This is a genomic window from Bacteroides sp. DH3716P (assembly GCF_025914115.1).
GTDB lineage: Bacteria > Bacteroidota > Bacteroidia > Bacteroidales > Bacteroidaceae > Bacteroides > Bacteroides ovatus.
The window spans coordinates 3,670,109-3,727,779 of sequence record NZ_CP083673.1; the positions used below are offsets into that span (position 1 = coordinate 3,670,109).

The window sequence follows — 57,671 nt, forward strand, 5'->3', positions numbered from 1 at the left end:
CATCAAAAGCAAAAGCGTAACGACCACTCTTTCAGTTGAATCGCTACGCTTTTCTCAAATTTACTTTTTAGCTATCTGTTTATTTTAAAATCTCAAGGATTAACGCAGATTAGCATATTATTGTCTGATTTGCGTTTTCTTTTTTATAATTTTGAGGCCAAACCAAATTAAATCTATCAAACTTTTAAAAGACCAAACAAATGAATTTAAAAAAAATGATGATGGCTTCTGCCCTTCTAATGGTTGCTTGCTGTATGCAGGCACAGACAAAAGTGATAGCCCACCGTGGATTCTGGAAAACTCCGGGATCATCACAAAACAGTATTTCATCACTTCTAAAAGCAGATTCCATCGGTTGTTACGGTTCAGAATTTGACGTATGGATCGCTAAGGATAACAAGTTGGTGGTCAACCATGATCCTGTATACAAGATGAGACCGATGGAGTATTCCAAAGGTGACGCACTGACCGGACTTAAATTATCCAACGGAGAAAACTTACCCAGCCTGGAACAATATCTGGAAGCCGGGAAAAACTGTAATACCCGACTGATTCTCGAACTGAAAGCACATAGTAACAAGAAACGTGAAACCAAAGCCGTACAGGGAATCCTTGCCATGGTGAAGAAAATGGGACTGGAAAACCGCATGGAATATATCACGTTCTCCCTGCATGCCATGAAAGAGTTTATCCGCCTGGCTCCTGCCGGTACTCCGGTATTTTACCTTAACGGGGAACTGTCTCCCAAAGAATTAAAGGAACTCGGTGCTGCCGGTCTTGATTATCACATGGGAGTGATTAAGAAACACCCCGAATGGATCAAAGAAGCTCATGAACTCGGCTTGAAAGTAAATGTGTGGACTGTGGACGAAGTGGAAGATATGAAATCGCTGATCGAACAGAAAGTAGATTTCATTACCACCAACGAACCAGTCATCTTACAAGAAGAACTGAAAAAACATCAATAAGATAAAATCATTACAAAGTAAACTATTTAATATCCGTCTTTAAAGAAACAGCTCGTTCCTTTAAAAGAAACAGGATGTTTCTCGGTGTCGAACGGGTGGTCCCTTTTAAAGGAACCACCCGTTTCTTTTAAAGGAAAAATGAGCTTTTATAACAAACTAAATACCAGCATATTAAGAACACTCATTTTTTTCATCTGAAAAAGAAAAGGTCATTTTCATATATGCCAATAAAAGATTACAAACGATTTACTGGAAATCATCTAATACCTCTTTCAGCTCTCCTACCGTAAGCTCTCCTACCTGTCTCCATAATTCATGTCCCTTATGCAATAAAAGAAAGGCGGGCACTGTTTCTACATTATGCGCATCGGCTATTGTTCTATTTTCTTCAGCATTCACTCTAATCAATTCTACAGTTCTCTTTTCGTAAGTCCGAAGCACAGGACCTATCCACTCATAATGAGGTGACCAGTCGGCATAAAATACTACCAACACCAAATGGTTGGTCTTAACTGCTGTTTCTAATTGTTTCTCTATATTCATATCTCTACGTTTTTATATTAATGATAGTGCTAAAACAATGAATACAGAAAAAGGTTCTTCAGCATATCCGGTGAGCAATATGATAGATAAATAGGGGTTTTCACTTTCATATCGTCAAAAGGAAAAGGATATATTTCTTGTTTTTATAGCTGATTTCACCGATTATCAAGGCTAAATATTCTTCATATATTATGGAAGAATATGCAAAACAATTCATCCAAATAACAGTTTATTAATATATAAATAGGTATAATTTCAAATTATAACTAAATGTGGCCGTATATAAAGCGATTATAAGTTTGAAGAAAATAAATAGATATTAGATATACTTTTTAGTAAAATATAAAGCAAAAAGTCATATCTTTGCATCATAATAAAACAAAAGGTTACAACAATCAACAAATATAAATCAAAATGACAACAAAGATTAAGTTCACAAAAATGCATGGAGCGGGAAATGACTACATATATGTAGACACAAGCCAATATCCGATAGCCGACCCTGCAAAGAAGGCAATCGAATGGAGCAAGTTTCATACAGGAATCGGAAGTGATGGACTTATATTGATTGGTGTCTCTGATAAAGCGGATTTCAGCATGCGCATTTTCAATGCGGACGGTTCGGAAGCTATGATGTGTGGTAACGGAAGCCGTTGTGTAGGCAAATATGTATATGAATACGGCTTGACTGACAAAACAGAAATTACGCTGGATACACGATCAGGAATAAAAATCCTGAAACTGCATGTAGAGGGAAAAACAGTTAGTGCAGTCACCGTAGACATGGGTAGCCCGTTGGAAACAGAAGAGATTCAGTGGGGAGGAAAGTATCCTTTCCGGTCAACCAAAGTATCAATGGGTAATCCGCATCTCGTCACATTTGTTGAGGACATCACCCGGATTAATTTACCGGAAATCGGTCCTGAACTGGAGAATCATCCTCTTTTTCCCGACAGAACCAATGTGGAGTTTGCACAGATTGTCAGCAAAGACACCATACGGATGAGGGTGTGGGAAAGAGGATCGGGAATCACTCAAGCTTGCGGGACAGGTGCTTGCGCCACAGCAGTAGCCGCCTTCATCAACGGACTTACAGGAAGAAAAAGCGATGTAATCATGGATGGAGGGACAGTCACCATTGAATGGGATGAAATCTCCGGGCATATATTAATGACCGGACCGGCAACCAAAGTTTTCGATGGGGAGATTGAGGATAAGTATTAAAAAAGTATTAAGTATCAGGTATTGAGTATTAGATTTTGCAGAACTTAAAACAATAACAAGATGGCATTAGTAAACGAACATTTTTTGAAGTTACCGGGAAGCTATTTATTCTCGGACATAGCGAAAAAGGTAAATACCTTCAAGATAACACATCCTAAACAGGATATTATCCGGTTGGGTATCGGTGATGTCACCCAACCGCTTCCGAAAGCGTGTATCGAAGCCATGCACAAAGCGGTAGAAGAGCTGGCCAGCAAGGATACATTCCGCGGATATGGTCCTGAACAGGGATATGATTTTCTGATTGAAGCAATTATAAAAAATGACTTTATTCCACGTGGGATTCACTTCTCGGCGTCCGAGATATTTGTCAGTGACGGTGCCAAAAGCGATACCGGAAATATAGGCGATATTCTTCGCCATGACAATAGCGTAGGTGTTACAGATCCCATCTATCCGGTTTATATAGACAGCAATGTCATGTGCGGACGCGCCGGAGTGTTGGAAGAAGAGACGGGCAAATGGAGTAATGTTACTTATATGCCTTGCACAAGTGAGAACAACTTTATTCCGGAAATTCCAGACAAACGGATAGACATTGTTTATCTCTGCTATCCGAACAACCCGACAGGAACAACCTTAACCAAACCGGAACTGAAGAAATGGGTGGACTATGCCTTGGCAAACGATACATTGATTCTGTTCGATGCCGCTTATGAAGCATATATCCAAGACGAGAATGTCCCCCACTCTATCTATGAGATTAAGGGAGCTAAAAAGTGTGCGATCGAATTCCGTAGTTTTTCAAAAACGGCAGGATTTACCGGAGTACGCTGCGGATATACCGTGGTTCCGAAAGAACTCACCGCCGCCACTCTGGAAGGCGACCGCATACCGCTCAACAGATTGTGGAACCGCCGCCAGTGCACCAAGTTCAACGGTACTTCTTACATTACCCAACGGGCTGCAGAAGCCGTTTACAGTGCAGAAGGCAAAATACAGATTAAAGAAACAATCGACTATTATATGACCAACGCCCAAATTATGAAAGAGGGATTGGAAGCCGCAGGACTGAAAGTGTATGGAGGAGTCAACGCTCCCTACTTATGGGTGAAAACTCCGAACGGGCTTTCGTCATGGCGATTCTTCGAACAGATGTTGTATGAAGCCAATGTGGTCGGTACCCCCGGTGTAGGCTTCGGACCAAGCGGTGAAGGATATATCCGGCTAACTGCATTTGGTGAACGCAACGACTGTATCGAAGCGATGAGAAGAATAAAAAACTGGCTATAAGAATTTTGAATAACTTCTCCTAGTCTATTCATAACCAGTGGTTTTTCAATTTACTTGATAGTATTTCGCGCGCTACTATATATACATGGACCGTACATCCACATTTTTCTAACTATTAAAGGTAAAAAGACGATGAAAACGACGATTAACAAAAAAATGAGGGTAATAACAGTAGCATTATTACTGTCAGGGCTTGTCCCGTCTACAATGATGGCACAAGATAAGGTAGAAGCTTCCGTTGGAGCAGATCTGGTAAGTGGTTACATCTGGCGCGGCCAGGATTTAGGCGGAGTGAGCGTTCAACCCTCACTGGAAATCTCTTACAAAGGTTTCTCACTCGGAGCATGGGGATCGGTAGGATTCGAATCGACGGACACAAAAGAGTTCGATTTAACTCTTGGTTATTCGATAGGCGGTTTTAGCGTTTCAGTGACGGATTATTGGTTTAATACCCAAGTAGAAACTGGCATAGACGATGATGGAGAAACGATCTTTGCAACTAACAAGTATTTTAAATACGGAGCTCATTCAACGGCTCATGTATTTGAAGCACAAGTCGGATATGACTTCGGACCACTGGCAGTCAACTGGTATACAAATTTTGCAGGTGCCGACGGCGTGAAAGAAAATGGCAAAAGGGCTTATTCTTCTTACCTCGCACTTAGCGCACCATTCAAATTGGGAGGTCTCGACTGGACAGTAGATTTAGGTATGGTTCCTTGGGAGACAACTTTCTACAATGGCTATACAAGTGGGTTCTGCGTATCAGACGTAAGTCTCGGAGCTTCCAAGGATATCAAAATCACAGATTCCTTCTCCGTTCCGGCATTTGCCAAGGTATCTGTCAATCCACGGACAGAAGGAGCCTACTTCGCATTCGGATTAAGTTTTTAAGAGAGAGAATATAGAATATCAAAGAGCGTATAGGGATCAGGTAGTTAGAGTTTAGATTTTATCGGTTTGTTGTATGGTAACCTACTATGGCTGCCACACCCTATACCTCTTTCTTTTACAGGTCAACACTAATATTTAAGGTATATGAAAAAGATTGAAGCTATTATCCGTAAAACCAAATTCGAGGACGTAAAAGACGCCCTACTCGAAGCGGACATCGAATGGTTCTCTTATTACGATGTAAGAGGTATTGGAAAAGCACGGCAAGGACGTATCTACCGTGGCGTAGTATATGACACCAGCACCATTGAACGAATTTTGATCTCTATTGTCGTACGCGACAAAAATACCGAGAAAACAGTGCAGGCTATCATCAAAGCTGCACAGACCGGAGAAATCGGTGACGGACGTATTTTCGTCATTCCTATCGAAGACGCTATCCGGATACGCACTGCCGAACGTGGTGACATAGCCCTCTACAATGCAGAACAAGAACGTTAATCGGCAGCGGCAAGGTGCCGCTCCCAGGTTTCCTTGCGGATTATAACGTTTATAAAGAGGTTTACAACATCACTAATAAATAATAGGTATAAAATAAGATAATTATTATGGATACAAAATATAAAAGCCATAGCTTCGTAAAGTTGTGGATAGCCACTACTATATTCATTTTGTGCTGTTTTACTACTGATATGTCGGCACAAAACGCAGCCGCTGCCGATACAGTTGCAGCAGTTACAGAAACAATTACCGAAGTCGTTGCAGCTCCTGCCGAAGAAGCATCAGCAGCTCCCGATACGGTTGGTGAATTAGCTCTTGGATTAAATACTGTATGGATGTTGCTTGCAGCAATGCTCGTATTCTTCATGCAGCCGGGATTTGCATTAGTAGAAGCAGGTTTTACCAGAGTGAAAAATACTGCCAACATTCTGATGAAGAACTTTGTAGACTTCATGTTCGGCTCTTTACTATACTGGTTTATCGGTTTCGGATTGATGTTCGGCGCAGGCGGATTCATCGGAATGCCTCACTTCTGCGACCTTTCTTTCATTAATAATGGTTTGCCAACCGAAGGATTCCTCATATTCCAAACCGTATTCTGTGCGACAGCAGCTACAATTGTATCAGGAGCCATGGCAGAACGAACAAAATTCTCCATGTATATAGTCTACACCATCTTTATCAGTGTACTGATTTATCCGATATCCGGTCACTGGACATGGGGCGGAGGCTGGCTGATGAACGGTGAAGAAGGTTCTTTCATGATGAGTCACTTCGGCACTACATTCCATGACTTTGCCGGTTCTACAGTCGTTCACTCTGTAGGTGGATGGATTGCTTTGGTAGGTGCTGCCATTCTTGGTCCCCGTATCGGTAAATATGGTAAAGACGGCAAATCAAAAGCTATCCCAGGCCATAGCCTGACTATTGCTGCACTGGGGGTATTCATTCTTTGGTTCGGATGGTTCGGATTCAACCCCGGTTCTCAATTGGCAGCAGCAACCGAAGCCGACGCAATCGCTATTTCCCACGTATTCCTGACAACGAACCTGGCTGCTTGTGCCGGTGGTTTCTTTGCTCTGTTGGTGAGCTGGATGAAATATGGAAAACCATCCCTGTCATTGACACTGAATGGTATCTTGGCAGGTCTGGTAGGTATCACAGCAGGATGTGACGCAGTATCTCCCGCAGGAGCAGCCTTGATAGGTGCGATATGTGGTGTCGTAATGATATTCTCCGTTGACTTCATTGACAAGGTTTTAAAGATAGACGATCCGGTAGGTGCATCTTCCGTACATGGTGTGTGTGGTTTTTTAGGAACGATTCTCACAGGTTTGTTCTCTACCAGTGAAGGTTTATTCTATGGATACGGTTTCGGATTCCTCGGTGCACAACTATTCGGAGCATTGGTAGTAAGTGCATGGGCAGCAGGCATGGGATTCATCATTTTCAAAACGCTTGATAAGATTCACGGACTTCGCGTTCCGGCACGTGTCGAAGAAGAAGGTCTTGACATTTACGAACACGGTGAATCTGCTTACAACTAAGTTACTTATAATTAAAAGTAAGTCTACTCATCAGTAAGTGAATTAGGCTATATAGATTAAAAAGATTTATCCCGGGCGGGCCTGACCGCCTTCCCGGGAACCACACAGAGAAAATTATTTGCTCTAACATATTTAACAACAAATCAAATTAGGTATTATGTCAAAACTTAGATTCAGAGTAGTAGAGACAGCTTTCAAGAAAAAGGCTGTTGAGGTAGCAACACCTGCCGAACGTCCTTCGGAATACTTCGGCAAGTATGTATTCAACAAGGAAAAGATGTTCAAATACCTTCCCAGTAAGGTATACAATGCACTGATTGATGCAATTGACAACGGTGCTCCGCTAGATCGCAGCATTGCCGACGAGGTAGCTGCCGGCATGAAAAAATGGGCTATCGAAATGGGTGTCACTCATTACACGCACTGGTTTGCACCGCTGACCGAGGGTACGGCAGAAAAGCACGATGCCTTCGTTGAACATGACGGCAAAGGTGGTATGATGGAAGAATTTACAGGTAAACTGCTCGTACAGCAGGAGCCGGATGCTTCTTCTTTCCCGAATGGCGGTATCCGTAATACATTCGAAGCTCGCGGATACAGCGCATGGGACCCCTCGTCACCTGCTTTCATCGTGGATGATACACTTTGCATCCCGACTGTATTTATCGCATATACCGGTGAAGCTCTTGACTATAAAGCTCCCTTACTGAAGGCATTGCGTGCTGTAGATAAAGCAGCCGTAGCCGTATGTCAGTATTTTAATCCGGAAGTGAAAAAAGTAGTTGCTTACTTAGGATGGGAACAGGAATACTTCCTGGTAGACGAAGGATTGTATGCCGCACGTCCGGACTTACTAATGACCGGTCGTACTTTGATGGGACATGACAGTGCCAAAAACCAACAGTTGGAGGATCACTACTTCGGTGCTATCCCCACCCGCGTAGCCGCTTTCATGAAGGACCTTGAAATTGAAGCGTTAAAATTAGGTATTCCTGTTAAGACTCGTCACAACGAGGTTGCCCCGAACCAGTTCGAGTTGGCTCCTATCTTTGAAGAGTGTAACCTTGCTAATGACCATAACTTACTGATTATGTCATTAATGCGTAAGGTAAGCCGCCGTCATGGTTTCCGTGTACTGCTTCATGAAAAGCCGTTCAAAGGTGTCAATGGTTCGGGTAAACACAACAACTGGTCTTTGGGCACTGATACAGGTATCTTATTGATGGGACCGGGCAAGACTCCGGAAGACAATCTGCGTTTTGTTACATTCGTTGTCAATACATTGATGGCAGTTTATCATCATAACGGACTACTGAAAGCTTCTATCTCCAGTGCTACCAATGCCCACCGTCTGGGAGCGAATGAGGCACCTCCTGCAATTATCTCCTCTTTCCTTGGAAAACAGTTGTCGCAGGTATTGGATCATATCGAAAACAGTACGAAAGATGATTTAATCAGCCTTAGCGGTAAACAGGGAATGAAGTTGGATATTCCGCAGATTCCTGAATTACTGATCGATAATACAGACCGTAACCGTACTTCTCCATTTGCTTTCACAGGCAACCGCTTTGAGTTCCGTGCCGTAGGTTCCGAAGCAAACTGTGCTTCTGCCATGATTGCATTGAACTCGGCCGTAGCAAATCAATTGGTGAAGTTTAAAAAGGACGTGGATGCGTTGATTGAAAAGGGAGAACCCAAAGTTTCCGCCATTCTTGAAATCATCCGCGGATATATCAAAGAATGTAAAGCCATTCATTTCGACGGTAACGGTTACAGTGACGAATGGAAGAAAGAAGCTGCCCGTCGTGGACTGGATTGCGAAACCAGTGTTCCTGTTATCTTCGACAATTACCTGAAACCGGAAACAATTGCCATGTTCGAAGCTACCGGTGTAATGACCAAGAAAGAACTGGAAGCCCGTAACGAGGTGAAATGGGAAACTTATACGAAGAAGATTCAGATTGAGGCACGTGTATTGGGTGACTTGGCAATGAATCATATCATTCCGGTTGCCACTCAATACCAGACGGACTTAATTAATAATGTCTATAAGATGCAATCTCTTTTCCCAGCAGAAAAGGCAGCGAAATTGTCTGCTAAGAACCTGGAGCTTATTGAAGAGATTGCCGACCGTACAGCTTTCATCAAGGAGCATGTAGATGCAATGATTGAGGCTCGTAAGGTTGCAAACAAGATAGAAAGCGAACGGGAAAAAGCCATTGCCTACCACGACACGATTGTCCCGGCACTGGAAGAAATCCGTTATCACATCGACAAGTTGGAACTGATTGTTGACAATCAGATGTGGACGCTTCCAAAATACAGGGAACTGTTATTTGTGAGATAGAAAAAAATACGGTGAACGATAAACAGTAAACGGTGAACAAACTGCATTATCATTGCAGAATATTCACCGTTAGCCGTTCACTGTTATTGAAATTATCTATTTCTTTTGTTGGTTGTTTTAAGTTTGCGGGGAGGGGTGCTGTGAAGCAGTCCTCTTCTTTTTTTATTCGATAATCTTTGCGTCTTCAATATCATCATCGTCATGCATAACCGGAGCCTTCGGGCGGCGACGGGCAAACTTGAACCAGTTTATCAATTCGGAAAGAGAATAAACCAAACTGCTGATACCAATAATTATAAATGCAGTATTACGCGCTCCTGTCGGATTGAACAAAGCGATAATACCCGCAATAAGAATCAGCGAAGGAATCAGATAAAAAGCTCCCGGAACGGGCATCCACCGACGAGCCATCGACAAAGAAGCAATCTGTTGCACTCCTCCCATAATCAGGATAAATCCCAATAAAAACATCAGGACATCTGCAAAGAATTCAGGCATCACAATCAACCAAAGTCCGAATAATAAGCTACCGATTCCTTCTATCGGAAAACGGGGAGCTGCTTCACCTTCCGGTCTTTTCCGGCCGAAATAGCCAAAAAGGCTGATAACACCGGGAATCAAGAAGGCAACACCTACCGTAATGACAATATAACTGGCAGCCGCATTGGGCCAAATCACGAGTACCAATCCAATCACAAGTGCGAAGAGAATGCGAATAAGGGAATAATTCATTGTTTTCATAAATTCTATATTTTTTAACCGAGTCTGTTCCAATACTTTTGCGAATATAAGTGTTTCTACTGATATATAAAAATAACAAATAAACATTGTAATAAGTTCGTAATAATATCGTTATGACGATTACATCTCACATTGATATTTTTGCAGAAATTTTAAACAGTTCCTTTTTCACAATGAAACAAAGCGAAATAAAAAAGAAATACCCTTATGTAGAGCGTGACATCAGTTGGATGTACTTCAACCAACGTATTCTGCTAGAAGCCGCCCGTCCAGAAGTGCCACTGCTGGAACGACTCACTTTTCTTGGCATCTATTCAAATAACCTGGATGAATTCTTCCGTGTTCGTGTAGCGACTCTGAACCGGATCGTAGAATATGCCGATAAAAACATACAAGCAGAACAAGAAACCGCCGCCTGCACTCTGAAACAAATAGGAAAGCTGCACAATCGTTACTACAAGCAGTTTGAGGAGATATTCGCTTCCATTATGGAGGAATTGAAGAAAGAGAATATCTACGTCATCAAAGATGCGGAAATGACGGACGAACAGAAAGCATTCGTCACTTCTTTCTATCGCAACAAACTGAATGGTTCTACCAATCCGCTTTTCCTCAATGGAACCCGCCCGCTGGACGATCAGACAGATGAGGATATTTACCTTGCCATCCGTCTGCTGCGCAAAGATGAAACGGGAAAGATAAAGGAGAAAGACTATGCAGTGATTGAACTGCCGACCGGAGACTTCGGCCGTTTTATTCAATTACCTGATTCGGATGGAAAAACATATCTCATGTTTCTTGATGACGTGATCCGCTATTGTTTGCCGATGATTTTTGTTGGCATGAAGTACACAGATTATGAGGCGTACACTTTCAAATTCACTAAAGACGCCGAAATGGAAATTGACAGTGATCTGCGGACAGGGGTACTTCAGAAGATTTCCAAAGGTGTGAAAAGCCGGAAGAAAGGGGAACCGATCCGTTTCGTCTATGACGAACAAATTCCTAAAGACTTGCTGAAAAAGTTGACCGGCCGCCTGAACGTGGATAAGAATGACACGCGTGTAGCCGGAGGACGCTATCACAATTTCAAGGATTTGATGAAATTTCCGGTTTGCGGTCATCATGAACTGAAATATCCTGTTTGGGAACCTATCTTCAAGCCTGAACTGAATGGCATGGAAAGTCTGCTCACTTTGATTCGTCGGAAAGATCGTTCCTTACATTATCCTTATCATAGTTTCGATACTTTCATCCGTGTGTTGCGAGAAGCCGCTATCAGTAAAGAAGTAAAAAGTATCAAGATGACGCTTTATCGTTTGGCTAAAGACTCCAAAGTGATAAAGGCTTTAATCAGTGCAGCCAAAAACGGAAAAAAAGTCACAGTAGTTATCGAACTGTTGGCACGTTTTGATGAAGCGTCTAATATCAACTGGAGCAAGAAAATGCAGGATGCGGGGATTCATGTTATTTTCGGAGTAGAGGGTTTGAAAATTCATTCTAAATTGCTGCATATCGGCACTCGGCACGGAGATATCGCCTGCATCAGTACAGGAAATTTCCATGAAGGAAATGCACGTATGTATACTGACTATACCATTATGACTGCTCACCGTCCCATTGTCCGGGAAGTCAATGCCGTATTCGATTTTATCGAAAAGCCTTATACTCCTGTTGATTTCAAAGAATTGCTCGTTTCTCCCAATGATATGCGTAAACGATTCATTGCGCTTATCAACAAAGAGATAAAAAATAAGGAACAGGGAAAAGAGGCTTATATCCTTGCTAAAGTAAATCATATTACTGACCGTGCACTTGTTGAAAAGCTATACGAAGCCTCAACAGCGGGTGTTCAAGTGGAACTGGTAGTACGCGGTAACTGTTCTTTAGTGACAGGCGTTCCGGGTATCAGCGAGAATATACACATCAATGGTATTATCGACCGTTATCTCGAACATTCGCGCATTTTCATCTTCGCCAATGGTGGAGAAGAAAAATACTACATTGGTTCTGCCGACTGGATGCCTCGCAACCTGGATAATCGTATTGAGGTGGCGGCACCGGTCTATGATAAAGAAATCCAGGCAGATTTAAAACGAATTGTCTGCTACGGATTCCGGGATACGGCAAAAGGAAGAATTGTGGATGGTACAGGCGAGAACCGGGAAAAAGAACGGGAAGAGAACAGTGTCCCATTCCGCTCACAAGAAAAATTATATAACGAATACAAGAATACATTATGATAAGTATGAAGAAAGTTAATTATGCGGCAATAGATATAGGCTCTAATGCGGTGCGGCTGCTGATAAAATGTGTAAACGAGGAGAATGCGCCCGAATTAATGAGTAAGGTACAGCTCATCCGTATTCCGTTACGGTTGGGAGAAGACGCCTTTACTGTGGGGGTTATCTCTACAGAAAAAGAGAAGAAACTGATTCGGCTGATGAAAGCCTACAAACAATTAATGAAGATATATGATGTGGTAGACTATCGTGCGTGTGCCACCTCTGCCATGCGTGATGCACGTAATGGCAAGGATATCGTTCAGCAGATCGTCAAAAAAACGGGTATCCGTGTAGAAATCATCGACGGGCAGGAAGAGGCGCATATTGTTTACGACAATCATATCGAACAGTTATTTGCTTCAGGACAAAATTACTTGTATGTAGATGTAGGAGGTGGTAGTACGGAAATTAATCTCATCAGCAACGGTGAACTGAAAAATTCCCGTTCATATAATATAGGTACGGTACGTATGCTTAGCGGTATGGTAAAGGAAGAAGAAAAGGAAGCTTTGCGCACTGACCTGATAGGGCTTGCCACAGAATATACCCCTATCAGCATCATCGGTTCGGGAGGAAATATTAATAAGTTATTTCGTTTAGCGGACAAGAAAGACAAAAAAGCGTCTCTCCTACCCATCGAATCACTGCAAGATATATATGAAACATTAAAAGCCCTCTCTACCGAACAACGTATTAAGCAATATAAGTTGAAACCGGACCGGGCCGATGTTATTGTTCCTGCTGCAGAGATATTTCTCGAGATAGCTACTCATGTAAAAGCTACCGGAATTATTGTACCTACCATCGGACTGTCCGACGGTATTATAGACAGCTTGTACACGCAAAACATGAACAGGCCTGATTCTCCGCAATCTCGATGAATGAATATATAAAAAACTCCTGATACTAAGTCTGGATATACTAGTATCGGGAGTTTTTGTCTCATCTTGCTATAATGTATAGATTCATCTTTAAAAGAGTTAGGTATTCGGATTTTGTTCTTTATATTTGTGCAACTATATATTTGAAACAATATGGATATAAAACTTAGAATTGAGCAATCTTCGGATTATCATGAAACCGAAAACATTACACGGGAAGCATTCTGGAATCATTATTCTCCGGGATGTGACGAACATTACCTCCTTCATATTATGCGTAACCATCCTAAGTTTGTGCCGGAGCTCGATATTGTTGCAGAACATAATAACAAGATTGTCGGTAATGTTGTCTGCCTCAAATCATTTATCATGGCAGATGACGGTAACCAATATGAGGTTTTGAGCCTGGGGCCCATTTCTGTCCTCCCCGAATACCAACAGCAAGGTATCGGAGGAAGAATGATTGCACTTACCAAAAAATTAGCTTCCGAAATGGGATTTCGTGCTATTTTACTTTGTGGTGACCCGGATTATTATCTCCGACAAGGATTCATTCCTGCCGAAACATTAGGGATTCGCACTGAAGATAATATGTATGCTACTGCTCTTCATGTTTGTGAATTATATGATAATGCTTTAGCCAATGTAAAAGGCCGTTATATAGAAGATAAAATATATCAGATTGATAAATCTGCTGCTAATGAGTTCGACAAGCGATTTCCTCCAAAAGAAATTGTAGTTGGTACTCCGTCACAAAAACGGTTTAATCAGATAGTAGTGATGCAGAAAAAAGCGAATTAAGGTTGAATAACCTAAATCGCCTGATTTGTACATCTCTGGAGCTCGGTCCTGCTATGATATTAAGCAACTATCATTCAATATAGTTACCATTCTTCGTATCTTTGCAGTTACAAAACATTCAACATGAGAAATTTGAATTTACAAAAAGATACTACTGACACTTTGTAATTCTTAATCTATCAGGGATCGCTTCTTTCCTCCCTTTGGCTGAAGTAAAATTTTTCTGCCACTGTAGAGGGCTTTATTCAATTCACTATTCTACAATTAAGCATGATATATATACATTTTAATACGCGCACAGCATTTCTACAATCAAACGGGCATCACATGTACTAATAAAGTTCCCTTTTACTTTTTTCTTTTTACCATTATCAAAGCCCCAAATAGAAAAATCAATGGAAAGAAAGTAGGAAATTCTAACAACATTTACGATATAGCGACACTATCCCAATGGTTTGTTTACTTCATCCATAGCTTTTGATGACATTATCCGCATCTTTTACTTACTTTATCCTTATGTTTTTTACAAATATAGCGGCGCTTTTGATGTAAATATGCGGTGCTTTACGCAATAAAGGCATTGTTTTTCAATAAATCATGGGAATTTTCCTGCTAATAGAGAAGAATGATAGAACATGAGAGATAGCAAAACCCTTGATTACACGAACAATCGTCAGAATAATCAGAGATTCTAAAACTTTATGTATTTACTTTGTCATCGAATGGGTAATTACATAAAAAAGGGGAGCATTAAGGCAGCACTTACTTCCTACAATCTCCCCATAATCAATGCACACAAGTTCTTTTCGAATAAAACTGTTTGCAATATTTCTCTTTAATAGTTTTAGTACTGAATCACTTTATCACTACTAACTGTCTTATACCAATCAGTAGTTGAGCTCTGATCGTGTGCCCAATCTGCAAATTTAGAATATGCGTTCGTTATCACTGTTGTTTCTGTTGGATAAGCAAATTTATCAGGAACACACAAAGCCCATGTATTATTAACTGCCTTGATTACCTCAAGCACCTCATTATCCGCCAATTGTCCATTCGCCGTAGCCGAATTAAAATGAGTCAAATGGATTTCTGTTCTCTTTTGACCTATCCCCTGATAAGCAATGAAGAAGTCTAAACCATCTGTCACACTAGGGACGGATATTTCATTTTTAAGTTTGACGTTCACTTCAAGAGTATATATATCTGTAAGAGGAGTGCTAGCATTCCCAGTATTCAACATGGGGCGTTGTGCTCCTGTATATCCATATACATAATGTGCGTCTCCAAATAAAGGAATCACAAGTTCATTGCCATTGGCTTCATAAGATGCATTTTCAAATATACCAGAATTTAATGAGCCGGTACGTTGAGCAGCGCCTGCACCAAAACTTATCTCTTCCACATTATTTTTGTCTATTCCTCGTATTCTCAAACCAGCACCTAATTGTTTCACGGCACCAACTGCCCGAAGGTCAATTTTATATTTTAGTTCTTTCACATCATTACCGGCTGCAGGCAAAGTTACATTCAACACAATATCATTGAAATCGTAATCTCCTGCTTTCGGATAGTTATCTTCGAAAGCATAAGAATAAACTGCATATCGAATTTCTACATCATCCGGTTTTTCATCAGAGTTATACCCTTCTTTAACACAGTCACCGTCAGCAGGAAGTATAAATTCTGCTTTGCCCGGATTACAATAGGTAGCACCTTGCTGTAATCCCTTATTTACTAGCCATGCAAAAGGAGACCAGTTATAATGTGCTTCGCCTTTATATGTTTGATCTGTTATTTCACAAATGATATTATTACTTACTTTAGAAGCAGATTGAGCCAGACCGGAAGTATTATCTATTTCGTGAATTCTTAATAAGGCAGTTCCTTGTGTCGGACCGGTAACTGTTCTGAATAAATTAGCTTTGCCCGTACAAGTCAACATGGATTGTGCTTCCATCACGATATTATTATCATTTCCATTACCCGTCAATTCTTTGCAAATAGCTTCGGAAGTATTTCCCATAACAAGCGTACCAAATTGTAATTTTCCAGCTTTCAGATAACAACCGTTTTTAATATTAGTATTATTGTTGCCATCTATATTTTCGACTTCAATGGTTCCATGATTTATCAATGTCGTACCATTTGTAGAAGCATTATAAGAATTCAGTTTAAGTGTTCCATAATTCACAAAATCAACTCCGTTTCCACTTCCATCAATTTTCAAAAAGTCACAATCAATCGTACCCGCATTATAGTTTGTACGCCCAGCCGAACTATTTGTTATCTGAATACCTCTGTCACCAACAATACTTCCTCCCTGCATCACAGTTATATAAGAAGCCCGCGTTAATATCAGACTCCCATTTTTAGCAATCTCTATCTTTCCACCATTCTCAACGATAATTTCTGTAATATCAGAAAATTGATTACTATTCTCTATAACCCATGTGCTTCCTTGAGGAACGATTACTTTCACAGCACTTATTTCTCCATCTCTATTTCCAGTTGCACTAAATCCAGCTTTAAAAGTTCCTTCCTGAATCTTAAACCAACGCTCACTTTCTGTAAAAACAGGAAATTGACCATAACTTCCACCCCAGCCAGACTTTGCAGAAAGATCCCAATTAGCCTGAATGACAGTAGAAATTGCCTTTTTAGCACTAATAAAATCGGCTGTATAAGGAGCTTCCATGACTGGTATACTAGTCGTCACAGCTCGTGATATAGAACGTGTTGGCGTACCTTTGTCTCCAAAGTGCGCTGTCACTGTACCATTTTCAATCGCTGTCGGTTGGACCAGATAACGTTTGTGTTCATCTATACGCGCAACAAACACTTTATCAAGAGATGTTGCGCAATCCATCACCACATCCAAAGTCATACTTTGAGTGACAGTTCCTTCCGCTAAGAGTTTTGCTGTACTTTCCGGGCTTAATGGATCGGCATCAAATATCTGTATCTTATAATCTACTCCTTGATCCCCATTGATTGACACATGTGCCGTTACACTTCGTGACATTGTCCAATCACCATCAGAGTCGATGTTTTTTACAGGAAAAGTTTCTTCGTAAATTTGTTTCAGTTGATCTGCATTAAACAGATTTTTCTCATTATCAACGCAACTAATAAAACTGATAGAAGATACTAACAACGAAAAAGTGAAGATTTTTACAATGCTTTGTTTCATAATCTTTAAATACTTAAGTTTGCTTTATTTGCACAAAAAATAAAAATCATTACGAATCAACAATCAGCAATGAATGTACAAAGATAGTTGTATTTACAAATAAGAAACGGATAAAGTTGTATTTTTCGACCTACGGTTAACATCTTTTAAAAGATAAGGCTTTAATTACTCCCAATAAAAAACGACCTATTACATTATTGAATATTAAAAGCTTAGAAGTACAAATATGCAATATGCAATCAAAAAAAAGAGTTGCAGATTCTATGCAACTCTCAATTAAACGACAAAGATCCAGTGTTACAAAGCACTACAACTACAAAATACCGAGCTCTTTCATCTCCTTATTAAAAGGATAAAAATTAAAAACTAAAAGGGGAAAATCAATGGTAATACAAAAATCATCACGATTCCCATAATAATCTGCAACGGCAATCCTACTTTTACATAATCCATAAAAGTATATTGACCGGCAGGCATCACCAGGGCGTTAGGCGGTGTAGAGAATGGAGAAGCGAAACACATACTTGCACCTACCGTCACAGCAAACAAGAAGGGAACCGGACTTACCCCGATCTGTATGGCACTTTGCAGAGCAATCGGTGCGAGTAAGACAGCCGTAGCTGTATTGCTGATAAACATCGTCATCAACGAAGTCGTAAAGTAAATACCTGCCATCAACGCAACAGGTCCGTATGATCCCAAGCCGTTAACCAGCGTATTGGAAATGTATTCCGAAGCTCCCGTTTTCTCCAATGCCAGAGACATAGGAAGCATAGCTGCAATCAATACAATACTCTCCCAGTTAATCGTTTTATAAGCCGCTTCTACATTGCGGAAACATCCCGTGAGCACCATCAATATACCCGCTATCATAACAGCTGTAACCGGAGCAACCGGAATGAAGTCAAAAACCATCATTGCCACCATTAACACCATAATAGCAGCTGCCACCGGAGCTTTATAGTCTAACGTAACTTTAGCCGCTTCCGCCAAAGGTTGTCCCAAAACAACCCAATCAGAATCCTCTTTGCTAAGACGGGCTATATTATTCCATGTTCCTTGCACCAAAAGCACGTCACCACTATGAATACGCTCATTTCCCAAATCCTGCAACAAGTATTCCTTTTTACGACGGATTCCTAATACGTTCACATTAAACTTATCACGAAAACCGGCTTCCTTAATTGTTTGATTTATCAAATTAGAAGCTGGCATCAACACTATTTCAGCAATACCGATGTCATAAAAATCCAGAGAGTTAGTTGCGCTTTGAGTTTCTTCCGTTGCATGGTCACCTAAAATCTCTAGCAGGAAATCTTCTGCAAAAAGCTGTACCTTATCAAATTCTCCTGTCACATACAAAATATCCTCGGCTTGCAACATCGTGTCCGGTGCAGCAAACTTCTGGGTAATCGTTTTCAGAAAACGATGTTGCGATGCATCACCACGACGCACTTCCATGATATTCAAACCATATTTGCGACGAATATCCAAGTCAATAATCGTCTTGCCCAAAAGCCGGGAATCTTTTATTACCTGCAAACGAAACAGATTGCTGGAAAGCCCATATTCATTTACCAACTGTTTCAGTGACTTACCCGAACGTTTATTATCATCTTTCTGGCCTTTTTTAGAAAGAAACCATTTGCTAAGTGGTATCAATACCAGCGTACCGACAATCACACAGACAATGCCGACAGGCAGGAAAGAGAAGAAGGAAAGCGGTTCAAGTCCGGCAGAAGTCAACGTATTTTGTATCACAAGGTTCGGCGGAGTACCGATTAAAGTCATCATACCTCCCATACTACTTGCAAAAGCCAACGGCATCAACAGCCTGCTCGGATTCATACCGGCACTCATTGCCAGACTGACAACAATAGGAAGCATCAGTGCCACCGTTCCTGTGTTACTGACAAACGCACCAATGGCCGAAGTCACCAACATCACCAACAGAAATAACCGGATCTCACTGGTTCCCGCAAGTTTAAGAATACGGGAACTAATCATCTTTGCCAATCCCGTTTGAAAGATAGCCCCTCCCACTACAAACAATCCGATCATCATAATGACTACCGAATTGGAAAAACCGGAAAGTGCTTCATCAGGAGTTAATATCTGAAAAATAAGTAAGGCTATCAGTGCACACAGTGCCACAATATCCGAACGAACCTTGCCGTTCACGAAAAAGACAGCCGAAAGAACGAGAATAATAATGGTTATTAGCATACGTAATTAAATGATTGTTTTATTTTGACTCTATCAAAACTTATTTAGGTGAACAAAAATAGAAAATACTCCAGCGTTATTAAAACAAACTAGAAATGATTTTAGTTCATGAGACATCATTTAATATTTTAATACATTTTCTTTCTGAAAAAAGACTCGAAATCAAGCAAAATATGATACCATACAAGAACTACAAGACACCATACCTCCACTATTTCTTCATCGCATATAATTACAGTCTCACAATATAATGTTGAAAGACAATATATTTATGTATTATTTTTTGAAAGTTAAAGAACAATTCATATCTTTACACCTCATTTATATCAAACATTTTATGGCAAACAATTATTTGTTAAATTATTGGATTAACGAAGTTCATTGGGGTTATAATTATTTACTAGTAGTTATTTTGCTCCTTGTCATCAGCATCTTACTATATAGAATCCGAAAATTGCAAAAAACGATTAAAAAGACCAATCATTCCTACCGTTTCTCCTTTGATATTCTCGATAACCTTCCTTTCCCCATCTTTGTAAAAGATATTACAAACGATTTCCGATACTATTACTGGAATAAAGAATCAGCCGCTCAATCCGGCATTAGCAGTGAAGAGGCCATCGGACATACTGATTATGAAATTTACGGAGAAGAAAGAGGTGAAAAATACCGGCATATCGACAAAGAACTCATACAAGCAGGCAAAGTATATCGCAAAGAAGAGAAATACACCACTCCCGATGGAATCACCCATGATACTATTGCCGTTAAATCTATTATTTCATGGGAAGGAGAAAAGAAATGGCTGTTGGCAACCCGGTGGGATATCACACAACTCAAGAATTATGAAAGAGAATTAGTTGCCGCCAAGGAAGAACTGGAAAAAGCATTGAAGAAGCAAAAACTAGCTCTAAAAAGTATCGACTTCGGCCTTATCTATATTGATAAAAATTACCGGGTACAATGGGAGGAAACAAGACAAATAGCCAGCCTGGTAAAAGGCAGACGATACATACCGGGAAAAATTTGCTATCAGACCAGTGCACTTCGTAATGAACCGTGTGGACAATGTGCTTTCAAGAAAGCTATCGAACAGGGCAAAATTATCCGGCATACCATCAGAGTAGACGATGTAGATTTTGAAGTGACCGCAACACCTGTATTCGGCGATGAAAAGGAAATTGAAATTATTGGAGGATTACTTCGTTTTGAAAACATCACTGAAAAATTAAAGATGGACAAAATGCTGCAGGAAGCAAAGGAAAAAGCCGAAGAATCCAATCGGCTCAAATCTGCCTTTCTCGCTAATATGAGCCATGAAATACGAACCCCGCTAAATGCGATTGTAGGATTCTCCGAAATGGTTTGCCAAACGGAGGAAGAGGAAGAGAGAAAAGAATTTGTAAAAATCATCTCCAGCAACAATATCTTATTATTGCAACTAATAGACGACATCCTCGATCTTTCTAAAATTGAAGCCGGTACTATGGAATTCACATTTGCACAGACTGATATCAACGAATTGATGGAAGGTATTTGCAGACAAATGCAAGAAAAGAATTCTTCCCCAAACATTCAAATCTTATTCACAGAGAAAGCAGATCAATGCATGATGTATACCGACCGCATACGTCTATCACAGGTTATCATCAACTTTACAAATAATGCTTTGAAATTCACCCCTAAAGGTTCTATCGAAATGGGATACCGGATTGAAGAAGCCAAAGATGAAATATACTTTTATGTAAAAGATACAGGTATCGGAATTCCTGCTGACAAGATAGATAAAGTGTTTGAACGCTTCGTCAAACTGAACTCCTTTATTAAAGGGACAGGACTCGGACTAGCCATCTGCCGTGTCATAGTAGAAAGACTGGGCGGGGTTATCGGAGTGGAATCTAAAGAAGGAGAAGGCTCTCGCTTCTGGTTCAGAATTCCAAGGTCAGAGAAAATTGAGAAATAATAAAAAGAAAAGAGGATATTGTGAAAAGTATGTTCCAATATCCTCTTTATCCTATATTTTTAATGTAAGAGTATACTTAAAGTGCAGTCTCTAATATCCTGCGGGCAACAGCACCCGTTACATTTCCATTCTCTCCATATTTAGCACCACGTTCATTGAATCGGCGTTCGATTTCCAGAATAGTATCCTGTCCGATGTTCTCTTCATGCAAACGTGTAGTCAGCCCAAGCGAACGAAAGAACTCTTCGGTATGACAAATCGCTTCATCAATCCGTTCTTCTCGCGTACCGGAAGTAATTCCCCAGACTCTTTCACCATACTGCAAAAGTTTATCTCCTTTTTCTTCATGAAGCACCTGTAAAGTGGCAGGAAGAACAATGGCTAACGTATGACCATGTGTCAATCCGTGCAAAGCAGTAATTTCATGACCAATCATGTGAGTTGCCCAGTCTTGCGACACTCCCATAGCAATAAATCCATTCAATGCCATTGTAGCCGAAAGCATAAAATCAGCCATCAGTTGATAATCATGCTGGTTTTCACGGATTTTCGGAGCTATTTCTACCAAAGTTTGTAAAATGCCTTCCGCCCAACGATCCATAATGCGGCTCTGCCCGGGAGTAGTCATATATTGCTCCATCACATGAACAAAGGTATCAGCCAAACCACAGGCCACCTGATGAGGAGGCAAGGTAAAAGTTACTTCCGGGTCAAGAATAGAGAAGATTGGATAGTTAGCATAAAAAGGATATTTCTCTTTTGTTTCACGACGGGAAATAACTGCCCCGTTATTCATCTCCGAACCGGTAGCGGGCAAAGTCAATACAGTGGCAAGAGGTACAGTATGAGTGACTGGACGTCCGGCAAGTACTAAATCCCAGGCATCACCATCATACAGGATTCCTGCGGAAATCAATTTCGTACCGTCAATAACGGAACCACCACCAACAGCCAGCAGATAATCTACTTTCTCTTCTTTTCCCAAAGCAATAGCTTTACGGAGAGTTTCAATGGCAGGATTGGGTTCGATTCCCCAGAATTCTACTGTAAAATGATTCTTCAATGCTTCCTTTACCTGATCGTACACTCCGTTTTTCTTCACGCTTCCACCGCCAAAAGTAATCATAATACGCTTGTCGGACGGTATTTCTTTAGCCAACCGAGCAATCATCCCTTTTCCCATTATCAGTTTCACGGGATTTTGAAAAATAAAATTTTCCATATCTTAGTCTATTGTTATTATTTTGGTTATTAGTCACTATCCTTGCAAAGATATATGATTTATCCGAACCCTGTCAGAATCAAGCGAAGAATTGTTGTGCCACGGAAGGAACCATAGCCGACAACCAGGGTTTCATATCCTCTGCTACCAATAACCAATACAATAATAATATAATGAAAATGGCAATAGCGATACCTACTAAAACTTTTCTCTGTTTCATAATTGTTTTTGTTTAAATATTCAATATTTATAAGAACAGTTCAGGTTGAAAATTGTTCTATATCAGAAAAATGAAGGCAAAAGAGAAAAAAAGTCATTTTTTGTTTGCTGTTTCAAACAAAGTGTCTATATTTGCCCTCATAAAATTACAAAAGACAATGAGAACAATGTTAGTAAATACATATTGGTGGTGGCACCCGTTACAACTCCGACAGTCGTAAGGGAGCAGTGCTCGTATGTATATACCTCATTAAAGATATAACAGATTTGAAAGAGCCCTGTCGCAACTTGCGGCAGGGCTCTTTTTATTTGCCCATTTTCGAACAGATTTAGATAATAACATAAAAAATAGATAGGATTATGAAAAGTTTTTTAGTTGACCAGGATGGCTATTACGGAGAATTCGGTGGTGCTTATGTACCGGAAATCCTCCACAAATGTGTTGAGGAACTGACGAACAAGTACCTCGAAGTGATTGAAAGCGAAGAATTTAAAAAGGAATTTGAGCAGTTATTACGCGACTACGTAGGACGTCCTTCCCCACTCTATCTGGCAAAACGCCTTTCCGAAAAGTATGGTTGCAAGTTGTATCTGAAACGGGAAGACCTGAATCATACCGGTGCACACAAAATCAACAACACCATCGGACAAATCTTGCTGGCACGCCGCATGGGAAAGAAACGCATCATCGCCGAAACCGGAGCCGGACAACATGGAGTAGCAACAGCTACCGTATGTGCGTTGATGGATATGGAATGTATCGTTTATATGGGAAAGACGGATGTAGAACGCCAACATATCAATGTGGAGAAAATGAAAATGCTGGGAGCTACCGTTATTCCCGTTACTTCCGGAAACATGACCTTGAAAGACGCAACCAACGAAGCGATCCGCGACTGGTGTTGCCATCCTGCCGACACTTATTATATTATCGGCTCTACCGTAGGCCCTCATCCTTATCCTGATATGGTGGCACGCCTGCAATCTGTTATCAGCGAAGAAATAAAAAAACAACTGCAAGAAAAAGAAGGACGTGACTATCCGGATTATCTGATAGCCTGCGTTGGAGGAGGAAGTAATGCTGCCGGAACGATTTATCATTATATCAATGATGAACGGGTAGGCATCATTCTGGCGGAAGCCGGAGGTAAAGGAATAGAAACCGGAATGACCGCCGCCACCATCCAACTCGGTAAAATGGGAATTATCCACGGAGCGCGTACTTACGTCATCCAAAACGAAGACGGACAGATTGAAGAGCCTTACTCGATTTCCGCCGGACTGGATTATCCGGGCATTGGTCCGATACACGCCAATCTTGCCGCACAAAGACGTGCCAACGTTTTGGCAATCAATGACGACGAAGCAATAGAAGCCGCTTACGAACTGACTAAACTCGAAGGTATTATCCCTGCACTGGAATCCGCCCATGCATTAGGAGCTTTGAGAAAATTGAAGTTCAAACCGGAAGATATCGTTGTATTGACTGTTTCAGGACGAGGAGACAAAGATATTGAAACCTATTTATCGTTTAATGAACAGCAATAAGTAATTAGTAAACCATCATTCGTAATCAATAATCAAGCAATTATAGAAATGAAAACATTTAATTATACAACTCATAGCAAACAAGTGCTCGGAGATATGCATACTCCTGTCAGCATTTACCTGAAAGTGCGCGACATGTATCCGCAATCTGCATTAATGGAAAGTTCCGACTATCATGCCGGAGAAAATTCCTTGTCATTTATAGCCCTCTGTCCCCTGGCAAGTATCGGTATAAACGGCGGCATTGTCACTTCCAACTATCCCGATAACAGCCGCACGGAAGAACCCCTGACAAAAACCTTCCATGTAGAAAAGGCCATGAACCGGTTTATCAATCAATTCCAGGTGACCGGGGATAATAAGAATGTATGTGGACTTTACGGATACACGACGTTCAACGCTGTGAAATACTTCGAGCACATCCCGGTGAAAGAAAGTCACGATGAGCAAAATGACGCTCCGGATTTGCTATACATATTATATAAGTATGTCATTGTTTTCAATCATTTCAAAAATGAATTGACACTCGTTGAAATGTTGTCCGAAGGAGAAGAAAGCGGCTTACCGGAACTGGAAGCAGCCATCGAAAACCGGAATTATGCTTCTTACAACTTCTCTGTAACAGGTCCCGTTACTAGCCCTATCACCGACGAGGAGCATAAAGCCAATGTCCGGAAAGGAATCGCGCACTGTATGCGTGGAGATGTTTTCCAAATCGTACTTTCCAGAAGATTTATCCAACCTTATGCCGGAGATGATTTCAAAGTGTACCGCGCACTCCGCAGCATCAATCCTTCTCCTTATCTTTTCTACTTCGATTTCGGAGGATACCGCATCTTCGGTTCTTCACCGGAAACACATTGCAAAATCGAAGATGGTCGTGCTTACATCGATCCGATTGCCGGAACTACCCGCCGTACCGGAGATGTAGTAAAAGACCGGGAACTGACAGAAGCTTTATTGGCTGACCCTAAAGAAAATGCAGAGCATGTCATGCTGGTTGATCTTGCCAGAAACGACCTTTCCCGTAATTGTCATGATGTACGCGTACTATTCTATAAGGAACCACAATATTATAGTCATGTCATTCACCTGGTAAGCCGTGTCAGCGGTATGTTGAATGAGGGCGCAGATAAAATAAAAACGTTTATTGATACGTTTCCTGCCGGCACATTAAGCGGTGCTCCCAAAGTACGCGCTATGCAGTTAATCAGCGAAATCGAACCACATAATCGTGGAGCCTATGGTGGCTGTATCGGTTTTATCGGATTGAACGGCGAATTAAATCAGGCTATCACTATCCGTACTTTTGTAAGCCGCAACAATGAACTCTGGTTCCAAGCCGGAGGAGGTATTGTAGCACGCAGTCAGGATGAATATGAACTGCAAGAGGTGAACAACAAACTGGGAGCACTGAAAAAGGCGATTGATTTAGCTGTCAAATTAAAAAATTGAAAGCAGAGATAGTATTTGAACAACCATTTTACAATGACAATAAAAATGAAAATATTACTTTTAGATAACTACGACTCTTTCACTTATAACCTACTGCACGCAGTGAAAGAATTAGGGGCTACAGATGTAGAAGTAGTCCGCAACGACCAGATAGAGCTTGATGAAGTAGACCGATTTGATAAAATCATCCTGTCTCCCGGACCGGGCATACCCGAAGAGGCCGGACTGCTATTACCTATTATTAAAAGATATGCTCCGACCAAAAGCATTCTGGGTGTCTGCCTCGGTCATCAAGCCATCGGCGAAGCTTTCGGAGCACGTCTGGAAAATCTCAAAGAAGTATATCATGGGGTACAGACTCCGATTACCATCCTTCACCAGGATTTGCTTTTTGAAGGGTTGGGAAAAGAAATCCCTGTTGGAAGATACCATTCCTGGGTAGTCAGCCGGGAAGGTTTTCCCGATTGCCTGGAAATAACGGCAGAAAGTCAGGAAGGACAAATCATGGCAATCCGCCATAAGACCTACAATGTACATGGTATTCAGTTCCATCCCGAATCAGTATTAACTCCGCAAGGAAAAGAAATTATTAAAAACTTCTTAAACGATTAAACTTATGAAACAGATTCTATACAAACTTTTCGAACATCAATATCTGGGACGCGATGAGGCTCGCACCATTTTACAGAACATCGCACAAGGAAAATATAATGATGTACAGGTAGCCTCTTTAATTACCGTCTTTCTGATGCGTAATATCTCTGTGGAAGAATTATGCGGTTTCCGCGATGCATTGCTTGAAATGCGTATTCCGGTTGATTTAAGTGAATTTGCTCCGATAGATATCGTAGGAACCGGAGGTGATGGAAAAAATACATTTAATATTTCTACAGCTTCCTGTTTTACTGTTGCCGGAGCCGGTTTCCCCGTTGTGAAACATGGTAATTACGGAGCAACATCAGTCAGCGGTGCCAGTAATGTAATGGAGCAACACGGTGTAAAGTTCACCAGTGACGTCGATCAACTGCGCCGTAGCATGGAGAAATGTAATCTTGCCTATCTGCATGCTCCTTTATTCAATCCGGCATTAAAGGCAGTTGCTCCGGTTCGTAAAGGATTGGCAGTGCGCACTTTCTTTAATATGCTCGGTCCGTTGGTTAATCCGGTATTACCGGCCTATCAGCTTTTAGGAGTTTACAACCTCCCGTTACTTCGCCTCTATACCTATACTTATCAGGAAAGCAAGACGAAATTTGCCGTTGTTCATAGTCTCGACGGATATGACGAAATCTCTCTGACAAATGAGTTTAAAGTGGCGACCAGCGATCATGAAAAGATTTACGCTCCCGAGAGTCTCGGATTCTCCCGCTATAAGGAAACTGATCTGGATGGTGGACAAACACCGGAAGATGCAGCTAAGATTTTCGACCAGATCATGAATAACACGGCTACGGAAGCTCAAAAAAATGTAGTGGTAGTCAATTCAGCTTTCGCCATCCATGTGATTTGTCCGGAGAAGACTATTGAAGAATGTATTGCTCTCTCCAAAGAGTCATTGGAAAGTGGACACGCATTAGCTACCCTAAAAAAATTCATTGAATTGAACAGTTAATGTTTTATTTTTGCAAATCCATCATTTACAATTAATAATCCCACATCAATGAAAGATATATTATCAGAGATTATAGCAAACAAACGATTTGAAGTTGACCTGCAAAAGCAGGCTATCTCCATCGAGCAATTACAGGAAGGTATCAGCGAAGTTCCGACCTCTCGTTCTATGAAGCAGGCATTAGCCTCGTCTGCATCGGGTATTATCGCTGAATTCAAGCGTCGGTCTCCATCCAAAGGATGGATAAAGGAAGAAGCATGCCCGGAAGAAATTGTTCCCTCCTATGCAGCAGCAGGAGCTTCTGCCCTTTCCATCCTCACCGACGAGAAATTTTTCGGAGGAAGCCTGAAGGACATCCGCACTGCACGTCCTTTGGTAGAGATCCCCATTCTTAGGAAGGACTTCATCATTGACGAATACCAGCTTTATCAAGCCAAAATTATCGGTGCCGATGCCGTACTTCTTATCGCAGCCGCATTAGAACCGGAGAAATGTAATGAACTTGCAGAAAAAGCTCATGAACTAGGTCTGGAAGTTCTTCTGGAGATTCATAGCTCCGAGGAATCAATATACATCGACAAGAAAATAGATATGGTAGGAATCAACAATCGTAATCTGGGTACTTTCTTCACTGATGTAGAAAACTCTTTCCGCTTGGCCGGACAGCTTCCCCAAGATGCTGTATTGGTATCCGAAAGCGGCATCTCCGATCCGGAAATAGTAAACCGACTTCGGGCAGCCGGATTCCGTGGATTCCTGATCGGTGAAACATTTATGAAAACACAGCAACCGGGAGAAACTTTACAGAATTTCCTGCAAGCAATCCAATAAACTAATTATTCAAAACGGACAGCCCTATGATTAACGGAAAAATTATCAAAGTATGCGGTATGCGTGAAGCTGAAAACATACAGGACGTAGAGTCTATCGAAGGCATAGATATGCTGGGATTCATCTTCTATCCTAAATCTCCCCGATATGTCTACGAGCTTCCGGCTTACTTGCCCATTCATGCCCGGCGTGTCGGAGTTTTCGTCAACGAAGACAAGCAGACAATCAGCATGTATGCTGATCGTTTCGGACTGAATTATGTACAGCTCCACGGAAATGAATCACCGGAATACTGCCGGTCCTTACATTCCACTGGATTGAAAATCATCAAGGCCTTTTCAGTAGACCGTCCCAAAGATTTGAGAAAGGTATATGACTACGAAAAAGTCTGTGATCTTTTTCTGTTCGATACCAAATGCGAACAATATGGTGGTTCGGGAAATCAATTCGACTGGAGCATCCTGGATATGTACAATGGACATGTACCCTTCCTATTGAGCGGAGGCATTAACTCATACAGTGCCAATGCCCTGAAAGAGTTTAAACATCCCCGGCTTGCCGGATACGATCTCAACAGCCGTTTTGAATTGAAACCGGGAGAAAAGGATCCGGAGCGTATCCGGACATTTTTAAACGAATTAAAATCATAATCTAAAAATTCCAACGTCATGAATAGAATTAATCAACTTTTCAATAGCAACAAGAAAGACATACTTTCTATTTATTTTTGTGCCGGTACTCCTACTTTGGATGGTACCGCTGATGTAATCCGCACGCTCGAAAAGCACGGAGTGAGTATGATTGAAGTCGGCATTCCTTTCAGTGATCCGATGGCAGATGGCATTGTTATTCAGAATGCCGCTACGCAGGCATTGCGCAATGGTATGTCTCTAAAACTTCTTTTTGAACAATTACGGGATATTCGCAAGGACGTAAAAATCCCACTTGTGCTTATGGGATATTTAAACCCAATCATGCAATTCGGATTTGAGAATTTCTGCCGTAAATGTGTGGAATGTGGTATCGACGGCGTCATTATTCCTGATCTCCCTTTCCGTGATTACCAAGAACATTATCGTATCATTGCCGAACGCTATAACATCAGAGTGATTATGCTCATCACACCGGAAACCAGCGAAGAACGGGTACGCGAGATAGATACACATACCGACGGATTTATTTATATGGTTTCATCAGCAGCAACCACCGGAGCGCAACAAGATTTCAACGAACAAAAACGGGCTTACTTCAAAAAGATTGAAGGTATGCATCTGAACAATCCGTTGATGGTGGGATTTGGTATCTCCAATAAAGCAACATTCCAAGCAGCTTGCGAACACGCTTCCGGAGCTATCATCGGCAGTAAGTTCGTCACTCTGCTCGAAGAAGAAAAAGACCCGGAAAAGGCGATTACCAGACTGAAAGAAGCCCTGAAGTAAGAGCCTCGGATGAAAATCTCCGCAGGCCGCAGGGCTATTTCCGCAAACCGTGGGGCTATTTCTGCAAGCCGTGGGGAGGCTGTACTTCACCCGTGGGACGAGCAGAGACAAGCCGTGAGCTGAACAAAAACAAGACGTGGACTGAACAGGATCGAGGCGTGGGCTGACAATCTCGTTGCCCCTGTCATTCACCGAATCCGAAGTCCGAACAACAACAGCAGCAGTCTTCCTTTCCTCGCCAATATTGCTGCTGTTGTTTACAACAGTAGTAATATTTCTCTTCTACTCTACTCTCTTGGGTTTCATTCGGTTTTTGCCCTTTATCCATCGGCGTTTCAGAGTTTTTTTCCACTGCACTTTTTTCCACTGGTTTTTGTATACTATTAACCACTGATTTGCTGTAGTCATTCTTTGCACACAGATACAGCAACAACACATAAATCCCTACAAGTTGCACTCCCCCTATCTGATACATCATGACGCTCAAATTGTCGCCTGCCCAAAAACAGATTTCTAACGGAAAATACCGGTCATTTTTCATTTTCTCTTTCGTTTTTTATTTAAAGCCGGACACTTCGTCCAACCTGCCCCAAAGATGGGGACATTTTTTCATACTACATATCGCAAAAATGCAACATAGATATTTTTTATAGTCTTGTCCTTCCAACTTTATATAATTCGTCGTTTAGCACTCATTATTCGCATTTAATCCGTATCTTTGCCAATGTTTTAACAGTAATTCAACAATTATGAGAGCAGAAACTCCTTCCGTTTTGTTAATTTACACGGGTGGGACTATCGGAATGATAGAGAATCCGGAAACAGGTGCCTTAGAAAATTTCAACTTCGATCATTTGCTTAAGCACGTCCCCGAACTGAAAAGATTCAACTACCGCATTTCCTCCTACCAATTCGATCCCCCTCTCGACTCTTCGGACATGGAACCTGCTTACTGGGCAAAACTGGTAAAGATCATCAATTACAATTATGATTATTTCGATGGTTTCGTCATCCTTCACGGAACAGACACAATGGCTTACACTGCCTCTGCACTAAGTTTCATGCTCGAAAATCTAAGCAAACCTGTCATCCTCACAGGTTCCCAGCTCCCGATCGGGACTTTGCGCACAGACGGAAAGGAAAACCTCATCACAGCCATCGAAATTGCAGCAGCTAAAAATCCGGATGGTACAGCCATTGTTCCGGAGGTTTGTATTTTCTTTGAGAATCATTTGATGCGTGGCAACCGTACCACCAAAATCAATGCGGAGAATTTCAATGCTTTCCGCTCTTTCAATTATCCGCCATTGGCACGGGTAGGTATCCACATTAAATATGAGCCTAATCTCATTCGAAAACCAGACCCGACAAAACCGTTAAAGCCGCATTACCTGTTTGACACCAATGTAGTTATTCTAACGCTTTTTCCGGGCATTCAAGAGAGTATCGTGACTTCTCTGCTTCATGTTCCGGGATTGAAAGCGGTTGTCATGAAAACCTTCGGTTCGGGAAATGCTCCGCAAAAAGAATGGTTCATCCGCCAACTAAAGGAAGCTACCGATCGTGGAATTATCATTGTCAACATTACACAATGTGCCTCCGGAGCAGTAGAAATGGGACGTTACGAAACAGGAATGCATCTTCTGGAAGCAGGTGTAATCAGTGGATATGACAGTACCCCCGAATGTGCCATAACAAAGCTCATGTTTTTATTGGGACATGGATTACCCAACAAGGATATCCGATATAAAATGAACTCCTGCTTAATAGGAGAAATCACCAAGTCTTAAGTTAAATCCATCTATTGTAACCCCCTGATTTTCATTTTAAACAGTTGTATAAAAGTGAAAATCAGGGGATTTCTCTTCATCATCATCAAGACCGAATCAAACCTAAAAGAGCCAAAGAAGAACCAAAACGGAAGTATAGTTGTTTTCACTCCATAAAATAACAGAAAAAACATTTCCAATAAAAGATATGCAGTTATTTTTGTGATGGATTTGGTTACAAACAATCAAGCAATAATACATTATGATGAAGAAAACAATTCAATTTGTACCCATCATTGCAATAGCGATGGCAGGTACTATGTCTAGTTGTGTTGACTCTGGAAAGGATCTCTATGATCCGTCTTACGAAACACCTAACCCGATGGGAGATGGCTTTGCTGCTCCCGATGATATCGATTGGAACATGATAACCACTAAAAATGTCTCGGTCGAAGTGAAAGATGAAGAAGGAGGACTATTTGCTTATTTAGTTGAAATATATGCAGAAGATCCTTTGACTAATGAAAGCGCTTCCGTGCTCGCTGCAAGGACAGCTAATAAAGAAAACAACTTTAAATTTACAACCGCTGTCAGTCTGCTGCCAACTCAAAAGGGTATTTATGTGAAGCAAACCGACCCTAGAGGACGTGAACAGGTATATCAGTTCGATGTGCCGGAAAACAGTGATAATATTACCTGTAAACTCTATTATGCAGGATCTACTGCACAAAATAGAGCGTTGATGAGTCGTGCCGCTGCTACAAGAGGCCTTTCATTTGAAAAGCCGGATTACTATTCCATACCTGCTAATGCAAAAGAAGTGACTGAAATGTCAGGAACCACTTTGCTGCGTGATGCTTCTTACAAAATCACCTCTGACTATGCCGGCACATTCAAGTTTGACGGTTATGACGGTGAAATTGCAACCAAAGTTTATGTAGATGCTAAATGGACGATTCCCGCAACATTCCAATTCCAAAACGGTATTGAAATCATTGTGATGAATAATGCTAAAATTGAAGCATCAGGAACCATGACGTTCATTAGAAACTCCATGTTGACCATTATGGAAAAGGGAGAAGTGAATGCAGAGGATATATCATTCACCAATGGAGCGCCTGCTGCATTAAGAAACTGGGGTGCACTGACTGTAGCGAACACAATGACACTACATTCCGGTGCAACACTCTACAACAAAGGAACCATAACCAGCAAGAATATCTCAATCAATTCCAATACGAAAATTGTAAATGACAATAAAATCAGTTTGGAAGGAGAATTAAATCTGCCGTCTAATTTCTCTTTGGAAAATAACGGAGAGATTTATGGAGAGAAATTAATTGCAAATTCCGACGCTGTTGCTACCAACAACAACATCATGAAGTTTACAACCATCAGTCTCACCAATACGACTGTCAACAACGCTTGTAGCATGGAAGCAACGACTTCTTTCTATGCCAACGGAGCGACGTTTAACTTTACTCAAGGATATTTGAAAGCTCCTAAAATGGAGTTTGTTAATGGAACAGTAAATTTAAGTGATGGTTCTATGCTGGATGCTACGACAAGTATCAGCATACCTCCCGGTTATGCCAAGTTTTATGGAAAAGGCGAAAATACTTCTATGATAAAATCACCGGTTATCACCGGACAAGGTTTCACATATGATGGAAATTTGGTTATTGAATGTGACAGCCACGTTGAAAAGAACCAATGGTGGGAAAACTTCCATGTACTGAATGGCGCATACTTCACCAAAATGGGAGACTCTAAAGTCATCATCGATGTTTGTACAGGAATTAAAAATGGTGGAAATGAAGGAGGAGATCCTGAAGATCCTAAGTTCCCGATCATCATGGATGATAATCGCAATTATGCTTATCTGTTTGAAGACCAATGTCCTTTATATGGGGATTACGATATGAACGACCTTGTTCTGATTATCAAGGAAAGAAAGATCTCCATCAATAAGAGCAATAAGGCAGAAGAGTTCACGTTAAGTCTTGATTTATCGGCTGCCGGAGCTACCAAGAGTATTGGAGCTGCTATCATGCTGGACGGTGTTCCTGCCAGTGCCATTACGCAGCCGGTGGAATTCAGTGACAACTCTCTTTTTAAAGGTTTCAATGTGAATAGTAATCTGATTGAGAACGGACAGGACTATGCGGTTATTCCATTATTTGACGATGCTCACAAAGCATTGGGAAGAGACCGTTACGAACAGATCAATACGATTGCAGGTCACTCTGCCAATACGAGTCCTAAAAATATCAGTTTCACTATAAAGTTCAGCAATCCTATCTCTGTGGATGAGCTTAATATCAATAAACTGAATGTTTTCATTTTCGTAGAAGGAAACAGAAACCAGCGTAAGGAGATTCATATTGTCGGTTATCAACCAACTAAGTTGGCAAATACCGACTTGTTCGGAGGCAACAACGACGATAGTTCTACTTCCCGCAAGAGATATTACATCAGCAAAGATAACCTGGCATGGGGAATCATGGTTCCGACAGACTTCAAATGGCCTTTGGAATATGTGAATATCAAATCAGCTTACTCGTTATTCGAAAGTTGGGTGACCAGTGGCGGTACTAAGAATGAAGAATGGTGGAAAACTTTTGATTCATCAAGAGTATATAAATAAGCCTAACAATTAATCTTTAACACGGATTCCAGTTTTTATGGAATCCGTGTTTTTTCATTAAGATGCTGTAAGTTGCAATTAATAGAAAAAAAAGATATATCACGAATTTTACTCTCCTGATTGGGGATTATTCTAAAATAATATCTATATTTGCAGTGTATCACAAATATTATGTGACAACAATCTTAATCTATAAATCAAATAACAAAGCAAGCGATAGAAAGGTCTATTCGTATGAAGAAAAAAATATTACTAGTCGACGATAAATCGACAATCGGAAAAGTGGCCGGTGTGTATCTAGGAAAAGAGTATGATTTTACCTATTTGGAAGATCCCATCAAAGCAATAGAATGGCTTAATGAAGGCAATGTACCTGACCTCATTATTTCAGACATTCGTATGCCTCTCATGATGGGGGATGAATTCTTAAGATACATGAAGAACAATGAATTATTCAAGTCAATTCCTATCGTTATGTTATCCAGTGAGGAAAGTACAACGGAAAGAATCAGACTATTGGAAGAGGGAGCAGAAGACTATATCCTGAAACCATTCAACCCTTTGGAACTCAAAATCCGAATCAAAAAGATTATTGACTAATACCGGGTCTTCTACACATGCAATATTTTGTTTATATAGGCAGAGATAGCAAAACAATAGAACTACTCTCCCGACTAAGTATTGGGGTATTCTATGCTGCACCCAATTGTAGCAAAGCTGTCAAAGTATTGGAGAAAATACGCGAAAAATATGACGCAGCTCTATTTTTCGAACAAGTGAACATATCCAAAGATATTGCAGATATCCAATACATGCGTAAAAAGTATCCGGGGCTTTATATGGTACTCGTTATCGACTCCTTATCTAAGGAAGAAGCATCCGAATATCTTAAAGCCGGTATCAACAATACGATAAAATATGAAACAAGCCAGGAGGCTTTAAAAGATTTATCAACTTTCCTTAAACGAAGAAAAGATCAGAAAATAAAGGCACTTCAACTTAAAGCACAAAATATAAATGCTTTCCGCCTGCCTTTATGGAAAAGAACTTTTGATATTTTCTTTTCAGGAATGGCGATATTATGTCTTTCTCCTCTCTTAATATTTACTGCACTAGCTATCCGGATAGAAAGTAAGGGTCCTATTATCTACAAATCCAAGCGCGTAGGGAGTAATTATCAGATATTCGACTTCCTCAAATTCCGTTCGATGTATACTGATGCAGACAAGCATTTAAAGGATTTCAATGCCCTTAACCAATATCAGCAGGAAGATGAGGATATTTGGGGAGAAGAACCGGAAGCGGAAGTGAATGAAGAAATCGATGAAGAAGAAATCCTCTTGATATCTGACGATTTCGTAATCTCCGAAGAAGACTACATAAACAAGAAGTCCAAGGAAAAAAGCAATGCTTTCGTTAAGCTGGAAAATGACCCTCGAATAACTAAGATTGGACGTATTATACGTAAATATAGTATTGACGAGTTACCCCAGCTTATTAATATTTTAAAAGGGGATATGTCAATAGTAGGCAACCGCCCTCTCCCACTCTATGAAGCCGAGTTGCTGACAAGCGATGAACACATCGACCGTTTCATGGGTCCGGCCGGATTGACCGGTTTATGGCAGGTAGAGAAAAGAGGCGAAGCCGGTAAACTTTCTGCTGAAGAACGCAAGCAATTGGATATCACCTATGCAAAGACATTCTCTTTCTGGTTGGATATAAAGATTATTCTGAAAACAGTTACTGCATTCATTCAAAAAGAGAACGTATAATCTCCTTCCAGATGATAGACTCTTATATCTACATAATAGATGATCTGGTATTCTTCTGTACAGGGCTTTTGCTCCTATACCTCTTTGTGATGGCCATAGCCTCACATTTCAAACATATCACCTACCCGAAGGCTCAAAAGGAATATGGTTGTGCCATTCTCGTTCCGGAGGGAAGTATTCTTCCGGATGTGTATAAAGAAGAAGAGTACGAGTTTATCACATACAGCGATCTATATCAGGCAATCAACAGTTTAGATCAGGAACGATATGATCTGGTTCTCTTCCTGTCCAATACAGCATGCGCTTTATCTCCGCAATTCCTGAATAAGATATATAATGCCTATGATGCCGGTGTACAAGCCATCCAACTACATACGATAGTAGAAAACCGCAAAGGCATCCGTAATCGCTTCCGGGCTATACGTGAGGAAATAAAAAACAGCCTCTGTAGAGCCGGCAATACACAATTCGGACTGTCATCCAATTTATTGGGGACTAATATGGCAATCGACCTAAAATGGCTGCAAAAGAACATGAAAAGTTCTAAGACTAATATCGAACGAAAATTATTCCGACAGAATATATACATTGACTACTTGCCGGATGTGATTGTTTATTGCCAGTCCGCACCCGCCTGTCCTTACCGTAAACGTATCCGGAAAACAACTTCCTACTTACTCCCTTCCATATTTGAAGGAAACTGGAGTTTCTGCAACCGGATCGTACAACAATTAACGCCTTCTCCACTTAAATTATGTATCTTCGTAAGTATTTGGACTTCGTTGATTACCGTATATAATTGGACCTTATCATTCGGATGGTGGATTGCACTTTTCGGTCTATTAATCACTTATAGCCTGGCAATTCCTGATTATCTGGTAGAGGACAAAAAGAAGAAAAAACATTCAATATGGAGAAGAAAACACTTAAACAGCGAATTAAAGAAAACCCCGGCTTAAAACAGGCTGTACATCGTTTTATCATGCACCCCGTTAAAACTCGCCCTAATTGGTGGATACGGCTCTTCGATTTCATATACCTGAAACGCGGAAAGGGTTCTGTCATCTATCGGAGTGTACGCAAAGACCTCCCTCCTTTCAACCGATTCTCTTTGGGTAAATATTCTGTTGTCGAAGACTTCTCTTGTCTGAATAATGCAGTTGGCGACTTGACAATCGGAGATTATACACGCATCGGATTGAGAAACACAATCATAGGTCCGGTTAATATTGGCAATCATGTCAACCTGGCACAGAATGTAACGGTCACAGGACTCAACCATAATTATCAGGATGCAGAAAAGATGATTGACGAACAAGGTGTCAGCACACTGCCTGTTGTCATCGAAGATGATGTATGGGTAGGTGCCAATTCGGTCATTCTACCGGGAGTAACTTTAGGGAAACATTGCGTAGTGGCCGCCGGAAGTGTAGTCAGTCATTCCGTCCCACCCTATTCAATATGTGCCGGATGCCCTGCAAGAATCATAAAAACATACGATTTCGAGACTAAAGAGTGGAAAAAAGTAGAGAAAACACCTGCTACTAACCATAAATAGTGAGAATAGCTACAGAATATACCTCATAAAGGTGATTGTGACACATTCTGAAACGCATTATCTTTGCAGTATCAGAATTGAATTAATTAGTCATAATTTTATTACGTAGCCACATTTAAGTAAAAAATGAAATAGAGTCCCGCCGAAGCGATTTCGTCGGGATTTTGTTTTTTATTACCTTAATCCAATCCACAGACTTAAATCCCATATAAATAAAAAACGAGCTAATTCTTTTTATAGAACCACTCGCCACTGCATCAGAAAAGCCTAAAGGCTTTTCCATAGTACCTCAAATTTCCTGAAAACTAATCTTCTTTTTACCTAAAAACGTCTTACCTATTGTTATCCTTTTACCTTCTACTAAAAACTTATCCTATTGAACTAAACTAAAAAACTTTTAATACCTTAAACTGTCTAATCTAATACCTTATTTAATATTTTCTTTTACCTTATAAACTAACAGCAATTTCTCAACTGCTTTGCAAAGGTACGAATATTTTTCGTGTACGCAAACGGTTTTATATTTTATAACACTTCCGCAGGCTATAAATCTTTCACATCGCTCAATGCAACCAGCTTATTTACAATAGCATAGATAGTCAAACCGGCAGCACTATGTATTTGCAATTTTTTGCTAATATTTCTTCGGTGTGTAATCACCGTATGAATCGACAAAAAAAGCTTTTCCGCTATTTCCTTATTTGTCATTCCCTTCACCACACAGATGACGATTTCTTTTTCCCGCTGGCTAAGCGTATCCTGATTATCCATCTCTTCTTCTTCGGAAACCACATTCAATAAACCTGCAATTTTCTTAGAAAGAGTTTCCAAATCATCGAATATCGAAATAGACTCATCATACTTACCCAATAATGAAGCATCTACGAAAGAAGTAACCAACGCTATTAAACGTATTCTTTTACCGGATATTTCTTCTCGAAACTTAGCTACATCAAAGTAATCACCAAAAGTAGGATTGACAATCAACATTTCGGGACATTGCGTTCGGACGCAATCGTGCAAAGCTTCAACAGACAGTAATTCTATTGGTTGTACTTTTACGTTAGAAAGACGCTTCAATGCAGCAGTCAACCCACCACGAATAATTACAGAGGTCTCTGCAATAGCTATTCGAACTACTTCGTTATTTTTCATTTTCCCTAATCCTCCTTTCCAAATTCAGAATAGCAGGAACAAAAATATAGTCCTCAACCTTGCAATGAGATTCCAGTCCGGCTTCGCAAGCATATATGTCGAAAAGAGCCGCGTTCAGAAGATTTTCATTTGCTTTGGCAGGGCAATATTTAATAATGATATTTTTCAGTTCTGTCAATTTCTCCCCTACCTGATCGTGATGCTTGGAAAATGTACTGATCTGATAGTTTTTGGGAGCAACTCCTTTAATCAATGAATCGACATACTTAAATACGGTTTTCTCTTCATAATCCATGTGCTTACGCACCTCTCGTGTATATTCATCGAAAAACTTAAGGATGAGAAAAGCAACATCGTCTTGCGAACAGTCGATTGCCTCGATCAATTTACGACGAATAGCGGGAAGAGAAAAATCCAGAAAATAAATATGTGCCTGCCGCAGATAATCAATCAATGCAGGTATGGAAATATCATCTTTATCTCCATCGAGCCGGGAAAAGCCTTCAGCCATAAAGTTGACTACAATCAGAAAGGTCCGGCAGTCTACTCCATTCAGTTCACACACCTCCTTGACTGTCTTGTCACCGAACCCCAACGAAAGCCCAAAACGACTCATCACTTGCAACAAAGAATAATTATCGCTGATGAGATCGATCATCTTATCAGTTGGCTTATATTTTTGTAAATTATCCATCATACCTATTTATATTAGAGACTGCAAAGGAACGGAATATTTTGCTGAAATGCAATCATCATTTATAGGTATTTTAATTCGCCGGAAATAGCCAAATACTAATTATATGCTACTATTTTGTAGCGTAACTTTAGGCAAGCTAGTCTTTTTTTAGTAATTTTGTCGCTATCAATTTGTAATTAGTAACTCGTAATTTGTAATTAATAAAATGGCAAACGAACTCGAACTGAAATACGGCTGCAACCCTAATCAAAAGCCTGCCCGTATCTTCATGAAAGAAGGCGAACTCCCCATCGAAGTATTGAATGGACGTCCCGGTTATATCAATCTATTGGATGCATTCAACAGTTGGCAACTAGTGAAAGAACTGAAAGAAGCTACCGGACTGCCGGCTGCCGCTTCTTTTAAACATGTCAGCCCTGCAGGTGCTGCTGTTGCGGTAGAAATGAGCGACACACTGAAGAAGATTTATTTTGTTGATGACATGAAACTATCTCCATTGGCTACAGCATACGCCCGTGCACGTGGAGCAGACCGTATGTCGTCTTACGGAGACTTTATCGCATTATCCGACACTTGTGACGAAGAAACAGCACGCATCATCAACCGTGAAGTATCCGACGGCGTCATTGCTCCTGACTATACTCCCGAAGCACTGGAGATTCTAAAGAATAAAAGAAAAGGAACCTATAATGTAATAAAGATAGATCCTGCATACCGCCCGGCTCCTATCGAACATAAAGATGTATTCGGAGTAACTTTCGAACAAGGAAGAAACGAATTGAAGATCGATGAAAGTCTTTTGAAAGAGATGCCTACGCAGAACAAGGAAATCCCGGCTGATGCAAAACGCGACTTAATCATTGCCTTAATCACTTTAAAATATACACAATCCAATTCTGTATGTTATGCCAAAGACGGACAGGCAATCGGTATTGGCGCAGGCCAACAGTCACGTATTCACTGTACGCGCCTGGCAGGAAATAAAGCAGATATCTGGTATTTACGCCAACACCCGAAAGTGATGAACTTGCCGTGGATTGAAAAAATCCGTCGTGCAGACCGTGATAACACGATTGACGTTTACATTTCGGAAGATTATGACGACGTACTGGCAGACGGCATCTGGCAACAGTTCTTCACTGAAAAGCCGGAAATACTGACACGCGAAGAAAAACGGGCATGGTTGGATACGATGACAGGCGTAGCTTTAGGATCGGATGCATTCTTCCCATTCGGAGATAATATAGAACGCGCACACAAGAGTGGCGTCAGCTATATTGCACAACCGGGCGGGTCAGTACGTGACGATCATGTGATTGGAACTTGCGACAAATACAATATGGCAATGGCATTTACAGGCATCCGCTTGTTCCACCATTAAAAATATCGACAGTTTTTATTCCATACATCCCCATTTATAATGAGAAGGAGACAAATCTTCCATTATAAATGGGGATTTCCTATTTCTTTAAGACCCTCTATCTTTGCAGCGTTACATTTAAAAACGAATCAAAGATGAATAAAATTGGTGTATTTTATGGTTCCACAACAGGAACAACAGAAGACCTTGCCCGTCGAATTGCAGAGAAATTAGATGTACCATCGGCAGATGTATTTGATGTATCCAAGCTAACAGAGGCATTAGTCAATGAATATGACGTATTGGTGCTCGGCTCTTCCACATGGGGAGCAGGCGAACTTCAAGACGACTGGTACGATGGAGTAAAAGTTTTAAAGAAGTGTGATTTATCCCACAAATCTGTAGCCTTGTTCGGTTGCGGCGACTCTGACTCGTATAGCGACACATTCTGTGACGCAATAGGTATTCTTTATGAAGATCTGAAAGATACCCACTGCAAATTCTGTGGAGCAACAGATACTGCAGGCTATACCTTCGATTCTTCCATTGCCGTCGTAGACGGTAAGTTTGTAGGTCTTCCACTTGACGAAGTCAACGAAGATAGCAAAACAGACGAACGTATCAGCGCATGGGCCGAACAAGTGAAACAAGAAATTAGCTAATTTTACCTTAACATAAAAAGAATACTTTGCATCATGGCAACTGAAAGAATCATCCCCGGCGAAATCCGAATTTTTCTTAATCATATTTATGAGTTTAAGAAAGGCGTACGCAACATGGTACTTTACACAATGAGTAAAGAGCACGAAGAATTTGCCATCCGCCGATTGAAAAATCAAAAGATCAGTTATATGATACAGGAAGTAGGTACCAATAAAATCAACCTGTTTTTTGGAAAGGCAGAATGTATGGAAGCCATGCGGCACATCATCATCCGTCCTTTAAACCAACTGACTGCTGAAGAAGATTTTATTTTAGGAGCCATGCTGGGATATGACCTTTGCCAGCAATGCAAACGATATTGCAGTAAAAAAGAAGGTATAAAGATGGCAGTTTAAGCGATAACCTTAGCATAAGTTTAGCTTTGTTTGTATGTAGTTTGTCTGAGTTGAATCGTTTCTGAAAAGGTAGTTTCCTGATGGTAGATATACTCAAGGAAACTGGTTGTAGAAGAAACGATTCGCTCAATTACAAACAAAATCGGTGACACTATGAAATAATAAAGACAACTCTACACACTAACAACAGACAAAGGTGTATATCAGTAAAAATTATCATACTGAAATACACATTTGTCTGTTTTATTTTATCTACTACTATATTTTTTTTACTCTTTAGATTAAAATTACCTACATATACTGAATTTAAGAAACAACTATGCCTAATATTAGGTATTGCCACATTTTTTAACCTAATCTAACTTTGCAGCCGATAAAATTATTAAAAAGATGAGAAAAATAACAGCAATCGTTATTCTTAGTCTCCTACCTTCTCTTACAATTCCAGCACAGGAGACAAAAGAAATTTCCAAAAGTAGTAATTCTTCTTCTACAGAAGAATATACAAAATTCCGTTTTGGAGGATACAGTGAAATGGTCGCTAATTTTAAAGATTATGGCATCAACCGTTTCTATGGAGGAAACGATGGTAATCCAAAGAAAAACAGGAATACCATTTCAATTCCCCGTTTCGTTTTAGCTTTTGATTATAAGTTCAATTCCAAATGGATACTCGGTGCAGAGATTGAGTTCGAATCTGGTGGAACAGGTACAGCTTTCGAATTAGAAAACACCGAAAACGGTGAATACGAAACAGAAGTTGAAAAAGGAGGTGAAGTAGCTATCGAACAATTTCACATCACACGTTTAATTCACCGCTCCCTCAATGTACGTGCCGGACATATTATTGTTCCGGTAGGATTGACTAACGCACACCATGAACCGATCAATTTCTTCGGAACTTCACGCCCGGAAGGTGAAACAAGCCTTTTGCCTTCTACCTGGCATGAAAATGGTCTGGAAATCTTTGGTTCTTTCGGAAAAGGGTATGCAAGCTTCGATTATCAAGCTATGGTGGTAGCAGGCCTGAATCCTAATGGATTCGATCGTAACACATGGGTAGGTAGTGGCAAACAGGGAATCTTTGAGGAAGACAACTTCACTTCTCCCGCGTATGTATTTCGTTTAGATTATAAAGGAGTTCCCGGTTTACGTGTAGGTGCATCATTTTATTATTGTGCAGATGCAGGAGCCAACTCTGATAAAGAACAGACTTATGCAAACTATGGAAAAATTCCGATAAGAATCTTCACCGCAGATGCACAGTATCGCAATAAATATGTAACGGCACGCGGTAATATCTTATATGGAAATTTAGGAAATTCATTAGGAGTAAGTCAGGCAAATGTCAAATTATCCAATAAATCGCCTTACAGCCGTCTGGCTCCGGTAGCGAAGAATGCCGTAAGTTATGCAGCAGAAGCCGGCATTAATATCCGCTCGGTCTTCGGAGGCAATAAAAAGATTCCGGTAATCTATCCATTTGCCCGCTATGAATACTACAACCCACAAGAGAAAGGGGAAAAAGGGCAAACGATGGAAAAACGTTGCCAAGTAAGTATGTGGACAGCGGGATTAAATTGGTACGCTTTGCCAAACTTAGTGATAAAAGCAGACTATGCAACCCGCCAGATTGGTACAAATAAAGTTTTTGGCGTATCAAAGTCATACAACAGTGAAAACGAATTTTCTATTGGAATTGCCTATATAGGATGGTTTATTAAGAAATAACAAATAATCAATTATTTAATTTTTATATGATGAAAACAAAATTCTTTTATGTTGCAGCCCTAATATTGGGATTAGCATTCACAACAACTTCTTGCAGCAGTGATGATGACAACCCAACAGTAGATCCTGCCAATATTGATTACACTCCTGAAAACGCATCAAGCTGGCATAACTACATGAGAAATGTAGCAGCACTTCTAAAAACAGATGCAACCAATCTCTACAACGCATGGAATTCAAGCTATAAAGGAGGTGAAAGCTATGCTTCCCTGTTCAAGGCTCATAGTGGCTCTCCTTACGCAAGCGCCTTGAGCTGTGTGGAAGAAATCGTGGATAAATGCGCGGAAATTGCCAATGAAGTCGGTACTGCCAAAATTGGTGACCCATACAACTTGTATAAAGCCGGAAATACTGAAGAAGCATTATATGCTGTGGAATCCTGGTACAGCTGGCATTCTCGTGATGACTATACCAATAACATTTATTCCATCCGGAATGCATATTACGGTTCTTTAGACGGTAATATAAATGCTAATTCTTTATCTACTGTTATCGCCGGTGCTAATTCATCATTAGATACCAAGATAAAGAATGCTATCCAAAAAGCGGCAAAAGCCATTCAGGATATTCCGCAACCTTTCCGTAATCATATTCCCAGTAACGAAACGGTAGCAGCTATGGATGCTTGTGCAGAGCTGGAAAGTATACTGAAGAATGACTTAAAATCCTATATTGCAAATAATAGCAACAATATCAATACGGACGCAGTACTTAATCCTGTAGTAACACAATATGTAGATGCAGTAGTAGTGCCTACCTACAAAAGTTTGAAAGAAAAAAATGACGCTCTCTACAATGCAGTAATAGCCCTTGCAGACAATCCGTCAAATAGTGCTTTTGAAACAGCTTGTGATGCTTGGATCACTGCCCGTGAACCATGGGAAAAGAGCGAAGCTTTCTTATTCGGTCCGGTAGACGAAATGGGACTTGATCCTAACATGGACAGCTGGCCTTTGGATCAGAATGCTATTGTACAAATACTGAATTCTCAAAGTTGGAGCGATCTCGAATGGAGTGAAGGTGATGATGAAGCTGCTGTCGAATCGGCACAAAATGTACGCGGTTTCCACACATTGGAATTCCTTCTCTACAAAAACGGTGAACCACGTAAAGTACAATAAAGCTTTATCTTAGCTAAGATATTATTGAGAAGTAAAGGTTGGAATTCAATGATCCACCTTTACTTCTTTGGTATGTTTAAAACATATTATTGAAACAAAGTCAATAAACAATGAATCACTTTCTAAAATATTCATTCTCTTTCTTTTGCCTGTTGGCATGCTCTGCCTGTAATGATGACGGAATTGACATATTGGATATCGAGATTCCGGAGGGCTATGCTCTATCAGCCGGAACATCAACTATTTTCTTGAATTCGTCTGTTGCTTATGACACGCCTGCAGATTGGATAACAGGAGCATACGATGTACGTTTCACCCGAGGTGACAGACTATATGACGATGTACGTACAAGTAACAACGGTCATGGCGGCGGACTTGGTCCCGTTTATGCCGGTTATTCGTGCGGCAGTTGCCACCGGAATGCGGGACGTACCAAACCCTCTTTATGGACAGAGGGTGGATCGGGCAGCTATGGATTCTCTTCCATGCTAGTCTACATATCCCGTAAAAACGGAGCTTTCTTTCAAGATTATGGACGTGTGCTTCATGACCAGGCAATCTATGGAGTGCAACCGGAAGGCAAACTGTCTGTGGAATACACTTACGAGACATTTTCTTTCCCTGATGGAGAAGCCTACACACTTTGCAAACCCAATTATACTATATCTGAATGGTATGCCGAAGAAATCAAACCGGAAGATTTGTTTTGTACCGTACGTATTCCATTACGCCATGTAGGCATGGGGCAAATGATGGCACTAGATCCTGTTGAAATTGAAGCACTTGCAGCAAAAAGTAATTATCCCGAATATGGAATCAGCGGACGATGTAATTACATCACCGAACGCGGAGTGAGAAGTCTGGGATTGTCCGGCAACAAAGCTCAACATGCCGATTTAACTGTAGAATTGGGATTCTCCAGTGATATGGGCGTTACCAACAGCCGCTATCCGGAAGAAATCTGTGAAGGACAAATACAAGTAAACCAAGGTAGCATGATGGGGCTTTCTTACGACCAACTGGATGTCAGCACAGAAGAGATGGAAAACGTAGATCTCTATATGCAAAGTCTTGGTGTTCCCGCCCGGCGTAATGTAAACGATCCGCAAGTAATCAAAGGGGAACAGAACTTCTATAAAGCCAAATGTCATCTCTGTCATGTGACCACTTTACACACTAAGACACGTGGTAGTGTTTTATTAAATAATACTCAACTCCCGTGGTTAGGCGGTCAAACGATTCACCCTTATTCTGATTATCTATTACATGATATGGGTTCTGAAATTATGGGAGTCGGACTGAACGACAACTATATAAGCGGGCTGGCACGTGGAAACGAATGGCGTACTACCCCTCTTTGGGGAATCGGCTTACAAGAAAAGGTCAACGGACATACTTATTTCTTGCATGACGGACGTGCCCGCAATCTGACAGAAGCCATCATGTGGCATGGCGGAGAAGGAGAAGCATCAAAGAACTTATTTAAGAATATGAGTAAGGAAGACCGGGATGCGCTGATTGCATTTTTAAATTCACTTTAAACTAAAAGTAGTATATATAAAGTAATTATGAAGAGATTTATAATCATTGCCATGCTGACTGCCATAATGCCTTTGGCCGCTATGGCACAACATGAAGAAGATACAGAAAATGGTGTAGTATCATTAGCTGGAAGAGAAGGATTCACTATCGAAACCAAGAAAGGAGATTTTGTATTCAAACCCTATCTGCTCGTACAGACCAGTGCAAACTTCAATTGGTACGACGATGAAGGACTGGATAAAGCATACAATCAAGATAACATAGCCAACTCCGGATTTTCAGTTCCTTACGCCGTACTCGGATTCACCGGAAAGGCTTTCGATAAAGTATCTTTCAACCTTTCCATAAATGCGGCAGCCAGTGGAGGCGCATTACTTCAACAAGCCTGGTTTGATGTTCAACTGAAAAAGCAGTTTGCCATCCGGGTCGGTAAATTCAAAACTCCGTTTTCACATGCCTACCTGACAACACTGGGAGAAACATTGTTACCTAGTTTGCCAGTATCACTGACTGCTCCCGTTATCCTCCCCTATTCTTTGAATGCGGTAACACCCAATATTGGCACCGGATTCGATTTAGGTGTAGAGATTCACGGTTTGGTAGCTGATAAATTCGGGTATGAAATCGGTTTATTCAACGGTACGGGTGCAGCGGTAAATACAGCAACAAAAACATTTAGTGATGACTGGCACATTCCGTCTTTACTGTACGCCGGACGTTTCACCTATATGCCTAAAGGAGTGATGCCCGCTACACAGGGAAATCCGAACAGGCTGAATGAAGACAAAATCATGTTTGGTATTTCTACCTCTATCAATGTAGAAAGTGAAAATGAAAGTACCAATGATTATCGTGCCGGATTGGAGTTTGCAATGCTAAAGAACAAACTTTACCTGGGTGCTGAAGTCTATTATATGAATGTTGGCTTCACAAAAAGACAAAAGATTTCCGAGTCATATAATTACCTGGGCGGCTATGTACAAGGTGGTTACTTCGTTGCCCCCCGTCTGCAAGCAGCTGCACGCTATGATTTCTTCAACCGTAACGGAATGGACACCAATGGTTTTCTAAATATGCCAGCCGTGGGTATGAACTATTTTTTCAAGAACTGTAATCTGAAGTTACAAGCGATGTACCAGTATATTGCCCGTAAAGGTCATGATACCCAACTTGATCGGGATAACGACGATTTAGGTTTGGCAGTACATTCGGCCAGTATTCTACTTCAGTATACATTCTAAATAGCACAAGAAAGGATTTGTTTATGAAAAAATACATTCTTTTCGGAGGTTATCTACTGTTATTGGCATATATCACATCATGCGATGACGGACGTATTTACGAAAAGACAGAGACCCTATCAGAAGAAGGACGCACGCTGAAGATGAGCGGTAAGATCAATGGTATCAGTAAATGGCCCGATGGTTATAGTGTTGTAGTGGCAGGCTTCAATGATGAGAGCGAGTATGCCGTTGTCACCAAAACAATTCCGGCGGTCGAAGATGATGAGATCCAGGTTACGATGACAGGAGTCAGTGATAAAGTAACCACTATTGAATTGTGCGTTATTAATAAATTGAGAAAACGAGTTATCAGTTTTCAGTCAATGGACGACCTTACAGCAGTTGACGACACCATCCTTATGGATGTGGGAACTGTAAATGTAGGTATGTACCATGGCATTCAAGAAAAAGTATTTAATACGACATGCGCACACTGTCATGGCGGAAGTAGTTCGGCAGCAGCCAACCTGTATCTGACAGAAGGCAAAAGTTACGAGGCACTGGTCAACCGCCCGTCGAAGAAAGTAGATGGCATGTTACTCGTCAAGCCGGGCAGTGCGCAAGAAAGCGTATTGCACACATTATTGAATACCACTATTAGTTCAACCTGGGGATACGATCACTCAAAAGAAATAGTATCATCTCCGATTTTGACCCTTATTGACGACTGGATCAATAACGGTGCGCAAGAATAAATAGTTATTTACCCAACTGATATGAACAACAAAAAACAACAGAATATTCAGTCTGAAAAGACGCTAACAGAGATTTTTAAATATAATGCAGGAGGAGAAGCTTCAGAGTATCATATTATCATTCATTCTACTAAACCGGAAGATACATACGAAGAACAGCTGAATGCAGTATTAAACACCTACGATTATTTACTTACCCAAGAATTGAAAGGAGCAGTTGCCATCCTCAAACGTTATTTCCTTAGTGACGCTGCCAATCAGGCAGATACACTACTGGCATTGACAACCGAAGGTTCGGACTGCGCACTTTCCATTGTGGAACAGCCCCCGCTGGACGGAACAAAAATAGCCTTATGGGTTTACCTGTTGACAGATGTACAGACACAAGTCTTACATAACGGGCTTTTTGAGGTGAAACACAGTGCCTATCGCCACTTCTGGGGCGGTAGTGCATTCAATCGTGCCGCCAATTCGGAATACCAGACCCGTCTATTATTGAACGACTATGTGATGCAACTCATGGAACAAGGTTGTAAACTGGCAGACAATTGTATCCGTACATGGTTTTTCGTGCAAAATGTAGATGTGAATTATGCCGGAGTAGTGAAAGCACGTAATGAAGTTTTCGTCACCCAAAACCTGACAGAAAAAACACATTATATTTCCAGCACAGGCATCGACGGCCGGCATGCCGACCCGAAAGTACTGGTACAAATGGATACTTACGCTGTAGCAGGAATGCAACCGGAACAGATTCATTTCCTCTATGCTCCTACCCATCTGAACCCAACTTATGAATATGGAGTAAGCTTTGAACGTGGCACGTATGTAGATTATGGAGACCGCCGACAGGTATTTATTTCAGGAACGGCAAGTATCAACAACAAAGGCGATGTGGTATATCCCGGCAACATCCGCAAACAGACAGAACGAATGTGGGAGAATGTGGAAACCCTGTTGAAAGAAGCGGACTGCACGTTTGAAGATTTGGGACAAATGATTGTATATCTGCGTGACATAGCCGACTATACAGTTGTTAAAGCAATGTATGACAAACGTTTCCCACATACTCCTAAAGTATTTGTTCATGCTCCGGTATGCCGTCCCGGATGGTTGATTGAGATGGAATGTATGGGAGTGAAAGAATGTAAGAACAAGGAATACGCTCCATTTTAATATCATAAAAGATTATACAGTTGAAAAGGTTACTTATTATCTTATATATCTGTCTGGTGGGACTACTCGCTGTGACTACTTTCGTAGAACAAGCGTATGGGACAGATTTTGTAGAAAGAAATATATATCATACATGTTGGTTTTGTTGTTTGTGGGGAACAATTGCCACCATTGCACTTGTTGCTCTCATCCGACGCGCTTTATGGCGACGGTTCCCCATATTGTTGTTTCATGGCTCTCTCCTCGTTATCTTGGTGGGGGCCATGATTACGTTTATCGGAAGCAAAAAAGGATACGTACACTTGCTTCCGGGGGCAACGATAGACAGTTTCCTGGAATCGGAAAGCGGCAGAAAAGCTGATCTGCCATTCACAATACAACTAGATAGTTTCCGTATAGCATACTATCCCGGAACAGAAGCACCGGCAGACTACATCAGCTATATCACCTACTCTCTTCCCGGACAGAAAAATGTTCTATTACACGAACAGATTTCAATGAATCGTATATTTACATCACAAGGTTTCCGTTTCTATCAGTCATCTTTCGATGATGACGGAAAAGGGAGCTGGCTGACTGTCAATTATGATCCATGGGGAACAGGAGTGACTTATGCAGGATATATCCTGCTCGGTCTCTCCATGATTTGGCTACTATTTTCCCGCAGTAGTGATTTCCGACGCCTGCTAAACCACCCGCTACTTAAAAAAGGAGGTGTATTTATACTGTTTATTTTCTGCCTTGCAGGTAACATGCAAGCACAAAAAAAACTCCTTCCTGCATTGAAACGAACACAAGCGGACAGTTTAGCACAGGAACAGGTTATTTATCACGACCGGGTAGTACCTTTCAACACATTAGCCCGTGATTTCATTCAGAAACTGACAGGAGAAGCTTCATATAAAGGATTGACACCTGAACAAGTGATAGGTGGCTGGTTACTTTATCCGGAAGTGTGGAGAAATGAGCCATTGATATACATCAAAAATACAGAATTACAGCATTTATTAAACTTACAAACACCTTATGCTCGATTAACTGATTTATTTGACGGTTCTGTTTACCGTCTTCGTGAACATTGGCAACGTGAACAAGGACAACAAAACAAACTCGCCAAAGCAATCCAGGAAACAGATGAAAAAGTAGGCCTGATCCTGATGTTGGAAAAAGGAACATTCATCCATCCATTACCCACTGATGGCAGCGTGCAACCTCTCTCCGAACTGGAAGTGAAAGCAGAATTACTCTACAACCGGATTCCGTTCAGCAAGATTCTTTTTATGATAAATCTGTCATTGGGAGTGTTGTCTTTCCTGCTTCTACTTCATAACAGCCTGCAAAGAAATATCCTCTCGCTCAAAGCCAAAACGATTTCCCGCACAGCAGGAACTTTCTTTTCTGTTGCACTCTATCTTGCTTTCATATTCCATTTAGCAGGATATTGCCTGCGCTGGTACATCGGCGGTCGTATTCCACTTAGCAACGGTTACGAAACCATGCAGTTTATGGCTCTTTGTATTCTTTTGATAGCCTGTCTGCTCCATCGAAGATTTTCATTTATACTTCCATTCGGATTCCTCCTCTCCGGCTTTGCTTTGTTGGTTTCCTATCTGGGACAAATGAATCCCCAGATAACCCCATTAATGCCGGTGCTCGTCTCTCCATGGCTAAGTATTCATGTTTCATTGATTATGATGTCTTATGCCCTATTGGCATTCATCATGCTAAACGGAATACTGGCATTATGCCTCCGGAAAAAAGAATCGGAAAACAATGTCTCCGGAAACGACGCTATACAAGACAACCGGATAGAACAGTTGACGCTAGTCAGCCGCTTGCTGCTCTACCCTGCCACCTTCTTTTTAGGAGCAGGCATCTTTCTGGGAGCAGTTTGGGCAAACGTTTCCTGGGGACGATACTGGGCGTGGGACCCGAAAGAAGTATGGGCACTGATTACTTTTCTGGTATATGGAGTAGCCTTCCATTCACAAAGTCTGCGCATTTTCCGCAAGCCTCTATTCTTCCATATCTATATGATTCTTGCTTTCCTGACCGTCTTAATGACCTATTTCGGGGTAAATTATGTTCTTGGAGGGATGCATAGTTATGCAAACGCCTGAACCACTATATATAGCTAGTAATTGATAGAAGAATACCCATTTTAGGGGATTGCGGGAAAAGCGGAAAGCCCCTATCTTTGCAGTATCAGAATTAAATTAATTAGTCATAATTATATTACGTAGCCACATTAAAAATACATAGAAATCGGCCGAAGTGATTCACCCGCATTTCTTTTATTTGGTTGTTAAGTTGAAAAACCATATAATGTATTCATTTTGGAATATGAATAGATGACATATTCTAAAAGAGGCAAGGACGTTCGGCTTGTGAAAGCCGGACGTTTTTTTATATCAGTAAGAGAATAAAGTGAGAGAGCTCATGCATTCATGAGCTCTTTCCAACCAGCCGTTTCAAAAGCGATATACTCCGCTATAAACTTCTCCATCTCTTCTTTCTTCACAGGATGCAACACCAGCTCTTCGAGTAGGGCAAACAACCATACCGTATTCAGGTGAATAAAGAAGTTAGTTATTGCTATATTGATATGCGGATATTTCTGCTTCATTCCTTGAAAAAAAACAGAAATCGTACGCGTCATCAAATCTGTATATTCAGAACGGAAGTTCTCCAAAACAGAACCTTGTGCCTGAAAAAGCAGCAACCGCAAACGGTCACGATGTTCAGAGACCAATCTGATATATTCCCGTACAGACATTTTCTGATAATCCGAATCCATAAAGACGTCTATCGTCATCTGATCTGCATCGTGATTATAAATCATAGCATACAGATCATTCAATACCGGTTTCAGAATCGTACGGAATATCTCATCCTTATTGGTGAAATAATGATAGATATTACTCACCGTCACCCCTGCCCTCGAAGCTATTTCACGCATAGAGGCATCCTTGTATCCCTTTTCCAGAAACACTTCTTCGGCTGCCTTCAAGATTCCCTCTTGTATATCTCCTTTCAAAAATTGCATAGTATCGTTGCTATTTATCAATTCATATTTGTAACCTGTCTGTTCACCATCCGGGCAAATATACCATTTTTCTTTTTCAATTCCTCCGGTGTTCCCATTTCAGCAACACTTCCATTCTCCAATACTACAATTTTGTCGGCATTGGCAACGGTGCGCATACGGTGCACAATAATCAGCACCGTTTTGTTACGTACCAATTCAGATATACCTGCCTGTATCTTGGTTTCATTCTCAACATCAAGCGAAGCCGTAGCCTCATCCAACAGAACAATCGGAGCATCCTTCAACAAAGCGCGGGCAATGGAAATACGCTGACGCTCACCGCCGGATAATGTTTCTCCATTCTCACCGATAATCGTCTGGTATCCCTGCGGCATTTTAGTGACAAACTCATCACATTGTGCCAAGCGGGCAACTCTCCGGACTTCCTCATCCGTAGCATCCCGTTTGCCAATACGGATATTATCCATAATGGAAGCATTGAAAAGAACTACATCCTGAAAGACAACGGAATAGTTTTTCAACAAAGTTTCAGGATCAATCCGACTGATATCCTGCCCGCCGAGGGTAATCTTTCCCGACTGGATATCCCAGAAACGTGCCGCCAACCTGGCCGCCGTACTCTTGCCACTACCTGAAGGACCAACCAAAGCCGTTTTTTCACCTTGCCGGGCAATAAAAGACAAGTTATTCAGAATTTGTTTTCCCTGCTCATAAGCAAAGTCTACCTGTCTGAATTCGATATCATAACCTTGAGGAGTGAATTCGGTAGTCCCGTTTTGTACCGGCAATGCTTCCATCTCATTCATTCTATTGATACGCACATCCAAATAGAACAAAGCGGCAATATTATTCATCACCTCACTGACCGGAGCATACACACGCGACCCGATAACCATAAATATAAGATAGGTAAACAAATCAACCGTACCCGAAGCCAAGAGATTGGCACCAACGATAATAACGCTTGCCAGTCCGAGTTTCAATACACTCTGGGAACCGTTTACCAACATGCCGAGCACCAGTTCATTACGAGTCAATACCTTTTCATAGGTATCAATGCTCGCATCCAGTTTTTCCAGATAGTCTCTCTCCTGATTGTAGGATTTTATCTCCTGAATGGTATCGAGTCCTTCCTGGATATGCTCGGTCACCATCCGCTTGTTCAGATAATTACTTTCATTGCTTTTCTGTATTTCCTTCTTCGAGAAAAGAAGGATTGCGGCAGCAAGCGGCACTACCCAGAACAAAGCAATCGTCAACTGCCAGTTATAAAATGCCATGCCGACGGTAATAAGCAGAATACTGATAATGGAAGCAAACAACTGGGGAACCGCATGCGAGAAAGTATGCTCGAGATCAGTGCAGTCATCCATAATCGTGGCGGTGAGGTCGGAAAGATTCTTTTCGCCAAAGAAAGCCAGAGGCAACTTGCGAAGTTTTTCCGCCAATGAGATACGCCGGTTTGCACTCTCATCATAAACGGTGGTATAGGTACTACGATATTGCAATACCGCAAATATATACATGACTATCATAAAGACAATACCGAGTATGCTATAATAGAGAATACCATGCGTCACCGAAGCCGAAGGCTGAAACACAGGACGAAGATATTCCTCAAGAAAAAGAAAAACAAATACCGCCGGCAACATCAATACAATATCGAGCAGTGTAGTGAAAAACACACCTTTACAGAAATCTTTCGCTCCTTTAGTTGAAAGGGCAAAACGTCTTTTTATTACTTCAATCATTAGAAACCTCCTTTCCTATTGTCCAGCGAACAGATTGCTGGTATTCATTCCACATATGATAATAGATGCCTTGTTTTCCAAGCAGGTTGGCATGTGTACCTTGTTCCGCAATCTTCCCCTTGTCAATGACGAGGATATTGTCGGCATCAGTGATGCTTGAAAGACGATGAGCAATCATCAATACGGTTTTTCCTTTTGTCAGTTCTTTCAAGGCTTGCTGGATGAGATGCTCATTTTCGGGGTCGGCAAAAGCAGTCGCCTCATCCAGTACAATGATGGGAGCATTTTTCAGGATTGCACGTGCCAGTACGATCCGTTGCTGTTCCCCGCCGGAGAGATATGTTCCCTCCGTACCAATCTTCGTATTCAGTCCGAGCGGAAGTTTATTGATAATTTCCCGGCATTGTGCCATATCTACTGCCCGTTCCACTTCCTCCATTGTCGCGTCGGGATTACCATATTTGATATTTTCGAGCAGAGAAGTCTTGAACAGCTTTGTATTCTGGAACACGAAAGAAATATATTTCATCAGTTCTTCGGGAGCGATTTCTCTTACATTGATGCCACCTATTAAAACTTTCCCTTCCGTTGCCTCCCAGAAACGGGGAACTAGACGGGCAATCGTTGTTTTCCCTCCGCCCGAAGCTCCGACAAGAGCTACTGTGTTTCCTTGCGGAATAGTGAAACTAACATCATCCACCGCCTTTTGATTAGCTCCCGGATAGCTGAAGGAAACTTTTTCGAACTGAATACTGAATTCCTTTACCGGTTGTGGATGCTCTACAACAGTCAGGTGCTCATAAGCAACCAGATTCTCAAGACGTCCGATAGCTTCACTCGCCTGCCCCAAAGCCTGATTGAGATACATACTCTTCATGATACTTTGGGAGAATACAGGAGTAATGAGAACAAACAGGAAGAAATTAAGTAATACCGATGCATAATTACCTGAATAACCAATCAGCAAAATAGCCAACGGAGCAAGGAAAAACACAAAACCATTGATTATTACGGTATAGAGCGACATCGGCTTCTCCCACATTCGTGTATAGCCGAATACCATTTTATTATAATTCATGATACAGCGGTGAAAGTTTTTGAAAGAGTAAATAGTCTGCTGGAAAACCTTCACTACGGGAATTCCTCTCACATACTCTACAGCTTCGGTATTCATTTCCTCCAGAGAGGTCATGTAGCTTTTCATAAACTGCCGTCCCTCCGCATTCATCATAAAACCCATAACCAGCATGGCAATAATTACAGGGACGATACATGCCAGACCGAGTATCCAATCGAACACAAAAATCAGTATGGCAGCTACCAACGGCACTAGAAAAGTAGCCGCAAGGTCGGGCAACTGATGTGCCAGAAAACTATGGGTAACCCCTGCATTGTCATCTATAATCTTGCGAATACGTCCGCTCGTATTAATGTCAAAGAAGCCGAGAGGCATACGCACTATCTGGCGCATGGCTTCTTTACGCAAATTCGATTCAACCCGAAAAGCTGCAAGATGCGAAGACATCAATGCGGCAAAATAAAGGACGATGCTCGCCACGGCCATGCCTGCCGCCCACCAGGCATACGTCACCACATTACCGGAAGAGGTTATCTCTCCGTGTTCAAGCAGTTCTCTCACAATCAGCCAAATAAGGATATAAGGCAACATGCCCGCCAGGGCACTTAGGGCAGACAGCAGCATTGCCGCAGGCAAAAGCACTTTCCGTTTACCCATGTAGTTCTGAAGTTTTTTCAATGTACTCATAACGTACGTTCAATCTATATTAAGTTCGACAATCATTTAACTTATCGCTTGTTTTCAAAAAAGAACAATATTCGAAATCGTTCAAAAAAAAGAGAGCTTATATTTCTATAAGCTCTCTTCATCCCATTCAATCCGGTGCATGTGCACCTTTGATATATGATTAATCTCGACTCGTCTCTCACTGATTCGCATAAGTTTTCAAATATTTTCTGCAAAGGTACAGCTCGCCGGCAAGACGGACAATACCTAAAAATAATGAAATTTGCTATTCATGTTTCAGCCATGCACTTGGCAATACTTCTTTTTCACCTTTTTCATTCACCAGTTCCATCTGCAATACGCCTCCGTTACAATCGAAGTAACGTACCTCTATCGGATGAAGCCCGGCTTTCAAAGCCTTCTGCACAATAATCTCTACCGGCGAATGTGCTCCATCATTATCTCCCAACAATTCACCGTCAAGCATTAATGTGCTACCGTCGTCCGAGAGAAGGGCAAATGTATAGATACCATCGGCAGGAACTTCCAGATAGCCGGTCAATACCAGACCGATATTTCCTTTCACCTCTTCGGGAATGGATACCGATTCCACCACATACTCCCCTTTGACAGGAGCTGCATCAATATCCGCACAAAGATTACCACGGAAATCGTGCCATACTGCTTTCAAGCCGGGCTGCAAAGCAGCCGGAGCAGTCACCGCCTCCGCATAAGGAGCCTTTACATACTTGGTACGCACCGCATCCGAAGGAGAACCATCCGGACGAAAAGTGCGGAAAGCGAAATCCGTAGTCTTCCCAACTTCCAAAGCACCGTTATAAAGAGCTGATTCTTTGGTAGGCATACTGCCGTCTGTCGTATAACGTATTTCAGTACCGGGTAACGGGCAGGTCAATTCCACAGTTGTTTCATCAATAAATGCATTCACTTTATAGAATCCCTGCAAATCAGGCACCCTATAATTTACCCTCATCACATCCATCCGCTTAAATTGCGGAACAAGCTGACGATAAAATTCTTCGAGACCCGGTTTAGCTGTCGGCTCCGCCCAAGCTATTTCACTCAACGCTATCATACGGGGAACAATCAAATATTCAATGCGCTTCATTGTCGGAATCCATTCAGCCCAGAGATTCGCCTGCACACCCCAGATATATTTCTTCTGTTCCGGCGATAACCGCTCGTCTGCACACGGATCATACGCAAGTATTTTCTTTACTGAATTCTGATCCTGCGCATAATCGAAATAGAAATATTCATTCGGACAAGCAATCACTTTCTGCTTTTGTGCAGTTGCCGTAGGCAATGCATCTTTCGCCCAACTTCTCCACCAGGTAATGGCAGCATCGGAAGATAATCCGTCGGATACCACTTCATCCCAGCCTATGAGTTTCTTTCCGTTGGCAAGGAAGAATTTCTCCATGTCACGTACAAACCATGCCTGAAGTTCTTCTACCGAACCCAGTTTCTCCGTACGAATCCGTTTCTGACAAAGAGGACATTTCTTCCAGTTGGCTTTTTCCACTTCATCACCACCCATGTGCACATATTCATAAGGGAAAAGTTCAAAAACTTCTTTGAACACATTCTGACAGAACTCCAGCGTTGTATCTTTGCCCGGACAGATAGGAGAAGAGAAAGTTTTCCCCCACCCGATTAATCCGTCACACACCAATTCCGGATATTGACCGATAGCTGCCAGGAAATGTCCCGGCATATCGATCTCGGGAATGACATCGATACCTCTTT

Annotated in this window: 47 protein-coding genes (1 of these 47 cut by a window edge); 34 read left to right on the top strand and 13 right to left on the bottom strand. The window is 41.2% G+C overall.

The genetic code is table 11. The annotated features are described in order from the left end of the window. Positions 1-200: 200 nt before the first annotated feature. Positions 201-968, top strand: a complete 768-nt coding sequence (locus KQP79_RS13690; RefSeq protein ID WP_004300081.1) for a glycerophosphodiester phosphodiesterase family protein — start codon at positions 201-203, stop codon at positions 966-968. A 246-nt stretch (positions 969-1,214) separates the two neighbouring features. On the opposite strand, the gene KQP79_RS13695 is transcribed toward KQP79_RS13690, so the two are convergent. Next, a complete protein-coding gene (locus KQP79_RS13695) occupies positions 1,215-1,511 on the bottom strand; it encodes a thioredoxin family protein (RefSeq protein ID WP_004300083.1) in 297 nt (98 codons plus the stop codon). A gap of 414 nt (positions 1,512-1,925) precedes the next feature. On the opposite strand from KQP79_RS13695, the gene dapF reads away from it, so the two are divergent. From dapF to KQP79_RS13725, 6 genes are all read left to right on the top strand, one after another. Next, positions 1,926-2,735 (top strand): diaminopimelate epimerase, encoded by an 810-nt coding sequence (gene dapF / locus KQP79_RS13700; RefSeq protein WP_138343245.1) that lies wholly within the window; start codon positions 1,926-1,928, stop codon positions 2,733-2,735. 60 nt (positions 2,736-2,795) lie between these two features. Continuing rightward, positions 2,796-4,028 carry an LL-diaminopimelate aminotransferase gene (locus KQP79_RS13705; protein WP_032854219.1) on the top strand — a complete coding sequence of 411 codons (1,233 nt, stop codon included), beginning with the start codon at positions 2,796-2,798 and terminating at the stop codon, positions 4,026-4,028. 132 nt (positions 4,029-4,160) lie between these two features. Further along, positions 4,161-4,922 (top strand): hypothetical protein, encoded by a 762-nt coding sequence (locus KQP79_RS13710; RefSeq protein WP_004303700.1) that lies wholly within the window; start codon positions 4,161-4,163, stop codon positions 4,920-4,922. 144 nt (positions 4,923-5,066) lie between these two features. After that, positions 5,067-5,423, top strand: coding sequence for a P-II family nitrogen regulator (locus KQP79_RS13715; protein ID WP_004303701.1), 357 nt, complete (start codon positions 5,067-5,069; stop codon positions 5,421-5,423). 107 nt (positions 5,424-5,530) lie between these two features. Further along, positions 5,531-6,970, top strand: coding sequence for an ammonium transporter (locus KQP79_RS13720; RefSeq protein WP_061447584.1), 1,440 nt, complete (start codon positions 5,531-5,533; stop codon positions 6,968-6,970). Between the two features lie 157 nt (positions 6,971-7,127). Next, complete coding sequence (locus KQP79_RS13725; protein WP_004303703.1) at positions 7,128-9,317, top strand: glutamine synthetase III; 2,190 nt, start codon at positions 7,128-7,130, stop codon at positions 9,315-9,317. Positions 9,318-9,479: 162 nt separating this feature from the next. Here the strand turns inward: KQP79_RS13725 and KQP79_RS13730 are convergent, their stop codons facing one another. Beyond that, complete coding sequence (locus tag KQP79_RS13730; RefSeq protein ID WP_004303713.1) at positions 9,480-10,058, bottom strand: HdeD family acid-resistance protein; 579 nt, start codon at positions 10,056-10,058, stop codon at positions 9,480-9,482. 173 nt (positions 10,059-10,231) lie between these two features. Between KQP79_RS13730 and KQP79_RS13735 the strand changes: the two genes are divergently transcribed. From KQP79_RS13735 to KQP79_RS13745, 3 genes are all read left to right on the top strand, one after another. Next, positions 10,232-12,301 (top strand): RNA degradosome polyphosphate kinase, encoded by a 2,070-nt coding sequence (locus KQP79_RS13735; RefSeq protein ID WP_032846627.1) that lies wholly within the window; start codon positions 10,232-10,234, stop codon positions 12,299-12,301. Beyond that, positions 12,298-13,224 (top strand): exopolyphosphatase, encoded by a 927-nt coding sequence (locus KQP79_RS13740; protein WP_004317877.1) that lies wholly within the window; start codon positions 12,298-12,300, stop codon positions 13,222-13,224. Before KQP79_RS13735 ends, KQP79_RS13740 begins: the two co-directional genes overlap by 4 nt. 153 nt (positions 13,225-13,377) lie before the next feature. After that, the gene (locus KQP79_RS13745) at positions 13,378-14,025 is read left to right on the top strand and encodes a GNAT family N-acetyltransferase (protein WP_004303716.1); all 648 of its coding nucleotides are present in this window, start codon (positions 13,378-13,380) and stop codon (positions 14,023-14,025) included. A gap of 844 nt (positions 14,026-14,869) precedes the next feature. On the opposite strand, the gene KQP79_RS13750 is transcribed toward KQP79_RS13745, so the two are convergent. Together KQP79_RS13750 and KQP79_RS13755 are read right to left on the bottom strand one after the other, a co-directional pair. Next, positions 14,870-17,215: an LruC domain-containing protein gene (locus tag KQP79_RS13750; protein WP_004303717.1), complete on the bottom strand. Its 2,346-nt coding sequence runs from the start codon at positions 17,213-17,215 to the stop codon at positions 14,870-14,872. Positions 17,216-17,581: 366 nt separating this feature from the next. Beyond that, a complete protein-coding gene (locus KQP79_RS13755) occupies positions 17,582-19,441 on the bottom strand; it encodes an SLC13 family permease (protein ID WP_022199032.1) in 1,860 nt (619 codons plus the stop codon). 337 nt (positions 19,442-19,778) lie between these two features. Between KQP79_RS13755 and KQP79_RS13760 the strand changes: the two genes are divergently transcribed. Then, on the top strand, positions 19,779-21,404 hold the full coding sequence (locus tag KQP79_RS13760) for an ATP-binding protein (protein ID WP_061447588.1): 1,626 nt from the start codon (positions 19,779-19,781) through the stop codon (positions 21,402-21,404). A gap of 76 nt (positions 21,405-21,480) precedes the next feature. Here the strand turns inward: KQP79_RS13760 and KQP79_RS13765 are convergent, their stop codons facing one another. After that, a complete protein-coding gene (locus tag KQP79_RS13765) occupies positions 21,481-22,626 on the bottom strand; it encodes an iron-containing alcohol dehydrogenase (RefSeq protein ID WP_004300100.1) in 1,146 nt (381 codons plus the stop codon). 79 nt (positions 22,627-22,705) lie between these two features. Continuing rightward, positions 22,706-22,846, bottom strand: a complete 141-nt coding sequence (locus KQP79_RS13770; RefSeq protein WP_004300101.1) for a hypothetical protein — start codon at positions 22,844-22,846, stop codon at positions 22,706-22,708. Between the two features lie 359 nt (positions 22,847-23,205). Between KQP79_RS13770 and trpB the strand changes: the two genes are divergently transcribed. Genes trpB through trpA form a run of 7 tightly spaced genes read left to right on the top strand, consistent with a single transcriptional unit; the run spans position 23,206 to position 29,730 of the window. After that, positions 23,206-24,393, top strand: coding sequence for a tryptophan synthase subunit beta (gene trpB, locus KQP79_RS13775; RefSeq protein WP_004303719.1), 1,188 nt, complete (start codon positions 23,206-23,208; stop codon positions 24,391-24,393). 48 nt (positions 24,394-24,441) lie between these two features. Then, positions 24,442-25,848 (top strand): anthranilate synthase component I family protein, encoded by a 1,407-nt coding sequence (locus KQP79_RS13780; protein ID WP_004311853.1) that lies wholly within the window; start codon positions 24,442-24,444, stop codon positions 25,846-25,848. A 45-nt stretch (positions 25,849-25,893) separates the two neighbouring features. Next, the gene (locus tag KQP79_RS13785; protein WP_008651733.1) at positions 25,894-26,460 is read left to right on the top strand and encodes an anthranilate synthase component II; all 567 of its coding nucleotides are present in this window, start codon (positions 25,894-25,896) and stop codon (positions 26,458-26,460) included. 4 nt (positions 26,461-26,464) lie between these two features. After that, complete coding sequence (gene trpD, locus KQP79_RS13790; RefSeq protein WP_061447583.1) at positions 26,465-27,460, top strand: anthranilate phosphoribosyltransferase; 996 nt, start codon at positions 26,465-26,467, stop codon at positions 27,458-27,460. A gap of 48 nt (positions 27,461-27,508) precedes the next feature. Beyond that, positions 27,509-28,291: an indole-3-glycerol phosphate synthase TrpC gene (gene trpC, locus KQP79_RS13795; RefSeq protein WP_061447582.1), complete on the top strand. Its 783-nt coding sequence runs from the start codon at positions 27,509-27,511 to the stop codon at positions 28,289-28,291. A 26-nt stretch (positions 28,292-28,317) separates the two neighbouring features. Continuing rightward, positions 28,318-28,941 (top strand): phosphoribosylanthranilate isomerase, encoded by a 624-nt coding sequence (locus KQP79_RS13800; protein ID WP_004300108.1) that lies wholly within the window; start codon positions 28,318-28,320, stop codon positions 28,939-28,941. Positions 28,942-28,959: 18 nt separating this feature from the next. Further along, complete coding sequence (trpA, locus tag KQP79_RS13805; RefSeq protein WP_004303723.1) at positions 28,960-29,730, top strand: tryptophan synthase subunit alpha; 771 nt, start codon at positions 28,960-28,962, stop codon at positions 29,728-29,730. Between the two features lie 184 nt (positions 29,731-29,914). Here the strand turns inward: trpA and KQP79_RS13810 are convergent, their stop codons facing one another. Next, positions 29,915-30,271, bottom strand: coding sequence for a hypothetical protein (locus KQP79_RS13810; RefSeq protein ID WP_061447581.1), 357 nt, complete (start codon positions 30,269-30,271; stop codon positions 29,915-29,917). A gap of 208 nt (positions 30,272-30,479) precedes the next feature. Between KQP79_RS13810 and KQP79_RS13815 the strand changes: the two genes are divergently transcribed. From KQP79_RS13815 to KQP79_RS13840, 6 genes are all read left to right on the top strand, one after another. Further along, positions 30,480-31,520 carry an asparaginase gene (locus KQP79_RS13815; protein WP_004300111.1) on the top strand — a complete coding sequence of 347 codons (1,041 nt, stop codon included), beginning with the start codon at positions 30,480-30,482 and terminating at the stop codon, positions 31,518-31,520. A gap of 241 nt (positions 31,521-31,761) precedes the next feature. Continuing rightward, complete coding sequence (locus KQP79_RS13820) at positions 31,762-34,146, top strand: LruC domain-containing protein (protein WP_234120628.1); 2,385 nt, start codon at positions 31,762-31,764, stop codon at positions 34,144-34,146. A gap of 234 nt (positions 34,147-34,380) precedes the next feature. After that, positions 34,381-34,746 (top strand): response regulator, encoded by a 366-nt coding sequence (locus tag KQP79_RS13825; protein WP_004300114.1) that lies wholly within the window; start codon positions 34,381-34,383, stop codon positions 34,744-34,746. 17 nt (positions 34,747-34,763) lie between these two features. Then, entirely contained in the window at positions 34,764-35,921 is a 1,158-nt protein-coding gene (locus tag KQP79_RS13830; RefSeq protein WP_004300115.1) for a sugar transferase, read from the top strand. 11 nt (positions 35,922-35,932) lie between these two features. Continuing rightward, positions 35,933-36,880: a glycosyltransferase family 2 protein gene (locus KQP79_RS13835; protein WP_004317854.1), complete on the top strand. Its 948-nt coding sequence runs from the start codon at positions 35,933-35,935 to the stop codon at positions 36,878-36,880. Next, the gene (locus KQP79_RS13840; RefSeq protein ID WP_004303727.1) at positions 36,832-37,479 is read left to right on the top strand and encodes an acyltransferase; all 648 of its coding nucleotides are present in this window, start codon (positions 36,832-36,834) and stop codon (positions 37,477-37,479) included. Before KQP79_RS13835 ends, KQP79_RS13840 begins: the two co-directional genes overlap by 49 nt. Positions 37,480-38,022: 543 nt before the next feature. On the opposite strand, the gene KQP79_RS13845 is transcribed toward KQP79_RS13840, so the two are convergent. Together KQP79_RS13845 and KQP79_RS13850 are read right to left on the bottom strand one after the other, a co-directional pair. Continuing rightward, entirely contained in the window at positions 38,023-38,634 is a 612-nt protein-coding gene (locus tag KQP79_RS13845) for a helix-turn-helix transcriptional regulator (RefSeq protein ID WP_004300118.1), read from the bottom strand. Next, on the bottom strand, positions 38,624-39,328 hold the full coding sequence (locus KQP79_RS13850; RefSeq protein WP_008651739.1) for a hemerythrin domain-containing protein: 705 nt from the start codon (positions 39,326-39,328) through the stop codon (positions 38,624-38,626). The genes KQP79_RS13845 and KQP79_RS13850 overlap by 11 nt, the downstream gene beginning before the upstream one ends. Before the next feature lie 208 nt (positions 39,329-39,536). On the opposite strand from KQP79_RS13850, the gene KQP79_RS13855 reads away from it, so the two are divergent. The 10 genes from KQP79_RS13855 (at position 39,537) to ccsA (ending at position 51,477) form a co-directional block, all read left to right on the top strand. Further along, positions 39,537-40,712, top strand: coding sequence for a phosphoribosylaminoimidazolecarboxamide formyltransferase (locus KQP79_RS13855; protein WP_004303728.1), 1,176 nt, complete (start codon positions 39,537-39,539; stop codon positions 40,710-40,712). A 134-nt stretch (positions 40,713-40,846) separates the two neighbouring features. After that, the gene (gene fldA / locus KQP79_RS13860; protein WP_004311873.1) at positions 40,847-41,353 is read left to right on the top strand and encodes a flavodoxin FldA; all 507 of its coding nucleotides are present in this window, start codon (positions 40,847-40,849) and stop codon (positions 41,351-41,353) included. Positions 41,354-41,386: 33 nt separating this feature from the next. Beyond that, a complete protein-coding gene (locus KQP79_RS13865; RefSeq protein WP_004300123.1) occupies positions 41,387-41,749 on the top strand; it encodes a DUF2023 family protein in 363 nt (120 codons plus the stop codon). Positions 41,750-42,139: 390 nt separating this feature from the next. Beyond that, a complete protein-coding gene (locus tag KQP79_RS13870; protein WP_008776580.1) occupies positions 42,140-43,480 on the top strand; it encodes a hypothetical protein in 1,341 nt (446 codons plus the stop codon). 26 nt (positions 43,481-43,506) lie between these two features. Then, positions 43,507-44,661, top strand: a complete 1,155-nt coding sequence (locus tag KQP79_RS13875) for an imelysin family protein (protein WP_008776579.1) — start codon at positions 43,507-43,509, stop codon at positions 44,659-44,661. Between the two features lie 110 nt (positions 44,662-44,771). Beyond that, positions 44,772-46,202, top strand: a complete 1,431-nt coding sequence (locus KQP79_RS13880) for a di-heme oxidoredictase family protein (protein ID WP_004300126.1) — start codon at positions 44,772-44,774, stop codon at positions 46,200-46,202. A gap of 27 nt (positions 46,203-46,229) precedes the next feature. After that, the gene (locus KQP79_RS13885; protein ID WP_004303732.1) at positions 46,230-47,444 is read left to right on the top strand and encodes a porin; all 1,215 of its coding nucleotides are present in this window, start codon (positions 46,230-46,232) and stop codon (positions 47,442-47,444) included. 23 nt (positions 47,445-47,467) lie between these two features. Beyond that, positions 47,468-48,181, top strand: coding sequence for a hypothetical protein (locus tag KQP79_RS13890; protein WP_004300128.1), 714 nt, complete (start codon positions 47,468-47,470; stop codon positions 48,179-48,181). 21 nt (positions 48,182-48,202) lie between these two features. Beyond that, complete coding sequence (locus KQP79_RS13895; protein WP_004311876.1) at positions 48,203-49,357, top strand: Rid family hydrolase; 1,155 nt, start codon at positions 48,203-48,205, stop codon at positions 49,355-49,357. A gap of 20 nt (positions 49,358-49,377) precedes the next feature. Next, complete coding sequence (gene ccsA, locus KQP79_RS13900) at positions 49,378-51,477, top strand: cytochrome c biogenesis protein CcsA (RefSeq protein ID WP_004325702.1); 2,100 nt, start codon at positions 49,378-49,380, stop codon at positions 51,475-51,477. Positions 51,478-51,794: 317 nt separating this feature from the next. Here ccsA and KQP79_RS13905 read toward each other — a convergent pair whose 3' ends face one another. The 4 genes from KQP79_RS13905 to KQP79_RS13920 form a co-directional block, all read right to left on the bottom strand. Then, the gene (locus tag KQP79_RS13905) at positions 51,795-52,403 is read right to left on the bottom strand and encodes a TetR/AcrR family transcriptional regulator (protein WP_004300131.1); all 609 of its coding nucleotides are present in this window, start codon (positions 52,401-52,403) and stop codon (positions 51,795-51,797) included. A gap of 17 nt (positions 52,404-52,420) precedes the next feature. Next, the gene (locus KQP79_RS13910; protein ID WP_061447579.1) at positions 52,421-54,157 is read right to left on the bottom strand and encodes an ABC transporter ATP-binding protein; all 1,737 of its coding nucleotides are present in this window, start codon (positions 54,155-54,157) and stop codon (positions 52,421-52,423) included. Continuing rightward, entirely contained in the window at positions 54,150-55,922 is a 1,773-nt protein-coding gene (locus tag KQP79_RS13915; RefSeq protein ID WP_004300133.1) for an ABC transporter ATP-binding protein, read from the bottom strand. The genes KQP79_RS13910 and KQP79_RS13915 overlap by 8 nt, the downstream gene beginning before the upstream one ends. A 265-nt stretch (positions 55,923-56,187) precedes the next feature. Continuing rightward, positions 56,188-57,671, bottom strand: the 3' portion of a protein-coding gene (locus KQP79_RS13920) for a family 20 glycosylhydrolase (RefSeq protein ID WP_004300134.1). Its footprint extends 823 nt past the window's final position; the window shows 1,484 of its 2,307 coding nt (coding positions 824-2,307); its start codon lies beyond the right edge, outside the window — the gene reads right to left on this strand; its stop codon occupies positions 56,188-56,190.

Coding starts and splice junctions, on each gene's coding strand:
- trpB (WP_004303719.1), top strand. CDS start 23,206: ATGAAAAGTTTTTTAGTTGACCAGGATGGCTATTACGGAGAATTCGGT.
- KQP79_RS13895 (WP_004311876.1), top strand. CDS start 48,203: ATGAACAACAAAAAACAACAGAATATTCAGTCTGAAAAGACGCTAACA.
- KQP79_RS13870 (WP_008776580.1), top strand. CDS start 42,140: ATGAGAAAAATAACAGCAATCGTTATTCTTAGTCTCCTACCTTCTCTT.
- KQP79_RS13885 (WP_004303732.1), top strand. CDS start 46,230: ATGAAGAGATTTATAATCATTGCCATGCTGACTGCCATAATGCCTTTG.
- trpC (WP_061447582.1), top strand. CDS start 27,509: ATGAAAGATATATTATCAGAGATTATAGCAAACAAACGATTTGAAGTT.
- KQP79_RS13800 (WP_004300108.1), top strand. CDS start 28,318: ATGATTAACGGAAAAATTATCAAAGTATGCGGTATGCGTGAAGCTGAA.
- KQP79_RS13740 (WP_004317877.1), top strand. CDS start 12,298: ATGATAAGTATGAAGAAAGTTAATTATGCGGCAATAGATATAGGCTCT.
- KQP79_RS13910 (WP_061447579.1), bottom strand. CDS start 54,157: ATGATTGAAGTAATAAAAAGACGTTTTGCCCTTTCAACTAAAGGAGCG.
- KQP79_RS13710 (WP_004303700.1), top strand. CDS start 4,161: ATGAAAACGACGATTAACAAAAAAATGAGGGTAATAACAGTAGCATTA.
- KQP79_RS13845 (WP_004300118.1), bottom strand. CDS start 38,634: ATGAAAAATAACGAAGTAGTTCGAATAGCTATTGCAGAGACCTCTGTA.
- KQP79_RS13745 (WP_004303716.1), top strand. CDS start 13,378: ATGGATATAAAACTTAGAATTGAGCAATCTTCGGATTATCATGAAACC.
- KQP79_RS13865 (WP_004300123.1), top strand. CDS start 41,387: ATGGCAACTGAAAGAATCATCCCCGGCGAAATCCGAATTTTTCTTAAT.
- KQP79_RS13760 (WP_061447588.1), top strand. CDS start 19,779: ATGGCAAACAATTATTTGTTAAATTATTGGATTAACGAAGTTCATTGG.
- KQP79_RS13810 (WP_061447581.1), bottom strand. CDS start 30,271: ATGAAAAATGACCGGTATTTTCCGTTAGAAATCTGTTTTTGGGCAGGC.
- KQP79_RS13890 (WP_004300128.1), top strand. CDS start 47,468: ATGAAAAAATACATTCTTTTCGGAGGTTATCTACTGTTATTGGCATAT.
- KQP79_RS13825 (WP_004300114.1), top strand. CDS start 34,381: ATGAAGAAAAAAATATTACTAGTCGACGATAAATCGACAATCGGAAAA.
- KQP79_RS13820 (WP_234120628.1), top strand. CDS start 31,762: ATGATGAAGAAAACAATTCAATTTGTACCCATCATTGCAATAGCGATG.
- KQP79_RS13715 (WP_004303701.1), top strand. CDS start 5,067: ATGAAAAAGATTGAAGCTATTATCCGTAAAACCAAATTCGAGGACGTA.
- trpD (WP_061447583.1), top strand. CDS start 26,465: ATGAAACAGATTCTATACAAACTTTTCGAACATCAATATCTGGGACGC.
- KQP79_RS13735 (WP_032846627.1), top strand. CDS start 10,232: ATGAAACAAAGCGAAATAAAAAAGAAATACCCTTATGTAGAGCGTGAC.
- KQP79_RS13835 (WP_004317854.1), top strand. CDS start 35,933: ATGATAGACTCTTATATCTACATAATAGATGATCTGGTATTCTTCTGT.
- KQP79_RS13695 (WP_004300083.1), bottom strand. CDS start 1,511: ATGAATATAGAGAAACAATTAGAAACAGCAGTTAAGACCAACCATTTG.
- KQP79_RS13705 (WP_032854219.1), top strand. CDS start 2,796: ATGGCATTAGTAAACGAACATTTTTTGAAGTTACCGGGAAGCTATTTA.
- KQP79_RS13785 (WP_008651733.1), top strand. CDS start 25,894: ATGAAAATATTACTTTTAGATAACTACGACTCTTTCACTTATAACCTA.
- trpA (WP_004303723.1), top strand. CDS start 28,960: ATGAATAGAATTAATCAACTTTTCAATAGCAACAAGAAAGACATACTT.
- KQP79_RS13730 (WP_004303713.1), bottom strand. CDS start 10,058: ATGAAAACAATGAATTATTCCCTTATTCGCATTCTCTTCGCACTTGTG.
- KQP79_RS13850 (WP_008651739.1), bottom strand. CDS start 39,328: ATGGATAATTTACAAAAATATAAGCCAACTGATAAGATGATCGATCTC.
- KQP79_RS13690 (WP_004300081.1), top strand. CDS start 201: ATGAATTTAAAAAAAATGATGATGGCTTCTGCCCTTCTAATGGTTGCT.
- KQP79_RS13750 (WP_004303717.1), bottom strand. CDS start 17,215: ATGAAACAAAGCATTGTAAAAATCTTCACTTTTTCGTTGTTAGTATCT.
- KQP79_RS13780 (WP_004311853.1), top strand. CDS start 24,442: ATGAAAACATTTAATTATACAACTCATAGCAAACAAGTGCTCGGAGAT.
- KQP79_RS13720 (WP_061447584.1), top strand. CDS start 5,531: ATGGATACAAAATATAAAAGCCATAGCTTCGTAAAGTTGTGGATAGCC.
- KQP79_RS13915 (WP_004300133.1), bottom strand. CDS start 55,922: ATGAGTACATTGAAAAAACTTCAGAACTACATGGGTAAACGGAAAGTG.
- KQP79_RS13855 (WP_004303728.1), top strand. CDS start 39,537: ATGGCAAACGAACTCGAACTGAAATACGGCTGCAACCCTAATCAAAAG.
- KQP79_RS13830 (WP_004300115.1), top strand. CDS start 34,764: ATGCAATATTTTGTTTATATAGGCAGAGATAGCAAAACAATAGAACTA.
- dapF (WP_138343245.1), top strand. CDS start 1,926: ATGACAACAAAGATTAAGTTCACAAAAATGCATGGAGCGGGAAATGAC.
- KQP79_RS13880 (WP_004300126.1), top strand. CDS start 44,772: ATGAATCACTTTCTAAAATATTCATTCTCTTTCTTTTGCCTGTTGGCA.
- KQP79_RS13840 (WP_004303727.1), top strand. CDS start 36,832: ATGGAGAAGAAAACACTTAAACAGCGAATTAAAGAAAACCCCGGCTTA.
- KQP79_RS13815 (WP_004300111.1), top strand. CDS start 30,480: ATGAGAGCAGAAACTCCTTCCGTTTTGTTAATTTACACGGGTGGGACT.
- fldA (WP_004311873.1), top strand. CDS start 40,847: ATGAATAAAATTGGTGTATTTTATGGTTCCACAACAGGAACAACAGAA.
- KQP79_RS13875 (WP_008776579.1), top strand. CDS start 43,507: ATGATGAAAACAAAATTCTTTTATGTTGCAGCCCTAATATTGGGATTA.
- KQP79_RS13755 (WP_022199032.1), bottom strand. CDS start 19,441: ATGCTAATAACCATTATTATTCTCGTTCTTTCGGCTGTCTTTTTCGTG.
- KQP79_RS13770 (WP_004300101.1), bottom strand. CDS start 22,846: ATGAAACAGAGAAAAGTTTTAGTAGGTATCGCTATTGCCATTTTCATT.
- KQP79_RS13905 (WP_004300131.1), bottom strand. CDS start 52,403: ATGCAATTTTTGAAAGGAGATATACAAGAGGGAATCTTGAAGGCAGCC.
- KQP79_RS13765 (WP_004300100.1), bottom strand. CDS start 22,626: ATGGAAAATTTTATTTTTCAAAATCCCGTGAAACTGATAATGGGAAAA.
- KQP79_RS13725 (WP_004303703.1), top strand. CDS start 7,128: ATGTCAAAACTTAGATTCAGAGTAGTAGAGACAGCTTTCAAGAAAAAG.